The 57,512-nt window shown below is 66.4% G+C and carries 49 protein-coding genes (2 of these 49 cut by a window edge); 8 read left to right on the top strand and 41 right to left on the bottom strand.

The window, feature by feature from the left end:
- The 12 genes from QFZ42_RS06540 to QFZ42_RS06485 all read right to left on the bottom strand — a co-directional run.
- Positions 1–1,514 carry the beginning of an RHS repeat-associated core domain-containing protein gene (locus tag QFZ42_RS06540; RefSeq protein WP_307700182.1) on the bottom strand. 3,184 nt of this gene lie to the left of the window's left edge, so the window shows 1,514 of its 4,698 coding nt (coding positions 1–1,514); it begins with the start codon at positions 1,512–1,514; the stop codon falls past the left edge of the window.
- Positions 1,515–1,530: 16 nt separating this feature from the next.
- Positions 1,531–2,025: a pentapeptide repeat-containing protein gene (locus tag QFZ42_RS06535; protein WP_307700181.1), complete on the bottom strand. Its 495-nt coding sequence runs from the start codon at positions 2,023–2,025 to the stop codon at positions 1,531–1,533.
- Positions 2,022–2,408, bottom strand: coding sequence for a hypothetical protein (locus tag QFZ42_RS06530; RefSeq protein ID WP_307700180.1), 387 nt, complete (start codon positions 2,406–2,408; stop codon positions 2,022–2,024). The genes QFZ42_RS06535 and QFZ42_RS06530 overlap by 4 nt, the downstream gene beginning before the upstream one ends.
- A gap of 80 nt (positions 2,409–2,488) precedes the next feature.
- A complete protein-coding gene (locus tag QFZ42_RS06525) occupies positions 2,489–3,454 on the bottom strand; it encodes a hypothetical protein (RefSeq protein WP_307700179.1) in 966 nt (321 codons plus the stop codon).
- Positions 3,455–3,537: 83 nt separating this feature from the next.
- Complete coding sequence (locus QFZ42_RS06520) at positions 3,538–8,259, bottom strand: RHS repeat-associated core domain-containing protein (RefSeq protein ID WP_307700178.1); 4,722 nt, start codon at positions 8,257–8,259, stop codon at positions 3,538–3,540.
- 58 nt (positions 8,260–8,317) lie between these two features.
- Positions 8,318–11,344 carry a type VI secretion system Vgr family protein gene (locus tag QFZ42_RS06515; RefSeq protein ID WP_307700177.1) on the bottom strand — a complete coding sequence of 1,009 codons (3,027 nt, stop codon included), beginning with the start codon at positions 11,342–11,344 and terminating at the stop codon, positions 8,318–8,320.
- A gap of 369 nt (positions 11,345–11,713) precedes the next feature.
- Positions 11,714–12,889, bottom strand: coding sequence for an MFS transporter (locus QFZ42_RS06510; protein WP_307700176.1), 1,176 nt, complete (start codon positions 12,887–12,889; stop codon positions 11,714–11,716).
- A 17-nt stretch (positions 12,890–12,906) separates the two neighbouring features.
- A complete protein-coding gene (aroC, locus tag QFZ42_RS06505) occupies positions 12,907–14,019 on the bottom strand; it encodes a chorismate synthase (RefSeq protein WP_307700175.1) in 1,113 nt (370 codons plus the stop codon).
- A 32-nt stretch (positions 14,020–14,051) separates the two neighbouring features.
- Complete coding sequence (locus QFZ42_RS06500) at positions 14,052–14,237, bottom strand: hypothetical protein (protein ID WP_093017646.1); 186 nt, start codon at positions 14,235–14,237, stop codon at positions 14,052–14,054.
- Between the two features lie 50 nt (positions 14,238–14,287).
- Positions 14,288–15,871, bottom strand: coding sequence for an MFS transporter (locus tag QFZ42_RS06495; RefSeq protein ID WP_307700174.1), 1,584 nt, complete (start codon positions 15,869–15,871; stop codon positions 14,288–14,290).
- Complete coding sequence (locus tag QFZ42_RS06490; protein ID WP_307700173.1) at positions 15,872–16,333, bottom strand: SRPBCC family protein; 462 nt, start codon at positions 16,331–16,333, stop codon at positions 15,872–15,874. It abuts the gene before it with no gap.
- The gene (locus QFZ42_RS06485; RefSeq protein ID WP_307704180.1) at positions 16,222–16,668 is read right to left on the bottom strand and encodes an ArsR/SmtB family transcription factor; all 447 of its coding nucleotides are present in this window, start codon (positions 16,666–16,668) and stop codon (positions 16,222–16,224) included. Before QFZ42_RS06485 ends, QFZ42_RS06490 begins: the two co-directional genes overlap by 112 nt.
- A 170-nt stretch (positions 16,669–16,838) precedes the next feature.
- Here QFZ42_RS06485 and QFZ42_RS06480 point away from each other — a divergent pair, with 170 nt between their 5' ends.
- Positions 16,839–17,261, top strand: a complete 423-nt coding sequence (locus QFZ42_RS06480) for a cupin domain-containing protein (RefSeq protein WP_307700172.1) — start codon at positions 16,839–16,841, stop codon at positions 17,259–17,261.
- A 7-nt stretch (positions 17,262–17,268) separates the two neighbouring features.
- Here QFZ42_RS06480 and QFZ42_RS06475 read toward each other — a convergent pair whose 3' ends face one another.
- From QFZ42_RS06475 to QFZ42_RS06425, 11 genes are all read right to left on the bottom strand, one after another.
- Positions 17,269–20,247, bottom strand: a complete 2,979-nt coding sequence (locus QFZ42_RS06475) for a bpX6 domain-containing protein (protein ID WP_307700171.1) — start codon at positions 20,245–20,247, stop codon at positions 17,269–17,271.
- Positions 20,234–22,108 (bottom strand): hypothetical protein, encoded by a 1,875-nt coding sequence (locus QFZ42_RS06470; RefSeq protein ID WP_307700170.1) that lies wholly within the window; start codon positions 22,106–22,108, stop codon positions 20,234–20,236. The genes QFZ42_RS06475 and QFZ42_RS06470 overlap by 14 nt, the downstream gene beginning before the upstream one ends.
- Positions 22,105–22,551, bottom strand: a complete 447-nt coding sequence (locus tag QFZ42_RS06465; protein ID WP_307700169.1) for a bpX5 domain-containing protein — start codon at positions 22,549–22,551, stop codon at positions 22,105–22,107. Before QFZ42_RS06465 ends, QFZ42_RS06470 begins: the two co-directional genes overlap by 4 nt.
- Entirely contained in the window at positions 22,551–23,669 is a 1,119-nt protein-coding gene (locus QFZ42_RS06460; RefSeq protein WP_307700168.1) for an AAA family ATPase, read from the bottom strand. Before QFZ42_RS06460 ends, QFZ42_RS06465 begins: the two co-directional genes overlap by 1 nt.
- A gap of 250 nt (positions 23,670–23,919) precedes the next feature.
- Positions 23,920–25,026, bottom strand: coding sequence for an acyltransferase family protein (locus QFZ42_RS06455; protein WP_307700167.1), 1,107 nt, complete (start codon positions 25,024–25,026; stop codon positions 23,920–23,922).
- 50 nt (positions 25,027–25,076) lie between these two features.
- On the bottom strand, positions 25,077–26,039 hold the full coding sequence (locus QFZ42_RS06450) for an NAD(P)H-dependent flavin oxidoreductase (RefSeq protein ID WP_307700166.1): 963 nt from the start codon (positions 26,037–26,039) through the stop codon (positions 25,077–25,079).
- An 80-nt stretch (positions 26,040–26,119) separates the two neighbouring features.
- Positions 26,120–27,928, bottom strand: coding sequence for an acyl-CoA dehydrogenase (locus tag QFZ42_RS06445; RefSeq protein WP_307700165.1), 1,809 nt, complete (start codon positions 27,926–27,928; stop codon positions 26,120–26,122).
- A 74-nt stretch (positions 27,929–28,002) separates the two neighbouring features.
- Entirely contained in the window at positions 28,003–28,935 is a 933-nt protein-coding gene (locus QFZ42_RS06440; RefSeq protein ID WP_307700164.1) for an electron transfer flavoprotein subunit alpha/FixB family protein, read from the bottom strand.
- 76 nt (positions 28,936–29,011) lie between these two features.
- On the bottom strand, positions 29,012–29,761 hold the full coding sequence (locus QFZ42_RS06435) for an electron transfer flavoprotein subunit beta/FixA family protein (protein ID WP_307700163.1): 750 nt from the start codon (positions 29,759–29,761) through the stop codon (positions 29,012–29,014).
- Positions 29,762–29,895: 134 nt separating this feature from the next.
- Positions 29,896–31,176, bottom strand: coding sequence for a mechanosensitive ion channel family protein (locus QFZ42_RS06430; RefSeq protein WP_307704179.1), 1,281 nt, complete (start codon positions 31,174–31,176; stop codon positions 29,896–29,898).
- A gap of 39 nt (positions 31,177–31,215) precedes the next feature.
- A complete protein-coding gene (locus QFZ42_RS06425; protein ID WP_307700162.1) occupies positions 31,216–32,169 on the bottom strand; it encodes a histone deacetylase family protein in 954 nt (317 codons plus the stop codon).
- An 86-nt stretch (positions 32,170–32,255) separates the two neighbouring features.
- Between QFZ42_RS06425 and QFZ42_RS06420 the strand changes: the two genes are divergently transcribed.
- The 5 genes from QFZ42_RS06420 to QFZ42_RS06400 are packed head-to-tail and all read left to right on the top strand — an operon-like array spanning position 32,256 to position 38,040.
- Complete coding sequence (locus QFZ42_RS06420; protein ID WP_307700161.1) at positions 32,256–33,176, top strand: AAA family ATPase; 921 nt, start codon at positions 32,256–32,258, stop codon at positions 33,174–33,176.
- A gap of 25 nt (positions 33,177–33,201) precedes the next feature.
- Positions 33,202–34,173, top strand: coding sequence for a DUF58 domain-containing protein (locus QFZ42_RS06415; RefSeq protein ID WP_307700160.1), 972 nt, complete (start codon positions 33,202–33,204; stop codon positions 34,171–34,173).
- Between the two features lie 37 nt (positions 34,174–34,210).
- The gene (locus QFZ42_RS06410) at positions 34,211–36,229 is read left to right on the top strand and encodes a transglutaminase family protein (protein ID WP_307700159.1); all 2,019 of its coding nucleotides are present in this window, start codon (positions 34,211–34,213) and stop codon (positions 36,227–36,229) included.
- 52 nt (positions 36,230–36,281) lie between these two features.
- Positions 36,282–37,373, top strand: coding sequence for a lytic murein transglycosylase B (gene mltB, locus QFZ42_RS06405; RefSeq protein ID WP_307700158.1), 1,092 nt, complete (start codon positions 36,282–36,284; stop codon positions 37,371–37,373).
- A gap of 4 nt (positions 37,374–37,377) precedes the next feature.
- Entirely contained in the window at positions 37,378–38,040 is a 663-nt protein-coding gene (locus QFZ42_RS06400; protein WP_307700157.1) for an HD domain-containing protein, read from the top strand.
- On the opposite strand, the gene QFZ42_RS06395 is transcribed toward QFZ42_RS06400, so the two are convergent.
- The 16 genes from QFZ42_RS06395 to glpD form a co-directional block, all read right to left on the bottom strand.
- Positions 38,037–38,540 (bottom strand): hypothetical protein, encoded by a 504-nt coding sequence (locus tag QFZ42_RS06395; RefSeq protein WP_307700156.1) that lies wholly within the window; start codon positions 38,538–38,540, stop codon positions 38,037–38,039. The genes QFZ42_RS06400 and QFZ42_RS06395 overlap by 4 nt on opposite strands.
- 22 nt (positions 38,541–38,562) lie before the next feature.
- Positions 38,563–39,639, bottom strand: coding sequence for a beta-ketoacyl synthase N-terminal-like domain-containing protein (locus QFZ42_RS06390; RefSeq protein ID WP_307700155.1), 1,077 nt, complete (start codon positions 39,637–39,639; stop codon positions 38,563–38,565).
- A complete protein-coding gene (locus QFZ42_RS06385) occupies positions 39,636–39,920 on the bottom strand; it encodes an acyl carrier protein (RefSeq protein WP_307700154.1) in 285 nt (94 codons plus the stop codon). The genes QFZ42_RS06390 and QFZ42_RS06385 overlap by 4 nt, the downstream gene beginning before the upstream one ends.
- Complete coding sequence (locus QFZ42_RS06380) at positions 39,917–41,074, bottom strand: ABC transporter permease (protein WP_307700153.1); 1,158 nt, start codon at positions 41,072–41,074, stop codon at positions 39,917–39,919. Before QFZ42_RS06380 ends, QFZ42_RS06385 begins: the two co-directional genes overlap by 4 nt.
- 7 nt (positions 41,075–41,081) lie before the next feature.
- Positions 41,082–41,990 (bottom strand): ABC transporter ATP-binding protein, encoded by a 909-nt coding sequence (locus QFZ42_RS06375; RefSeq protein WP_307700152.1) that lies wholly within the window; start codon positions 41,988–41,990, stop codon positions 41,082–41,084.
- A gap of 351 nt (positions 41,991–42,341) precedes the next feature.
- Positions 42,342–43,322: a BtrH N-terminal domain-containing protein gene (locus QFZ42_RS06370; protein ID WP_307700151.1), complete on the bottom strand. Its 981-nt coding sequence runs from the start codon at positions 43,320–43,322 to the stop codon at positions 42,342–42,344.
- Positions 43,319–43,714 (bottom strand): hypothetical protein, encoded by a 396-nt coding sequence (locus QFZ42_RS06365; protein WP_307700150.1) that lies wholly within the window; start codon positions 43,712–43,714, stop codon positions 43,319–43,321. The genes QFZ42_RS06370 and QFZ42_RS06365 overlap by 4 nt, the downstream gene beginning before the upstream one ends.
- 2 nt (positions 43,715–43,716) lie before the next feature.
- Positions 43,717–44,853 carry a beta-ketoacyl-ACP synthase III gene (locus QFZ42_RS06360; RefSeq protein WP_307700149.1) on the bottom strand — a complete coding sequence of 379 codons (1,137 nt, stop codon included), beginning with the start codon at positions 44,851–44,853 and terminating at the stop codon, positions 43,717–43,719.
- The gene (locus QFZ42_RS06355; RefSeq protein WP_307700148.1) at positions 44,843–45,892 is read right to left on the bottom strand and encodes a dialkylrecorsinol condensing enzyme; all 1,050 of its coding nucleotides are present in this window, start codon (positions 45,890–45,892) and stop codon (positions 44,843–44,845) included. The genes QFZ42_RS06360 and QFZ42_RS06355 overlap by 11 nt, the downstream gene beginning before the upstream one ends.
- Before the next feature lie 90 nt (positions 45,893–45,982).
- Positions 45,983–47,797: an ABC transporter substrate-binding protein gene (locus QFZ42_RS06350; RefSeq protein WP_307700147.1), complete on the bottom strand. Its 1,815-nt coding sequence runs from the start codon at positions 47,795–47,797 to the stop codon at positions 45,983–45,985.
- Positions 47,798–47,892: 95 nt separating this feature from the next.
- Entirely contained in the window at positions 47,893–48,201 is a 309-nt protein-coding gene (locus tag QFZ42_RS06345; protein WP_307700146.1) for a DUF2160 domain-containing protein, read from the bottom strand.
- A gap of 1 nt (position 48,202) precedes the next feature.
- Complete coding sequence (locus QFZ42_RS06340; RefSeq protein ID WP_307700145.1) at positions 48,203–49,015, bottom strand: carbohydrate ABC transporter permease; 813 nt, start codon at positions 49,013–49,015, stop codon at positions 48,203–48,205.
- Positions 49,012–49,902, bottom strand: coding sequence for a carbohydrate ABC transporter permease (locus QFZ42_RS06335; RefSeq protein WP_307700144.1), 891 nt, complete (start codon positions 49,900–49,902; stop codon positions 49,012–49,014). Before QFZ42_RS06335 ends, QFZ42_RS06340 begins: the two co-directional genes overlap by 4 nt.
- 46 nt (positions 49,903–49,948) lie before the next feature.
- The gene (locus QFZ42_RS06330; RefSeq protein ID WP_307700143.1) at positions 49,949–51,019 is read right to left on the bottom strand and encodes an ABC transporter ATP-binding protein; all 1,071 of its coding nucleotides are present in this window, start codon (positions 51,017–51,019) and stop codon (positions 49,949–49,951) included.
- Position 51,020: 1 nt separating this feature from the next.
- Positions 51,021–52,094, bottom strand: coding sequence for an ABC transporter ATP-binding protein (locus tag QFZ42_RS06325; protein ID WP_307700142.1), 1,074 nt, complete (start codon positions 52,092–52,094; stop codon positions 51,021–51,023).
- Positions 52,094–53,767 carry a glycerol-3-phosphate dehydrogenase gene (gene glpD / locus QFZ42_RS06320; RefSeq protein ID WP_307700141.1) on the bottom strand — a complete coding sequence of 558 codons (1,674 nt, stop codon included), beginning with the start codon at positions 53,765–53,767 and terminating at the stop codon, positions 52,094–52,096. The genes QFZ42_RS06325 and glpD overlap by 1 nt, the downstream gene beginning before the upstream one ends.
- 121 nt (positions 53,768–53,888) lie before the next feature.
- Between glpD and QFZ42_RS06315 the strand changes: the two genes are divergently transcribed.
- Together QFZ42_RS06315 and glpK are read left to right on the top strand one after the other, a co-directional pair.
- Positions 53,889–54,656, top strand: a complete 768-nt coding sequence (locus QFZ42_RS06315) for a DeoR/GlpR family DNA-binding transcription regulator (RefSeq protein WP_307700140.1) — start codon at positions 53,889–53,891, stop codon at positions 54,654–54,656.
- Between the two features lie 386 nt (positions 54,657–55,042).
- Positions 55,043–56,536, top strand: a complete 1,494-nt coding sequence (gene glpK, locus QFZ42_RS06310) for a glycerol kinase GlpK (RefSeq protein WP_307700139.1) — start codon at positions 55,043–55,045, stop codon at positions 56,534–56,536.
- Between the two features lie 18 nt (positions 56,537–56,554).
- Here glpK and QFZ42_RS06305 read toward each other — a convergent pair whose 3' ends face one another.
- Together QFZ42_RS06305 and QFZ42_RS06300 are read right to left on the bottom strand one after the other, a co-directional pair.
- Positions 56,555–57,100 (bottom strand): 2OG-Fe(II) oxygenase, encoded by a 546-nt coding sequence (locus tag QFZ42_RS06305; protein WP_307700138.1) that lies wholly within the window; start codon positions 57,098–57,100, stop codon positions 56,555–56,557.
- Positions 57,101–57,113: 13 nt separating this feature from the next.
- On the bottom strand, positions 57,114–57,512 hold the 3' portion of the coding sequence (locus QFZ42_RS06300) for an alpha-E domain-containing protein (protein ID WP_307700137.1). The gene runs 558 nt beyond the window's last position; the window shows 399 of its 957 coding nt (coding positions 559–957); its start codon lies beyond the right edge, outside the window — the gene reads right to left on this strand; it ends in the stop codon at positions 57,114–57,116.

The raw sequence follows: 57,512 nt of genomic DNA, 5'->3' as shown, positions 1-57,512 counted from the left end.
CGCAGGCCGATGGATTGGCCGTCCTTGGCCTGCTGCGCGACCAGGCGAAAGTGCGGCTGCTCGCTGTCGACCAGTTCGTAGAGCTCGCGCCAATCGGCTTGCTCTCCCGCGGGCAGCGGCTTGCCGAAGTCGAGCGCCAGCAAGGTCTCGCTGAGGCGCGAAACCGTTATTTCCTCGATGGCATCGCGATGCGCCTGTCCGACGGCCAGCACCGGATACGCGTGGCTGCGCCCGTCGGCTGCGCGATAGACCAGACTCGCGCGTCCCTTGCGAGCGCCGCGCAAGGGCGTCGTGATGTCCACGCGCATGCTGTAGGGCGTGATCCATCGTGCACCCAGGCTGCCTCGGTCGAAGGCGTCCAGGTCGCTGGCGTAGGTGCGCGCCCATTCGATGGGCAGCGGCGCGGCAAGGACAAAATCGGTGTGCGTGAAGCTCTCATTGCCGGTCGCGAGGCTGATCGAAGCGCCGATGCGCGCCGGCGCAGGGCAGTTTTTTCCGCAGTCGGGATTTCCCGTGGGCGGTGCCTGCTTGCCGATGTGGCCGAGCGCCGTACCCGGCTTGGCCTTCTCGGCCTTGGCCCCCGCCTGCGGCGACACGATGGCCGACCCCTTGCCTTTCTTGCGCAGCAACGCATCCCGCAGCTTGTGCAGCAGCCACATGATGCTGGCCTGCGCCTCCCGGTCCGCCAGCTTCGACAACTGCCCGCGCAGTAGCCGCTTGAAGTCCAGCATCTGCGCGATGACGCCGTCGACCCGGCTCGCGACACCCGCGGGCAGTTGGCTCGCCGCCGCCTTGGCCACGTAGTTCGCAGACTCCTTGGTGTAGCGCACCGCACTGCCCCACATCCGGCTCCAGGTGCTTTGCGTCTTCGGGTCGTGCACCTTCGTTTCCGCCGCGCCGGGTCTGGCGACGGTGAACAGGTCCTTCTGCCCCAGCACGCGCCGAAGAATGTCCACGAGGTTGTCGATGATCTTGTCGGCCAGGTCCGCGCAGCTCTTCAGGATGCCGTCGAGCTTGTCTATGGCGCCGTCGATGAACTTGTCGAGCTCTCCCACGATGGTGGCATTAAGGTGCCCGACCAGCGTGGTGACGATCGCCTCGCCCAGGTTGGAGGTGGCGCTCTTGAGCTGCTGCTTCACCAGGTGCAGCGTGGGCCGCAGGCTCATGCGCGCCGCCGCCATGGTCGGCGGCAGCGGGATCAGCCCGATCAGGTTGATGCCCAGGCTCACCCAGACCAAGAAGGCCTCGACGCCGTCCTTGGCTTTTTTCTCGACGATGTTGATGATGTCCAGGAACACATCCACCAGCGCCATGATGTTGCCGACGATCGGAATGCTGCCCAGCACCATGGTCAGCCGCTCCAGCGTGACATAGCCGCCGCTGAACGAGCGCAGCCAGTCGTCCACCGCCTTGCTGGCCGCCGCGATGTCCTCCTTGACGATGGTGTTCAGGGGGGCGACCGCGGTCTGGGGTTCGCGCTGCGCCGGCGCCTTGGTGCCTTCCGTCCCTGACATTTTTTCTGATTCCCCCTCAGTTGATGTTCGCGCCCTGGAACTCCAGCTGCTCGAAGGTGCTGCCCGTGAAGTCCACGCTGCGCCCTTGCAGGCCCTGCGCATGCACCACGGTGCCGCCGCAGTTCAGCACGCCGACGTCATTCCAGCGGCCGCCCGCAAAGCTGATGTCGTCCCATTGGCACTGCGTGAAGGTGCTGGTGCCGATGCTGCCGCCGTCGAAGTTGGCGCGCGTGAAGCTGCAGTTGACGAAGGTGCAGCCGGTAATCGATATGCCGCTGAAGTCGCACTGCGTGAAGTTGCAACCGGTGAACTGGCAGGCGCTCCAACCCGCCTGCTTGAAGCTGGTCGCGGTGAAGCTGGTGCCCGCGAAAGTCGAGCCGGCGAACTGCGCCAGTCCCAGGTCGAGCCCTGCGTAGGCGAAGCTGTCGGCCTGCCCCACAAGGCCCGCCGGCGCTCCGCCTGCGCCTTTGCGCCACATGTCGTGGGCCAGGATGATCAACTGCGAGCTCACGTCAGCGGGCTCCACCCTGAAACGACCTTCTCGGTTTCGATTTCGCTCAACAGCCAGCCGGCTTCGGCGTTGCCGTTCCTCTGCGACTCCGCGGCCCAATAGGCAGCCTTTGCGATATCCGTGCCGTTCATGTAAAGGTCATAGGCAAGGTTGTGCTGCGCAATGCTGTGGCCACCCTTGGCCGCCATCGAAAGCCAGTGCATCGATTGATCGGGATCGGAGAACGTGAAGGTGTAGTACAGCGAGAGCCGAAAGGCGGAGTCGGCGTTGCCGGCTTCCGCCTTTGCCATTAGCGCAAGGCGTTGCTCGTCAGTGAGCGCATAGCTCTGAGCGCCCGAAATGGGAGAGAGAGACGAGTCCGAAGCGGAAGCATCGTTTTCCATGAGCTGTTCTCCATTGCGTTAGGCGCTCAGCGGCTCCCCGCTTCGCGCAAGATGTCGCCGAGGGATGATGACCTGGCAACTCAGTTGCCGGGCTGCTTGCGCGCTGGGGAACGCAAGGCTTCGATTCTCTGCAGCAGCCGTTGCGCATCCACATCGCCATTCCTGTGTGCCTGCGCGGCCCAGTGCGCGGCTTGGGCCACGGTGCCGCCGTCCAATTGCAGGACCACGGCAAGGTCATACTGCGCCGTCGCCTGGCCTCCCTCGGCCGCCCGAACGAGCCAGCGCCGCCCCCGCACGCGGCCGTCCTGATGCACGAAGTGGTAATACTTCGAAAGCCGGAACGCGGCCTCGGCATCCCCGGCTTCGGCCTTCGCGACCAGCGCGGCCTCTTCGTCGGATGTGAGCGAGGCGGACTGCAGCGCCTCGATCTCCCGCAGCAGCCGGCCTGCATCCGCGTCGCCGTTCTTGCGTGCCTCGGCGGCCCATCTCGCGGCCTGTGCGAGGTCCTTGCCGTTCATGTACAGGTCGACGGCGAGCTCGTACTGGGCCGGCGCATGGCCGCCCTCGGCCGCCAGCTTGCGCCAGCGCCGTGTCTGCGTGCGGTCCTGGTGCACGAAGTTGCGGTACCTTGACAAGCGGAACGCGGCCTCGGCATCGCCGGCTTCGGCCTTCGCGGCCAACGTGGTCTGCTCTTCGGGCGTGAGCATGGCGGACTGTGCGGCCTCGATCGCCCCTAGAAGCCGGTCCGCATCGGGACTGCCATTCCTTCGGGCCTCCGCGGCCCACTGTGCGGCCTGGGCAAGGTCCTTGCCGTCCGTGCTCAAGTCGGAGGCGAGGTTGGATTGCGCTACCACATGGCCCGCCTTGGCCGCCACCGACAGCCAGTGCGTGCGCTGATCAGCGTCCGAGTGCGTGAAGGTGTAGTGCTGCGAGAGGCGAAAGGCGGCCTCCGCATCGCCGGCTTCGGCCTTCCTGGCGAGATCGATCCGCTGCGCGTCGTCGAGCGCATAGATCTGCGCGCTCGATGTGGGCATGTCCTTGTCCATGGGATGTGTCTCCGTGGCCTGAGAGAGAGAAAAAACCAACGCGAGCAGTATCGGCATCGCGCGCAATGGGCTGGTGGCTTGCTTCATGGCTCTGGCCTGAATGTGCGCCATTTCCCGAGGTCGGAAGTGTCCATCTTCCTGTCGGCCGTCATGCCCGCGGGCCGGGTTTTGCCGTCAGGCCAGATCCACAGGAATTTGTCGGGCGCACTCACCGGTGCGTCGAGCTCGTTCGCAAGGTGCTGCGCGAAGGGTGCATCGCCCTTGCCGGTTTCGCACGACATCAACACGACGTGTTGCCCATTCTTGTACGAGGGATGCGCACGGATCTGCTCGGCCAGCTCGGCCGGCTTCACCGGCTGGCGCGACGCGTTTTGCATGATTGAGCTGTTCCCGTGCCCACCCACCGTGAAGGTGCCCGGCGGATTCGGAATGTTGTCTCCCGACGTTCGGATCGCCTCGTCATGCGGGAACATGTTGATGTCCACCAGCCCCAGCGGATCGATGCCACGCACCGGGTTGTTACCCACATACACATGCAGGTTGCGCCCGCCAGCCAGCCCCATCGGATCGGGCGAGACATAGCGCCCGCTCGCCGGATCGTAGTAGCGGTGGCGGTTGTAGTGAAGGCCGGTTTCAGCGTCGAAATACTGGCCCTGGAAACGGATAGGGTTCGCAAAGCCGGCACGCCGCCCGGCCTCGCTGATGGCTTCGCGCGCCTCGCCCCAGGCCTTGTACTGGGCGGACCATGCCAAGCGACCTTCGTGGTCGGTGAGTTCGTGCGGCGTGCCGAGGTGGTCGCATTGGTAGAAGGCGATCTCGTCCAGCGTGAAGCCTTCGGCCTGGGGTTGCGCTTCGCCGTTCCAGAGCGGGTCTTGCTCGATGTCGTAGGCACCGCCGTTGGCTGCCATCAACGCCTTCACATCAGGCGTCTTGCTCAAGGCGATGGCCCGCGCCTGGCGCACCTGCACCAGCGGCACGAAGGAGTTTCGCTCGTGGATGTAGTGCACGCTCCAGCCCCGGCCTCGCTGCTCTTGCGCGCCCGCGATGGTCTGGGTGCTTTCGAAAGCCAGTGTGTCGCCGTCCCAGCCAAACAGCGTCACGGCATCGTGGGCGTGCTTGGATATGCGCCGGCCCATTGGGTCGTAGCTGAAGATGGTGGCGGTGCCGTCTTCGCTGGTGGCGGCGGTCATCCGGCCAAAGCCGTCCCATGCAAAGGCGGTCTTGCGGCCGTTGCGCGTGCGCTCGACGAGATTGCCATGCTCGTCGTAGCGATAGCGGGTGCCGGCATATTCCTTCAGCAGGTTGTCGAGCAGCTTATGCGCCGCGGCCTTCTCGGCCAAGGGTCCGGTGCTCGCCGGGCTGGTGATGTTGCCTGCCGGGTCGAAGGCAAACACCTCGCGGCCCAGGCGGCTGTTGGCCTCCACAAGGCGGTCGACGGGGTCGTAGCGGTAGCTGAAGTTGCCGTGGCGGCTGTCACCGATGGCGATCAGGTGGCCGGCCTTGTCGTAGCTGTAGCTGCGGCGCAGTTGCAGCGCGTCGATGGCGTTCGTTCGTGTTTGCCCGATGTCCTGCTGCAGCAGCCGGCCGCCGCTGTCGTAGCGCAGCCGCTGGCTGATGCCGTTGCGCTGTTCGCGCAAGACTTCGCGGTGAAGATCGTCGCGCTCGAATCCCAGAATGTCTTCGCCGTCGAGCAGGAGGCCGTGCACATGCCCGGAGCCATAGGTCAGCCACTGGGTGGTGTGGCCGTCAGGACGAATCGTTGCGACGCGCTGGTTGAGCTCGTCGTAGCGGTGCTGCCAGACTGCCGTGCGCGCGTTCGCAATGTAGTGGTGATGCTCACGCGTGAGATTGCCGGCCGGGTCGTAGAACCACTGCAGGCGCGCATTGCGGTTGACGGCTTCGATCATTCGACCATTGCCATCGAATGCGAAGCGCTCGGTGCCCTCGCCGGCGGTGCGTTCGACCAGGCGTCCCATCACATCGAATTGCAGCTGCATCACGCGTGCGCCCTCTTCCACCGCCACAAGCCGGCCTGTGCCTTCTTCGTGGCGGTAGCGGGTGGTCTTGCGATCGAAGCCGGTTTCCTGAAGCAACCGGCCCACGGGGTCATAGCTGAAGCTGTAGCGGCTGCCGTTCTCGTTCTGCAGTTCGGTCAGCCGGCCGAGCAGATCCCACTGGTAGCTGAGCGAATGACCCGCGGCATCGACGCGGCCGGACACGAGGCCTGAGCGCGTGTAGCTGTAGCGCCTTCTGCGCCCAAGCGGGTCGATGTGCGCGAGCAACCGGCCTTCGGCATCGTGCACGAAGTGCTCCCGCGTGGCGTCGGGCGAGGTGATCTCTTCGAGCTGACCAGGGGAGTTGCCGTCGCCACGCTGCACGATGCCTTCACCCGATGGGCTGTAGCGGTAGCGCGCGATCTGGCCCGCAGCGTCGATGGCCTTGATCGTCCGGCCGCGGCTGTCGTATTCCCAACGCCGGGTCTTGCCCGAACAATCGGTGAAGCTCGCGAGGAGGCCGCCGGGCGTGTAGCTCAGCAGCTTCGTCCCGCCCTTGGCGTCCGTCACGCGCACGGGCCGCCCGGCCTTGTCATAGGCGTACTCGGTCTTGTGGCCCAGCGGGTCGGTCTCTTCCGTCAGATGACCCTGTGCGTCGTAGCCGCGCTTCCAACCACCGCCCTCGGCGTCGCGAATGCCGGTGAGGCGGTGCTGGTTGTCGTACTCGAAGTGCACCCGGCTGCCGTCGGCACGGGTGTGCGTCTGCAGGTTGCCGTCTTCGTCGTAGCTGTAGTCGTCGGTGGTTCCGTCGGTATGCACATGGCGCGTGACGTTCTTTGCATCGTCGCGAAAGAACCATTCCTCCAGCTTGTCGGGGTGGATGACGCGGTAGGTGTAACCCTCGATGTCGTAGTAGTGCCAGGTCTCGCCTCCCAGCGCATCGGTGACATAGGTCAGGCGGATGTTGGCGTCCCATTCCAGCTGCAGTGCAAAGCTGCCGTCGTCGCTCCACTCGCGCACGGCCTTGGCGTCGGCGCCGGTGCCGTCGTACTCGAGGTTCATGCCGCGGCCGGTGCGGTCGGTGTAGCGGGTGACCAGGTGGTGGCCGTAGGCGTAGCTCCAGCTGGCGCCGTTCTCGTCCTGCGCGGCAATCAGGTCATGTTCGGCATCGTGCGTGTAGGCGGCCAGCTGGCGCACGACCTGGCCGTCCTTCAGCTCCCACAGCGACTGGACGAGGCCGGTCTTTGCATCGGGCTGGGTGCCGACGTGCGCCATCACGGCATCGCCCTGCTTGCTGATGATGTCGCTCAGCACGCGCTCGCCTGTCGACGCGATCACGTGGTCGTAGCGCAGGCCGATGGACAGGCCGTCTTTGGCCTGCTGCGCCACAAGACGGTAGCGAGGCTGGCCTTCCACGCGTTCGTAGATCTCTTGCCAGTCACCCTGCTTGCCGAAGTCCAGCGTCAACAGCGTGTCGCTGAGCTGGCTCAGCGTCAGGTCTTCGACTGCATCGCGATGCACCTGTCCCACTGCGAGCATCGGATACGAGTGGCTGCGTCCGTCGACGCCGTGGTAGACCAGCCCGCCGTTCGGCGCAATGTCGATGCGTGTCGTGTACGGCGTGATCCAGCGCGCACCCAGCATGCCGCGGTCATAGGCATCCAGCTGGCTGCGATAGACACGCGACCACGTAATCGAAAGCGGCGCGCTCAGAACAAAGTCGGTATGCACGAAGCTTTCGCTGCCGGTCGCAAGGCTGATGGAGCCGCCGACGGCCGCGCGCGCCGGCCGATTGCGGCAGCCCGGGTCCTTGCGGGCGGGTGCCTGCTTGCTGATGTGGCCGAGCGCGGCTCCAGGCTTGTCCTTCTCCGCCTGCGCTCCTTTTGCCGGCGGCACGATCGCCGCGCGCTGGCCGCGCTTACGCAGCAGCGCGGCCTTGAGCCTGTGCAGCAGCCACATGATGCTGGCCTGCGCCTCGCGGTCGGCCAGCTTCGACAACTGCCCGCGCAGCAGGCGCTTGAAGTCCAGCATCTGCGTGATGACGCCGTTGACTCGACTAGCGACGCCTGCGGGAAGCTGGCTCGCCGCCGCCTTGGCCACGTAGTTCGCCGACTCCTTGGTGTAGCGCACCGCACTGCCCCACATGCGGCTCCAGGTGCTTTGCGTTTTAGGGTCGTGCACCTTGGCCTCGGACGCCACGGGCTTGGCCACAGTGAACAGGTCCTTCTGCCCCACGACGCGCCGCAGGATGTCCACCAGGTTGTCCACGATTTGGTCTGCCAGGTTCGCGCAGCGCTTCAGCATGTCTTCGAGCAGCGCAATGGCGCCGTCGATGAACTTGTCCAGCTCGCCCATGATCGTCGCGTTCAAATGCCCAATCAGCACCACGACGATGGTCTCGCTCAGGTTCGACGCCGCAGTTTTAAGCTGCTGCTTCACCAGGTGCAGCGTGGGCCGCAGGCTCATGCGCGCCGCCGCCATGGTCGGCGGCAGCGGGATCAGACCGATCAGGTTGATGCCCAGGCTCACCCACGTCAGAAATGCTTCGACCCCGTCCTTGGCCTTCTTCTCGACGATGTTGATGATGTCCAGGAACACATCCACCAGCGCCATGATGTTGCCGACGATCGGAATGCTGCCCAGCACCATGGTCAGCCGTTCGAGCGTGACGTAGCCGCCGCTGAACGAGCGCAGCCAGTCGTCCACCGCCTTGCTCGCCGCCGCGATGTCCTCCTTGACGATGGTGTTCAGGGGGGCGACCGCGGTCTGGGGTTCTCTTTGAGGTGGTTGTTGTTGCGATCCTTCCGCCATTGCCTTGTTTTCCCTGTTCCCGAGACGTCTTGTTATTCGAAATACGCGCGGTGCCGCTTCAGCCGATGAAGCCCGGGGTGCGCCCCGCAAGCGCGGGATTAGTGGCGGCTGTGGCAATGCCCGTCTTGATGCCGGCCGGCACGCCGCCGCTCATCGCACTGCTCGCCACATTGGCAATACCGGCGACGGGTGCGCCCATCGGTCCGAGCCGCGCGCCAGCGGCCTGCATTGCCATGCCAGTGGCGGCCTGGCTGGCCTGGCCCAACAGCGCCTTGGCGCCGCCTTGCCGAAGGTCCTGCGCGGCGCCCACTGCCTGCTGCGCCATGCCGGCCGCCTGGGTGACCTGCCCGAGCATGCCCGCGGTCTTGCTGTTCATGCCGGCGACGCCCGCGAGCGCGCCCGCGGCGCCGCCGGCTGAACCGGCCCAGCCGGCAAGATTGCCCGCACTGCTTAGAACGCCCGACAATCCCGACCCAGCGCCCGCCGCATCGGCGCCGCCGCCGGCAGGTTCTTTTGCCTTCCAGTCCTTGGGCGTGCCAAAGTAGCTGCCCTCGTCCCACGGATCGCGCGGGTCCTTGCCGAAGGTGACCTTCGCGGTGCCGATCGGCAAACCCGACACGCTTGCGAAGCCATTGCGATCGAAGGTGCCGGCGTGCGTGCCGCCTTCGGAATCGACCACGGTGAAGTCGCCTTGCGCGACGCCCTGGTGCTTTTCGCCGGTGGGCTTGATGTACTGGTGGTACAGATCGAGCTGGCCCTTGGGCAACTGCGGCGGGTTGGGCAGCGAGGGCTTGCCCTGGCTGGCCGGTCCCACCAGGCTGTGCACCGCCGCGTGTTCGCGCCAGGTGCCCGAGGTGCCGTGCTCGATACCGCCCGAACTCCAGCGGCTGTAGCTGGAGCCGCCGTTGATCACCACCTCTTCCTTCGCGTGAATGGTGATCTTGTTGGCGGTTTGCGTGATGTTGAGCTTGGCGAGCACATTGACGCTGTCCTTCAGCGCCTTGATGTCGATGTCGGCGCTGGCCGCCACCAGCCGCATGCCGGCCTTGGAAGCGAACATGCGGATGGCGCTCTGCACGCTCACCAGAAAGCTCCTGCCTGCGCTCACGCTCGTGTGGCCGCCGCTGGTGAGCGCGTTGTGCTCGTTGCTCACCACGTGCGTGGAACCCTGCGCCACGGTTTGCAGGCCCTTGGCGCTGGCAAGCGTGAGGTGCGGCTCCTGAAACTCGGGGAAGTCGCCCTGCTCGCGATTGCCGCCCTGGCCCTTGATGGCGTCGTTCTGCTCCTTCAGGCCCTTGGCGACTTCGTCCTGGTCGCCCGCATCGTGCGCCTGCGCGGCCTGGGCCGCTTCGCTCAGGCCCTCGTGCAGGTCGCCGGCCTGCGTGAGCCGACCGACGGTCTCGCCCATGTCGGTGGTGTGCGCCTGCGCGTTGAGCCGCGGCTCTGTGGTTACCAGCAGCCCCTTGGCTGCGCGTGCCACGCCATGCCCATCCGTGCGCAACTCGAAGCCCTGCCCGCGCGGCTCCTTGCGCCCCGCCGTGTCTTCGATGCGGCCGATGTGCCCCACGCTCAGCTGGCTGGCCTGGTGGTCGCTGCGCAACTGCGCCTGGATCTTTCCGTGGGTGTCGTCCAGCACCAGGTGATTGCCGCGCCCGCCGCCCAGTTCGCGGCTGCGAATGCCTGACAGGTGCTTTTGCTCCGGCAACTGCCACGCCGCCATGGTGTCGGCGTTGTAGACGCAGCCCGTCACGATCGGATAGTCCGGGTCGCCGTTCAGAAAGTCGACGATCACCTCCATGCCGATGCGCGGCACGGACACCGCGCCGAAGGTGGCGCCCGCCCAGGCGGTGGACACGCGCACCCAGCAGCTGGAGTTCTCGTCGTCCTTGCCGAGGCGGTCCCAGTGAAACTGCACCTTGATGCGGCCGTACGGGTCGGTCCAGATTTCTTCGCCGGCCGGGCCCACCACCATGGCGGTCTGCGGACCGCGGGTGCGCGGCTTGGGCGTGGTGCGCTGCGGGCGCCATGCCAGGCTGGTGGGCTGCGCATCGAACGCGAAGCGCTGCACCGAGCCCTCGGTAGCGTCCGCGCCCTCGCTGGCCTGCAGGTTCTCCTGCAGGTGATAGCTCACGCTTGTCAGCAGGTACTGCTGGTTCTGGTCGGCCCGGGGGTGGCCGGCAAGACGCAGCGTGTGGCCGGTTGCCAGTTCGCGCAGGTTGGAGCGGCCGCTCGCGCGGCTGCGTTGGCTCAATTGCTCTTCATTGCGCAGGCGCGCGTAGGTCTCGCCGTCGGCGTGCTGCACGAAGCCGCCGGGCCACTCGTAGTTCTCGTAGCTGTCGTGGTCGTGGCCGGGCGGCATCTGCCGCAGGTGCGAGAGGTCGGCCTTGGGCTTCTCGAAGTCGAAGTCGTTGTTGTAGTGATGGCCCGCGCGCACCTCTTCCGCGGTTTCCCAGGCATAGATGCGCTCGCGCTGGCCCATGCCGGATTTTTCGAGCGGGTGAAAGCGCACCGACTCTCCGCCAGGCAGCGGTGCGTGCGAGCTCGCAATGTCGTCCGCAAACACCAGGACGTGCTGCGAAGCCTCGTGCCGGAAATAGTAATAAATGCCTTCGAGCTCGCACAGCCGCGAGATGAAATTGAAGTCGCTCTCGTGGTACTGGACGCAGTAGTCCCAGCGGCGGTAGTCGCCCCGGCTGAGCTTCTTCTCGATGGGATAGCCGTAGCTGCCCAGCACTTCGGTCACTATGTCGGGCACGCTCTTGCCCTGGAAGATGCGGAAATCGCTGCGCCGCGTGGCAAGCCACAGCCAGGGCCGCAGTTGCATGCGATAGAAGGAATGGCGCGCGTCTTCCTGTTGCAGGCCGAACCGGGTCGCAATGCCACCGAGATAGCGCACGCCACCGCTTTCGGTTTCCACCGCCACCGTCGAGGCCTTGCCGAGCAGGGCTTTGGAGTCGATGGCGTTGCTGCTGCCCAGCAGGCCGATGTCGAAGGCGTAGAGCTGGCTCAGCGCCTCCCGGCCCACCAGTTGGTGAAATTGCAACGACTCGCCCAAGGGCGTTCGGATGCTGACGCGACGGCTCATTGCGGCACCGCACTCGGCCGATAAGCCGAATTACCTAATGGCAATCCAACCAATAAGAATATTGTTTTCAGAATGAGCTTCACGCTCACCTCCCATTGCACCTGTTCACAATTATTTTAAATGTTGATTTATCGTAAGAGCCAATGCCAAAAATTGTTAAATCGCCGTTTTGAATAAAAAGTTCACGGCCTGATCGCATCAGCGATCAATGTCATGGAAATGAGGGCATGAATTGCCGGTCCGCAACGCGGCGCACTTTGGCAGGAATACTTAGTATTTAAAGATCACCCGGAATAGCGCTTTCAGGGTGATCTCATCGGCCGAAGGGGCGGATAGCCTTCAGCCGGAATGGGCGGGAAGACGGCGGAATTACCCTCTGCCCCCGCGCTCCATCTGTTCGAGCCTTATCACCCGCCAGGCGCACAGACTGCCCGCCACCGCCAGCAAGGCCGCCAGCGCGAACATCGTGCGGTAGCCGAGCTCCTGCGCGGCAGCGCCGCCGAGGAGCACGCCCAGCACGCCGCCAAAGCCGTAGCCGATCACCGTGAAGAGCGCCTGGCCTCGCCCGCGCAGGCGCCCCGGGAAGCGGCGCGACACCACGGCAATGCAGGTGGTGTGGTGCGCCGCAAAACTCAGCGCGTGCAGCCACTGCGCGACGACAAGCGCCGCAATCGAGCCGCCCAGCCCGGCCGTGAGGCCCAGCCGCGCCACGGCGGCGATGCCGCACACCAGCATCCAGCGCGGCATCGGCAAGAGGCCGATGAGCCGCCCCTGCAGAAAGAACCAGACGATCTCGGCCACCACCGACAGGGCCCAGAGCATGCCGATGACGCTCTTGCCGTAGCCCAGCGAGTCGAGGTACAGCGAGAAAAAGGCATAGACCGAGAAGTGCGACATCACCTGGAAGAACAGCGCCGCAAAGAACCACCGCACCGCCGGAATGCGCAGCACCGGGCCGATGGGCTCCTTCACCGCATCATGCGCAGCCACTGGTTCGCGGATGTCGGGCAGCTTCATCGTCGCAATCAGCACGACGGCCAGCGTGCCCGCGGCCCAAGCCGGAAAGTGCTTCATGCCGAAGCGCTCGAACCACTCACCCGCGAAGAACACCGTCACCAGGAAGCCGGCCGAGCCGCACAGGCGGATGCGCCCGTAGCGGCCCCAGTCGCCGGCCACGAGCTGTGCCATGGCGGCCTCGGTGAGCGACATCATCGAACTGGTGTGAGTGAACATCACCAGCAGCACCAGCGCGAGCCACCACGTGCCTCCGTTCCACCAGAGCCCGAACGAGCTGGCCAGAGCCACCGCGGCACTGAAGCGCAGCAGCTTCACACGATGCCCGGTGTGGTCGCTGAGCGCACCCCACGCGTAGGGCGCAAACACGCGCGTGATCGACTGCACCGAGGCCAGCAGGCTGATCGTGAAGATCGGCAGGCCCAGGTCCTTGAGCCACAGCGGCAGGTAAGGATTGAAGAAACCGATGTGCGCGAAATAGCTGGCCGACAGACCAGCAAACGCCAACAGGTGGCCGCGTCCGGCGGCCACTGGTGGCGGAGTGGGCACTAGAGGAAAGACGCCTGCGGCGAGGCAGCTTCGGTCTTGTCGGCTTGCGTTTGCACGTCGCCGCACTGCGCGCGGTTGCGCAGCACGTGCTCCATGACCACCAGCGCGAGCATGGCTTCGGCAATGGGCGTGGCACGAATGCCCACGCACGGATCGTGGCGGCCCTTGGTGACCACCTCGACCGGGTTGTTGTGAATGTCGATGGACTGGCGCGGACTGATGATCGAGCTGGTGGGCTTGATCGCGATGCTCACCTCGAGGTCTTGCCCCGAACTGATGCCGCCGAGAATGCCGCCCGCGTTGTTGGTGACAAAGCCGGTGGGCGTGATCGAGTCGCCATGCGTGGTGCCGCGCTGCGTGATGCTGTCGAAGCCCGCGCCAATCTCGACCGCCTTCACCGCGTTGATGCCCATCATCGCGTAGGCGATTTCGGCATCGAGCTTGTCGAACAGCGGCTCGCCCAACCCGATGGGCACATTGGTTGCGGTGACGCGAATGCGCGCGCCGCACGAATCGCCGGCCTTGCGCAGGCGGTCCATGTACGCCTCGAGCTCGCTCACGTCGGCCATCGGCGCGAAGAAGGGGTTGTTGGGCACGTGGTCCCAGTTCTCGAACGGAATGGCAATTTCGCCGATCTGCGTCATGCAGCCTCGAAACACCATGCCGTGCTTTTCGGCCAGCCACTTCTTGGCGACCGCGCCGGCCGCCACCATGGGTGCCGTGAGCCGCGCCGAAGAACGCCCGCCGCCGCGCGGATCGCGAATGCCGTATTTCTTCCAGTAGGTGAAGTCGGCGTGACCGGGGCGGAACTGCTGGGCGATCTGGCCGTAGTCCTTGCTGCGCTGGTCGGTGTTCTGGATCAACAGCGCAATCGGGGTGCCGGTGGTCTTGCCTTCGTACACGCCGGAAAGAATCTGCACCGCGTCGGGCTCGTTGCGCTGCGTGACGTGGCGGCTGGTGCCGGGGCGCCGGCGGTCGAGGTCGCCCTGGATGTCGGCTTCGCTCAGTTCCATGCCCGGCGGGCAGCCGTCGATGACGCAGCCGATGGCCGGGCCGTGCGACTCGCCGAAATTGGTGACCGCGAAAAGAGTTCCGAATGTGTTGCCGCTCATGGCGGGGATTATCCCCACAAAGCGGCGGCCACTCAGTCAGTCGTGTTTTCCATGCGCTTGGTGAGCGTGCCCAGCTGCAGTTCGATGGAGAAGAGCCGCTCGTTCAGCACGGCGGTCTGAAGCCGTATGGCCTCGACGATGGCCTTGGTCTGCGGATCGGTGGTGTTGTCGGCCAGTTCCGCCAGGTCATGCAGCTTCTTGCGAAGTTCGTTGCTCATGGGAGGCTCCGTTCATCGTCTCGTCGTGGAGCCTGCAGTATGGGTGTTCGTCAGCGCCCCGGCAATGCGTCCGGCGGCGCATCAGGCTGCGCGGCCTCTCCGGCGCTGCGCAGCCGCACGGCCACCAGCGCGCCCATCGCCAGCAGCACCGCCGCGCAAATGCCGGCCGCAAGCCGCAGGCCGTGCAGCAAGGCGGCCCGGCCTGTGTCGAGCAGTTCGGCGCCCACGGTGCCTCCAAGTTGCCCGGCCAGGGCCACCGCGCCGCCGAGCGTGCTGCGCGCCGCTTCCACTTCGGCGGCACCCGCCAAACCGGCGGGAACGGCATCGGCCATCGTGGCGCGGTAGATGGCCGCGCCGATGCTGCCCAACATCGCAATGCCGAGCGCACCGCCGAACTCCGAACTCGTTTCCGAGATGGCCGACGCCACGCCGGCCCGCTCGGGCGGCGCGCTGCCCACCACCAGGTCGGTGGCCAGCGTGAACACCGGCGCCAGGCCAAGGGAAGAAACGACGGTGCTGCTCACCATCCAGGCCAAGCCGCCCTCTGCGGGGAGCACCACGAGCATCGCGAACCCCAAAGCCGCCATGCCCAACCCGCCGCCCATCACAAAGGCCGGCCGCATGCGGCGCACCAGCGCTGAAACGACCATGGAGCCGGCGATGAAGGCAGCCGCGCCGGGCACGCTCCAAATGCCCGCATGCAGCGGCGACAGGCCGAGTACCAACTGCATGTACTGTGCGTTGTAGAGAAAGAGGCCGAACATCACGAAGCACGCCAGCATGTAGGCGGCCAGTGAAATACTGAAGGCCGGCAACCGGAACAGGCGCAGGTCGATCATCGGGTCGGTGAGCCGCCGCTGCCTGCGCGCGAACGCCCACCCGAGCACCACGCCCGCCACAAGGGCCAGCGCCGACACGGCATCGGGCCCGTGTTCCGCCACCTGCTTGATGCCGTAGATGGCCGCCAACACCGCGCCGAGCGAAAGCGTCACGCTGGCCAGGTCGAGCCGCCCCGGGTCCGGGTCGCGGTACTCGGGCAGCAGGATGGGGCCGAGCATCAGCAGCAGCACCATCACGGGCACGCCGATCAGGAACACCGAGCCCCACGGAAAGAACTGCAGCAGCACACCGCCCAGCACCGGGCCGATGACCGCACCGGCCGAGTAGCTGGAGATCCAGACGCCAATGGCCACGGTGCGCTGCCCCGGATCGAGAAACATGTTGCGGATCAGCGAGAGCGTCGACGGTGCCAGCGTTGCACCCGCGACGCCAAGCAACGCCCGCGTCGCGATGAGCATGTTGGCACTGGTGGAAAACGCGGCCAGCACCGAGGCGATGCCGAACGCCGCCGCGCCAATCAGCAGCAGCCGCCTGCGGCCGATGCGGTCGCCCAGCGTTCCCATGGTAACCAGCAGCCCGGCGACGAAGAAGCCGTAGATATCGACGATCCACAGCAGTTGCGACGCGGTGGGCTTGAGGTCTTCGCTGATCGATGGAATTGCAAGGTTCAATACCGTGAGATCCATCGAATAGAGCATGCACGGTAGCGCAATGACGGCCAGGCCGGTCCACTCGCGCACCGTGGCGCGGGCGGGTGGCGGCCTGCCGGCAGACTCGTCGCGCGGGCCGGTCATTCAGCCGTTTCCACCAACCCATTGCTCGAGCTTGACCATGGCGCCGGTCCAGCCGTGGTTGTGTCCGTCGCGCGCGGCCTCATCGAAGAACTGCTCGTGCATCAGAACCAGTTCGCAGCCGTTGCCGTCAGGCTCGATCAGCACCGTCACGCGCGATTCGCGCTCCGGTGTGCTGCGCCAGGCCCAGCTGAAAACCAGCTTCCGGTTGGGCACGAGCTCCAGGTAGACGCCGCTCACGTCGTGCGTCTCGCCATCGGCCGCGAGCATGGTCACGCGAAAGCGGCCGCCTACGCGCAGGTCGACTTCTGCGAGCGGAACGGAAACGATTTCCTCGGGGCCAAACCAGGCTTTCAGCGCTTGCGGGTCGGTCCACGCACGCCAGACTTTTTCCGCGGTGACGGGGTAGTGCCTGCGGAGGGTGAGCGAGGGTCGCTCTTTGGCGGGGGCGGCAGGTTTTGCCATTCGGTCTCCTCTTGGTGGTAGAGAAAGCGCGCCAGTGCATCGAGGCGCTTGGTCCAGAATTTCTCGTAGCGAGATAACCACACGGCAGCCTCCTGCATGGGCCGCGGCGAGAGTTCGCACCGCACGACCCGGCCGTCTTTCGTGCGCGAAATAAGGCCAGCGTCCTCGAGCACGCGCAGGTGCTTCATGAAGCCGGTCAGCGACATCGCGTGCGGCTCTGCAAGCTCGGTCACGCTGAGGCTGCGCTCGCCCAGGCTTTCCAGCACGGCGCGGCGCGTGGGATCCGAAAGCGCGGCAAAGACGGCATCGAGCGTGGCGGAATCTGAGTGAACCATGTGGTTGAGTATCTGGCTGGCGCGCAAGGGCGTCAAGGAGACACGTCCCATGGGCTTCAGCTCTATGGTGTCTTTTCTTTTTTGGATTGCGTGGCGCCCGCCTCCTCGTCTCTCAGGAACGCTTTATGCGTGCCGCACCGCGACACCACATCACCTCGAAGGAACGCCCCATGCCGGACCGAACCGCCACCCAGTTCTCCCACGTCAAGCCCGGCGACACGGAGTTCGTCCCGGGAGGCCTGCGCGATTTCTTCCTGTATCGCGACCTCGGCATCGCGGAGGCGACCCACGGCAAAGTCATCGCGCACCTCGTCAAGGCCAACATGGCACCCGAAACGGGCACCGGCTGGCACCGCCACGAGGCGGACTTCCAGATCGTGATCATGGTCAAGGGCTGGGCCCGCTTCATGTACGAAGACAAGGAAACGCTCGTGGAAGCCGGCGACGTCGTGCACCAGCGGCCCGGCATCCGCCACTTCCTGTTCGACTACTCGCCCGATATGGAATACCTGGAAATCGTCTCGCCGGCCGATTTCAAGAGCATCGACGTCGAGCCGGTCTGCGAGATTCCGCCGCCTGCGCCCTGGAAGTAATTGCTACTCAGCGGATAGAAAAACCGGACGTCACACTGCGCTCGGTATTCAGGTGCAGCACCCGCCCCTGGGCGTCGAAGAGCAGCCAGCCGTCGACAACTGCGCGTATGTTCGGCTCGGCACCGGCGGGCCACGCCATCGATGCCGCCATGCGGCCTCCGCGCATGTTGAACCATTGCACTGTGGTGTTCCCGGACAAGGCGCGCATCACTACCAGCCAGTCGCGATCGACCCAGAAGCCCAGCGTCGTGCCCTCCGGTGCGTCCTGGTGGTCGGCCAGGCGAATTTCACCCTCCGTGCCGTGCATCACCCGCCATCGCAGGCAAAGGGCGCCGTCGCCATCGACCTCGCTCAGCAGGCGGAACGCGCCCAACTGCGGGTGCAGCATGTGCTTGGAAATCGGGGCTGCAGAGAAGTCCATCGCCTCGCGGCTCTGCAGACGCCGCGGCTGACGCTGATAGCGCCAGAGGCTAGGGCCCAGCACGTCGTCATGCACAACGAACTGCTCCAGGTAACGCGTGGCCGTGAGTTCGACCACCTCCCCCGGCAGGTCGGCCACCTGCCAGAGCACGTCCTGCAGGGAGCGGCCCGTGTCCAGCACCTGGATTCGATTGCCGCGCGCCACGGTCCAGCCGGTGCCGTCGAATTCGCTGGCGAAATGCGCGATGGTGGACAGGCCCAGGTCGTCGATCTGGCGCCGCACCAGGTCGAGCCGGCTCACGCGCCAAAGGCCGTCGCGTTGCGCCAGCGCCAATGCGACCTGTCCGCTGTAGGCGGGCACCAGCCGATACGCCGGCACCGCGAAGCGGGCCAGCACACGGCCTGCGCTGTCGGTCATGACAGCACCCGCCTCTCCGAGTGCCAACAGATAACGGTCGTCGTCGAGCAAGGCCGCGTCGTGCACGACATGCGCACCGGCCGATGGCGCGTCCAGTGGCAACACGTTGGAACGCGCGGTGAGCAGCCGGGGCTCGAAACCCGGCATCTCGCCGCCCGGCATGTCGGCGCGCAGCATCTGGTCGCCATGGATGCGCAACAGCGACTGGAAAGAGCGCTTGTCCATGCGCCCGTGCCCGCCTGCGTGATCGGCAATCAGTGCAGGCGCCAGCACGGCCACCAAACCGCGTGAGGTGGCGTTGTGGTCGGCCACGGCCAACAGTTCGCTCGCGAGCGCGGCGCGTTCGCGGTGCAGGAGCGGGGCGTCGCGAAGGGCACGCAGGCGCTCCGCGCAGGCATCAAGCGTGTCAGGCAGCAACAGTGCGCGCTGCACCAGCGCGCGCGCCGCAAGCCGGTCATCAGCGTCCTCGGCCGCCAGAAGCCACGTCATCGCCTGTTCGCGCGCGGCGGCCACGGGCCAGACGGCATCCACCGCCTGCAGCCACTCGCCGCGCTGAGCCAGCGATTGGCCCCATTCCTCGCGCAGTCGGTTCGCCATCTCGGGCCACCTGGCTTGTAGTTGCATCACCGTGTTGGCGAAGGCGTTGTCGCGGCGCGCGACCGCGATGGCGCGCCGCCAGTCGCCGGCCAGGCACAGGAGGCGCACGATGACTTCGGGCGGGCGGTCCCAGCTGAGCGCGAGTTCGGCGGCCTGCGCAAAGCGCAGGTGCTTCTCCAGGTAGTCAAGCGCCTCCTGGTGCGACTGAAGCAACTCGGCCAGCACGAACACCGCCTCGTCGATGCGGCCATCACGGTCCAGCTTCTCGAAGCTCTTTCGGTAGAGCTGCCGCAGATGGTCCTGGAAGTTGTCGTCGAGGTAGATACTTGAACGCGACCCTGTCGACCCGTTGAGCGACAGGCTCTCACGCCGACCGGGTGTACCCAAGGCCTGACCGACATCGTGTGCATCGCCGCCCAGAGGAATCGCGTGGCGCAAGGCCTCCATGAGATCGCCGTCGTCGAACATCTTGAGCATGCGCCGCATGTAAGCGGCCTGCTGGCGGCCCAGTAGCTTCGAAACCTGGGACGCGATGGCCATGCGCGCGAGCCAATCGCGCCAGCGCGAACGCAGCGGCCTTGCATTGCCGCGCGGCTTCAGCGAAGACGCCGGCGGCGATGGCGTTGGATCGGTACGCGCCGGCGCAGGCTTGGCCGCGCGCACAGGGCGGCGGCCCGTTCCTTGACGCGCTCGGTGCGCTTGCACGCGGGTCGTTGCCCAGATCACCAAGGCCACGATCAGCAGCGTGATGATCGCGATGCGGATCGACGATGCGTCGAACTGCGTGGGGGGTTCGTGACGCGGGGCATTCGGCTTCGCCAGGTCCAGCGGGGACGGCGCCCGGTTTTCGCCGGAGACAATGAGCCACAGCAGGACCAGCGCGCCCAGCGCCCAGCCCCACCACTTGTAGCCGCTGCCCGCACTGCCGCCTCGACGCTGGACGGGCGCCTCGGGGGCCATGATGCTGCGGCGGGCCTCCATGGCGCGTGCGCGATCGGCCACGGCCTTGAGGAAGTCCAATTGCCCGTCGCTGGCCGGCGCAATTGCATCGCCGAGAACCTCGCGCACCGAGCGTCCATCCGTGTCGAGCACCACCGGTTCGGGCAGGGTTTCGCGGCAATCGAAGGTGTCGAGTAGGGCGGGACCGGTGTCGAGCCACATCGATACGTCGAAGGGCTCGGCCTGCGAGAGCTGCAGCGAGAGAACCTCGCCGCCCTGCACCAGCCACACGTCGCCCATCGGCAGTGCGTCGCGTTCGGATGGCGCAAGCTCGGCCGAGCACAGGGCGGCTCCTTCGCGCCGAAGCGGCCAGCCGGCAAGCCGGTCGCAATCGAGCGAGACCGGCGCTGCGAACCGCAGCAAGTCACCCTGGGCGAATCGGAACAGCCGCGCGCCCGCGCGCCAGGCTTCGACGATGCGCCGCGCGCGATGAGGCTCGGCCAGCCATTCGGAAGAAAACCACAGCCCCGCCACAAGTTGCCGCCCCTTGAGCACGGGGTGGCGAACCTCGGCCGCGCGCATACGCATGGGCTTGCGCTCAGGCAACTGCATCGTCCGCTCCTTCGCCATGCAGCACGGCGCGCAATGCACGCTCGGGCACCACATAAAAGATGACCTTCTTGTGGACGGTAAGCATCACGGCCAACCCGCTGTTGGGGCAGACGCTGACCTTTTCGATGCGCTCGGGCGCGGTATAGACCACTTCGGGTCGCTCGTCCTTCGCGTGCAGCACCAGCGCGGTCCGATCGGGCGACAGGCTCAGCATCGCAAAGCGTGTGTTCTTGGTGTCATGAACCAGGGCGATGCCCCGATGGATGGTGAGTTCGAAACTTGTCCAAGCCTTCGAGGACTCGAAGTACCGCATGCCGGCACTGGCGGCCTGGGGCGTGGGCTCGTAGATGCGCCAGGTTTCGTTCCCGCCGGTAGCGGCGGCGATGCGCACCGCGCAGCTGCCGATGCCGCGCTTCCACTGCGTACCTCCGCCAAAGAGCACGACGGTATCCTCTGCCCGCGTGCATACCGTGAGCACCGTCGAAGGCGAGGCTTCCAGGCCCAACCGGCACAGCACCAGGAGGTTCGAGCGGATGACTGCATAGACCAGCGCGCTGTCAGACCACTGGAGCATACCCATCACGTGCCTGTCGATCAGCTTCGGCGGCTTGGGCTCCAAGGATGGCGTGCCGATCCTCGACGCCTCCCAGGCCACGAGCCGGTTGTCCTTGTCGAGCACGCACACGCACTGCTTCTGGGCGTTGTGCAGCCAAGCCGAGGGCAGCCACGAGCCAAGCCCGGGCGGTGCGCGGAACACATCCACCTCGGGCGCGATGAAACTGCCCAACCCCTGGACCTGCCAGAAATACATCGAGCGCTCAAAGCCCAGCAAAGCACCCAAACGCTTGCCCGCGAACATGGCCGTCAGCGGCTCCAGCCCGTCGCCCCAACGCTGGTACCTGGGCTTGCCGGGTTTGCGCTGCGCGAGGCTGGCGACGGGAAACACTACCACGCCCGGCTCGTCGAGCAACTGCACCGCGACGTGCGCGCCGTGCGGGGAAATCAATGGCGGTCGCTGCAACGAAATGCGGCCGCGGTGACGTTGGTGCACGGTGGCCGGCGCCACCGAGGTGAACTCGCCTTTGAGCAGCGGCACCGCCGTCTTCACCGACGGCAGCGGCAGTGCGGCATGGCTCAGTCCGGCGCGCCCGCTCAGAGACACTTCGAGCACATCGCTCTGCACGGCCCGGCACAGGCGGATGCGATGGCTGGTCCAGCGCTCGGCCATGGGCTGCTGCACCGGTGCGGCGCCGATCAGCCAGCTTTCCCCGGGCGGGTGCGGCAATTCGGCAAGCGCCGCTTGCCATTCATCGGCGTGCTCTGGGTCACCGACCACATAGCTGCGGCTCTTCATCAGGAGCTTGAGCTGGCGCACGTCGTGCGTATCGTGCAGCTTGCCGGGTATCTGCAGCACGCCCCACTGGAGCGCACCGCCGGTCTGCGCCGCGCGGCGCGCCAGCAGGATCCAGAGTGCGAGTTGGCCGAGGCGCGGCGCGCCGAGCTGCAGCGGGCCGGTGTCGAAGATCGCGACGATGCCTTTTTCAGCCTCGCGCGAGCGCGGGCGCGGCGCCAGGAAAAGATGCTCGCTCGAAGCCGCGCGGCGCAGGAACTCGTCGGGCAGTTCGTCGGCCAGCAGCCATTCGGTGGAGAGCAGGCGCTCGTAGCGTCCGCGCCGACGCAGATCGTCGAGACCGTCGGGCTCGGGCTGCCCGCCGCGCACCTCGCCCTGGAAGCGGCCCAAAAGCGGCTGCATGCGCTGGATCAGCGCGCCGAGTTCGGCCGCCAGTTCGGCGCCGAACCATTCGAGCCATGGGTGCCAGGGCTTGAGCGCCGCGGGGAGTTCGGTGGTCGCGGCGCTCACGCTCCACCTCCCTGCCAGTGGGTCAAAATGCGGGCGAGCAGCGGCTGCGACAGCGGAAGCAGCCGGTCCAGCGGCAGCACGGCTTCAGGCCGCGGCCACAACAACAGCGGCTGGCGCCCTTGGTGCTGGCGCTCCAAGCTGCGTGCGATCAAATCCGCGGGCAGGTCAGGCTCTTCAAGCGTCGGCAGCCACAGACCGGGCGTTTCGGTGCAGGGCCCGGCATAGGCGATGCCATCGACCCACGGGAGGGCGGCCCCCTCGCCCACCACGATCAGCAGGTCGCGGCTGGCGGTGGCAGAAAGGCCGACTTGGTGCTCAGGCTCGAACTGCCGCAGCCGTGCGTGCAGCACGCGCGCCGCGGCCCCCCAGGCAACGGCCGCCTGCGCGGGCAGCGCCTCGGCGCGCGCACGCCAGCGCCAGGCGAACAAGGTCGCCTGGCTCATCATGCGGAAGCGGGAGTAAAAGCGGGCCCGGAAACAGAGGACACAAGGCGTTCGACAAGTTGCCCGCGCAGACCACCCAATGCCTCGGGCAGTTGCTCGCTGTTGAAGTTGGCGTCGATCTCGCGCAGCACACTCTCTGCCTGCGCGCGCACGGCGGCGGGCTCGCCCTCCAGGCAAGCGCGCGCCGACTCGGCCAGCCGCGCGGCGCGCGACAACGGCTGCAGCGTGGCCTCTTCCACCGCGCTCAGCAGGTGCGGATGATTGGCGTTGGCGAAAGCGTCGCGCAGAACGTCGCGTGCGCTTTGCTGCGCCTCCTGCGTGGGCAGCACATACAGCAGAGGCCAAAGATCGGCCTCGGTGGTGTGCAGGCGGCCAGCCAGCACGGCTGCGGCGGCCAGCAAGCGCTGCGACTTCACAATACGGCGGTCCGACAGCTGTACGCCGGATTGGCGCAGCTTGCGGATCGCGTTGGCTAGCGCCGGCTGCACGCCGCTCAAGTCGACCTGCTTGAGTTGCTGACACAGGGTGTCCAGGTCCGCCAGCGCCGTGCCCGTGCCCGAGGGCGAGTGGTCGGAGCGCCAACCGCCAGTGAGCATGGCCTCGAGCTGATGGTCAGGCAACGGCTCGATGAAAACATGCAGCAGAAAGCGGTCTCCGAAAGCCGCGAGCCCTTCGTCGTCGGGCAATGCATTGGCCGCGCCTACGCACACACGCAACGGGCAGTGCAGCTGGGTGTGGCCGCGCCGGAAGCGCCGCTCGTTGAGTACGCCGAGCAGCGTATTCAGAATCGCGGTGGAGCCCAGGAAGACCTCGTCCAGAAACGCCACGTCGGCCTCGGGCAGCATGCCAGTCACGTCGGTCTCGACAGTGCCCGCACGCAGCTTGTTGAGATCGACCGGGCCGAATAGCTCCGATGGCTCCGTGAAACGCCCGAGCAGGTATTCGAAGTAGCGCCCGCCCAGACTCTGCGCCACTCGGCGCACTACCGCACTCTTGGCAGTTCCGGGCGGACCAACCACCAGCAGGTGCTCCTGGGCCACGGCGGCCAGCACTATCAGCTCGGCCAATTGCTCGCGGCCGATGAGCCCGGCGGTGGACGTACGGATCGCTTGGCGCACATGATCTGCGGAAGTCTGAAGGGAATGACTGGTCATCGAAGAAAGAGTTCTCTGCACGTAAAGATGCAGAGAGTGTGCCGCAGCAACGAGGCCATGCCGTGCCACGGCGCGCGGATTTTTTCTCAGATATGGCGGGCGAGCGCCGATAAATACCTCGCGCGCGAGAACCTCGAACCCACGTGGCCGAAAAGAAGGAACACAGAAGTCACCGTCCCCGCTGACAGGGACACGGTCATTTCCCGCGCTCAGTTCAAGCCGAAACCAGCATCCCGCTGACCAGCAGCGCGGCAAACAAGGCAGCCACCGCACGCCAGGAGGCCGGCCGCACCTCCACCCAACGGTGCAGCACCAGCGCGGCCGCCACGGAAAGGCCGAAGGTCACGGCCATGCCCAGCGCATCGATCCACCCGGCATGCGGCCCCAGCTGCACAACCGCTGCGTTCATGGCGAGAAGCACCGGAAAGTGAATGAGGAACAGCGAATACGAGATGCGGCCCAGGCGCTGCAAGGGCATGGCCGCGTTCGGCCGGCCCGCCAGAGAGAGCCAGTCCTGCCGCTGCGCGACGGCGATCAGCAGCGCACTCACCAGTGCAATCGCGATGCGGCTGCGCCAGTCGATGGCGAGTGCGCCCGCGCCGGTCAACGCCAGCAACGCGATGGCGCCCTGCCAGGTGCTGGCGCGCGTGGCGCGACCGATCCAGAACGCCAGCATGCCGAGCCCATAGGCACCGAAGAAATAGAGCGCCGTGTCGTCGAGCCCCGCGTCGCGATTGAAGAGCGTCAGCGAGGCCACGGCCAACGCGAGCACCAGCGCCACGGGAATCCAGCGTTCACGCGAGGCCGGTGCGACCGGGCTCCGCCGCAGCATGGCGGGCAGGCTCATGAGCGAGAGCGCGAGCACGAACAGCTGAAAGTCGATGGCCACGTACCAGACGCCGGTGGAGAGCGCCTCGTATCCGAGCAGGTCCTGCATCAGCAATCCGTGCGCGAACAACTGGCCGATGCTGGGCGATGCCGGGACATCGTCGCCGCTCATCCAGGGGCGCACGAGCGCGGCCACCAGCACGCATACGGTGAGCGCGGCCAGATACGGCATGACCAGGCGGCCGTAGCGCTGCAGGATGCGCGCCATCGGCCGGTCGACCCGCAGCACGCCGTCAGGCGCCAGGCTTGCGGCCGCGAGAAAGCCTGCAATCACCAGGAACACCTGCACGGCAAGCCGGCCGTCGTCGATCAGCCACCCGAGGAAATCCGGTGCGAGGGGAAAGGCGCCCACCGGCATGGCGCCATAGCGCGACAGGTGATGCCCGACGATCACCGCGCAAGCGATGCCCTTGGCAATGTCGAGCAGCGGCATGCGCCCGCGCTGCGCGGACTCCGCGGCAGGCGCCGGTCTGTGCGCGCCGTTCAAAGCGCCAACCGCTGCCTTGCTTCCTGGTATTCGCGCTTGAGCTTTTCGATGAACGCAGCGGCGCTGGCCACTTCTGTCACGGCGCCGATGCCCTGGCCCGAGCCCCAGATGTCTTTCCAGGCCTTGGCCTTGCTGCCTTCGCCGGCGGCGAAATTCATGGTCTTCACGTCGCCCTCCGGCAGGTTGGCCGGGTCCATGCCGGCCTTGACGATGCTGGGCGCCAGGTAGTTGCCGTGCACGCCGGTGAAGAGGTTCGAGTACACGATGTCGTCGGAGGTGCCATCGACGATGGCCTGCTTGTATTCGTCGCTGGCGCGCGCTTCTTCGGTCGCGATGAAGGCGGTGCCGATGTAGGCGAAGTCGGCGCCCATGGCCTGCGCCGCGAGCACCGCGCCGCCGGAGGCGATGGAGCCCGACAGCGCGATCGGGCCGTCGAACCATTGGCGGATCTCCTGCACCAGCGCAAACGGGCTCTTCACGCCCGCATGGCCGCCGGCACCGGCCGCCACGGCAATGATGCCGTCTGCGCCCTTCTCGATCGCCTTCTGCGCGAACTTGTTGTTGATGATGTCGTGCAGCGTCACGCCGCCGTAGCTGTGCACCGCGTCGTTCACGTCGGTGCGCGCGCCCAGCGAGGTGATGACGATCGGCACCTTGTACTTCACGACCATCTCCATGTCGTGCTCGAGGCGGTCGTTGCTCTTGTGCACGATCTGGTTGATGGCGAACGGCGCGGCGGGCTTGTGGGGGTTGGCCTTGTTGTAGGCCGCGAGCTCTTCGGTGATCTCGATCAGCCACTCTTCGAGCTGCGCCGCCGGGCGTGCGTTGAGCGCCGGCATCGAGCCGACCACGCCGGCCTTGCATTGCGCGATCACGAGCTTGGGGTTGCTGATGATGAACAGCGGCGAGCCGATGATCGGCAGCGGCAGGTTCGCGAGGACGGGGGGCAGCTTGGACATGTCGTCTCCGGGGTGGGGTTTCGGTTTTATATAAGAGGAAGGCCGCGTCGCCCGTCAGGTGGGCGACACGAAGCCCTGGATCAGAACGCGTCGAGCGCCAGCGCGGTGACGCTCTCGGCGCCGTCGACGATGCTGTCGCGGATTCCCGGCACCTTGTTCAGGATGTGCTCGGCGTAGAAGCGCGCCGTCGCGACCTTGGCTTGCATGAAGCCGACATCGACGCTGCGCGAGGCAAGCTCCTCGGCAATGATCAGCGAGCGCGCCAGCTGCCAGCCGGCCACGAGGTTGCCCGCGAGCATCAGGTAGGGCACGCTGCCTGCGAACACCGCATTCGGCGAGGCCTTGGTCTGGCCCGCAACGAAATCGACCACCTCCACGAACGCTTGGCGAGCAGCCTTCAGGCGCTTGAGAACCGCCGCGGCGGCCGGGCTGTCGCTCTTGGCCAGCTCGACCTCGGTCTTCTCGATTTGCGCCGCGATGGCCTTGGCCGTCTGGCCGCCGTCGCGCGCCGTCTTGCGGCCCACGAGGTCGTTGGCCTGGATCGCGGTGGTGCCTTCGTAGATCGTGAGGATCTTGGCGTCGCGGTAGTACTGCGCCGCACCGGTCTCCTCGATGAAGCCCATGCCGCCGTGCACCTGCACGCCGAGCGATGTCACCTCCAGGCTCATCTCGGTGCTGTAGCCCTTCACGAGCGGCACCATGAATTCGTAGAAGGCCTGGTTCTGCTTGCGCGCTTCCGCATCGGGGTGGTGGTGCGCGGCGTCGTAGGCGGCGGCAGCCACGCTCGCCATCGCGCGGCAACCCTCGGTGTAGGCACGCATCGTCATCAGCATTCGCTTGACGTCGGGGTGGTGAATGATGGGCGCGCTGGCGTTGATGGAGCCATCGACCGGTCGGCTCTGCACGCGGTCTTTCGCATAGGCCACGGCGTGCTGGTAGGCGCGCTCCGCAATCGCGATGCCCTGCATGCCCACGGCATAGCGGGCCGAGTTCATCATGATGAACATGTACTCGAGGCCGCGGTTTTCCTGGCCCACGATATAGCCCACGGCACCGCCGTTGTCGCCGTACTGCAGCACGGCGGTCGGCGAGGCCTTGATGCCCATCTTGTGCTCGATGCTCACGCAGTGCACATCGTTGCGCTCGCCGAGTGCGCCGTCCTTGCCGACCATGAACTTCGGCACCACGAACAGGCTGATGCCCTTCACGCCTTCGGGTGCGCCGGTCACGCGCGCAAGCACGAGATGCACGATGTTCTCGGCCATGTCGTGCTCACCGTAGGTGATGAAGATCTTGGTGCCGAAGATCTTGTAGGTGCCGTCGGGCTGCCCGGATGGACTCACCTGCGGTTCGGCGCGGCTGCGCACCATGGCCAGGTCGCTGCCGGCCTGCGGCTCGGTGAGGTTCATCGTGCCGGTCCACTGGCCGCTCACGAGCTTTTCGAGATACACCGCCTTGAGCTCGTCGGAGCCGGCCGTGAGCAGCGCCTCGATGGCGCCGTCGCTCAGGAGCGGGCACAGCGCGAAGCTCATGTTGGCCGAGTTGAGCATCTCGCCGCAGGCCGCGCCGATGGTCTTGGGCAGGCCCTGGCCGCCGAACTCCGACGGATGCTGCAGGCCCTGCCAGCCGCCCGAGACATACTGCGCGAACGCTTCCTTGAAGCCCGGCGTGGTGGTGACTTCACCGCCCTTGAAAGCCGAGGGATTGCGGTCGCCCTCGACGTTCAACGGCGCGACCACATCCTGGTTGAAGCGCGCGCACTCCTCGAGCACGGCCTGTGCGGTTTCAAGACCTGCGTCTTCGAAGCCGGGCAGCTTGGCGATCTCGCCAATGTTGGCCAGGTGCTCGATGTCGAACAGCATGTCCTTGAGGGGGGCGGTGTAGCTCATGTCTTGTCTCCAGATACAGCGGATACGAAAAGGGCATCGCGAACGATGCCCTTCGGCTCAGTGCGGCGTTGCGATCAGAGCGCCTTCACCAGCTCGGGCACGGCCGTGAACAGGTCGGCCACGAGCCCGTAGTCGGCCACCGAGAAGATCGGCGCTTCTTCGTCCTTGTTGATCGCGACGATCACCTTGGAGTCCTTCATGCCGGCCAAGTGCTGAATGGCGCCCGAAATGCCCGCTGCGATGTACAGCTGCGGTGCGACGATCTTGCCGGTCTGGCCCACTTGCCAGTCGTTGGGGGCGTAGCCCGCGTCCACTGCGGCGCGGCTGGCGCCCAAGCCCGCGTTGAGCTTGTCGGCCAAAGGCGCCATCACCTCGGTGAACTTCTCGGCGCTGCCGAGGGCTCGGCCACCGGACACGATGATCTTCGCGGCGGTCAGTTCGGGGCGTTCGCTCTTCGTGACTTCGCGGCCCACGAAGCTCGACTTGCCGCTGTCGGCCACGCCTTCGGCAGTTTCGACAGTCGCGCTGCCACCGGTGGCGGCTGCGGCGTCGAAGCCGGTCGTCCGCACGGTGATCACCTTGGTGGCATCGCTGCTCTGCACGGTGGCAATCGCGTTGCCGGCGTAGATCGGGCGCTCGAACGTGTCGGGGCTCACAACCAAAGTGATGTCGGAGATCTGCGCCACGTCGAGCTTGGCAGCCACGCGCGGAGCGACGTTCTTGCCGTTGGCGGTCGAGGGGAACAGGATGTGGCTGTAGTTGCCGGCAATCGCCAGCACCTGGGCAGCCACGTTCTCGGCCAGGTTCTCGGCGAGCGAGGGGCTGTCGGCCACGATGACCTTGGCCACGCCCACGATCTGCGCGGCGGCCTTGCCGGCTTCGGCGGCGTTGGCACCGGCCACGAGCACGTGGACGTCGCCGCCGCAGGCCAGGGCCGCGGTCACGGTGTTGAGGGTCGCGGGCTTGACAGTCGCGTGGTCGTGTTCGGCAATAACAAGTGCGGTCATTTTTTGTTCCAAAAAATCTTGATCAGTTGGGGACAGAGCTTGCGGCTTCGCCACTGCGGTCTGTCCCGCAATGACTTCAAATTACTTTTGCTTCGTTCTTGAGCTTGTCCACCAGGGTGGCGACGTCGGGCACCTTGATGCCGGCGCCGCGCTTGGGCGGCTCGCTGACCTTGAGGGTCTTCAGGCGCGGCTTCACGTCCACGCCCAGGTCTTCGGGCTTGAAGACGTCGAGCGTCTTCTTCTTGGCCTTCATGATGTTGGGCAGGGTGACGTAGCGCGGCTCGTTCAGGCGCAGGTCGGTCGTGATGACGGCCGGCAGGCTGAGGCTCACGGTTTCCAGGCCGCCATCGACTTCGCGGGTGACAACAGCCTTGCCGTCCGCCACTTCGACCTTGGAGGCGAAGGTGGCTTGCGGCAGGTCGGCCAGGGCAGCGAGCATTTGGCCGGTCTGGTTGGCATCGTCGTCGATGGCCTGTTTGCCGAGGATGATCAGCTGGGGCTGTTCCTTGTCGACCAGCGCCTTGAGCAGCTTGGCCACGGCCAACGGCTGGAGCTCTTCGGTGGTCTCGACGAGGATGCCGCGGTCGGCGCCGATGGCCATGGCGGTGCGCAGGGTTTCCTGGCATTTGGCATCGCCGCACGAGACGGCGATCACTTCGGTGACCACGCCCTTCTCTTTCAGGCGAACGGCTTCTTCAACGGCGATCTCGTCGAAGGGGTTCATGCTCATCTTGACGTTGGCAATGTCCACCCCGGTGCCGTCGCTCTTCACGCGCACCTTGACGTTGTAATCGACGACCCGTTTGACAGGCACTAGAACCTTCATTGACTTGACTCCGTTGGATTGCAAAAAGGGGGCTTCGAGGGCAACCGGTCATTTTAGGGTCCGGCCTTTGCCGCACCTGCGCTCATGGCGACTGGCATCGCATGGCAAAAAAGAACGATCGTGCTTTTTCGTGATTATACGGCAGCCTCGCGGGTGCCGGAAACGCCCGGCGGCAGCGACTCGACCCGCAGCACGCGCTGGGGATAGGGAATGTCGATGTCCGCGCTGCGCAGGCCTTCGAGAATCGCGATGTTGATGGCCGAGCGCACGTTGTCCTTGCCCTTGTCCGGGTCCGCGACCCAGAAGTTCAGGACGAACTCGAGCCCGTCGGGGGCAAAGCTGGCGAGAAAAGTCACCGGCTCGGGGTCGGTCATGACGCGCGGCTGCGATTTCGCGGCCCCGCACAGGATGGACTGGACCTGCGCCACGTCGCTGTCGTAGCCCACCACGACGCTGGTCGTGATGTTGAACTTGCGGTCCGCCATCGAGAGGTTCTCGACGCGGCTGGTGATGAGCGACTCGTTCGGCACGATGGCCTCGCGCCCGTTGCCCGCCCGGATGAGCGTGTAGCGCGTCTTGATGTCGGTGATGCGGCCCTCGAAGGTGTCGACCTTGACGTTGTCGCCGATGCGGATGGAGCGTTCGAGCAGGATGACGAACCCGCTCACGTAGTTGGCCGCGAGCTTCTGCAGCCCGAAACCCAGGCCCACGCCGAGTGCGCCGCCCAGCACCGAGAGCGCCGTGAGGTCGACGCCCACCGCCGACAACGCAAACAGCAGCCCCACCAGCAGCAGGATGGCGCGCACCGCGTTCGACGCCACCTTGCGCATCGAAAGATCGGTCACGGCCTCGAGCAGGATGCGCTTCTCGATGGTGGCGGCAATCCACAGCGCGATCACCAGCACCAACCCCGCGGACAGCGCACCCTGGATGATGGTTTGCAGGCTGACGCGCGTCTTGCCGAAAGCCAGCGTGATGTTGTCGAGTTCGGCCAGCACGGGCGGCAGCAGGCCGACGATCCAGAGAATGGCGGCAATCCAGGCCAGCCAGGAAATCGTGCGCTCCAGCAGCCGCACGAGGTTGGAAGTGGGAAAAACCGCCCTCATCACGCGCGCGAACAGCCGAATGACCAGCAGCGACAGAAAAACCGATACCGCGATGCGCAGCACCAGCACCGGCTGGAAGCCGGTCACCAGGCGGCGGGCGAGTTCGGTGAAAACCAGCGCCAGCAGAGGAAACAGCACGCCGTCGAAGGTGCGCTCGCCGAACCAGATCGAATCCTTGGGCTGGTCGCGCCCGAACCAGCGGCTCGCCATCCAGGCCAGGGCCACGCAAGCGACCAGTGCCGCCAGTTCAATGCCCAGGCCGCGCGCATCGACCTGCGCCAATCGTTGTGTGAAATCGTTGAAATTCATCTCTTGGGAAAACATGGCGCCATGGTCGCGCCCGCGGCGTTACAGATCGGCCAGGACGCGGATGTGCGCCTCGACGCTGCGCGCCAGCGCATCGAGGTTGTAGCCGCCCTCGAGCATCGAGACGATGCGCCCGCGCGAATGGCGCCTGGCCACGTCCTGGATGCGGCTCGTGATCCAGGCGAAGTCGTTCTCGGTGAGCCCGAGCTGGCCCAGGTCGTCCTCGCGGTGGGCGTCGAAGCCCGCGCTCACGAAGATCATCTCGGGCCCGAACTCCTCGAGCCGGGGCATCCAAGCCGCCTCGATCAGCTCGCGCACATCCATGCCCTTGGTGTAGGCCGGGATCGGCAGGTTCAGCATGTTCGAGGCCGGGTGCTCGGTACCGCTGTACGGATAGAACGGATGCTGGAAGAAGCCCACCATCAGCACGCGCGGATCGTTCGAGAGAATGTTCTCGGTGCCGTTGCCGTGGTGCACGTCGAAATCGACCACCGCCACGCGCTCCAGGCCATGCACCTCGAGCGCATGCCGCGCCGCGATGGCTACGTTGTTGAGAAAGCAGAAGCCCATGGCCTGCTCGTAGCAGGCATGGTGTCCGGGCGGCCGCACCGAGCAGAAGGCGTTCTCGATCTCGCCGGCCATCACCGCGTCGGTGGCGGCAATGGCGGCGCCGGCGGCGCGCCGCGCGGCCAGCAAGGTGAAGCGGTTCAGAATGGTGTCGGGGTCGAGCTGCGCATGGCTGGGGCCGCCGGCCGGCTCATCGGCCACCAGGCGCTGGTGAAGCGATTCGAGGTGTTCCAGATGCGCCTCGCTGTGCGCGCGCGTGATCTGGGCAAGGGTGGCCAATGGAACGTCCCGGTGTTCGAGCGCATCGCCCACGCCGGACAGCAGCAGCCTGTCTTCGATGGCATCCAGCCGCTCGGGACATTCGGGGTGGCCCCGTCCCATGTCGTGCTTCCAGCAATCGCGATGTGTGAAGTAGCCGGTCTTGCCCATCTCTTTGCCGTGTCTCTGTCGTATCTAGACCTCACACAGCATGGGGCCGCGCGGTCTTACGGTATCGTTTGCATATGGATACAAATATGGACGTTGCTGCGAAGCTTGCCACTTTGCTGAATCAGCTTAACACGGTGATCGTCGGCAAAGAGGCGCAAGTGCGCGACTGCGTGGCCTGCCTGCTGGCGGGCGGGCACCTGCTGATCGAGGACGTGCCGGGGGTCGGCAAGACCACCCTCGCCCATGCGCTCTCGCACACCTTCGGCCTGCAGTTTTCGCGCGTTCAGTTCACCGCCGACCTGATGCCCGGCGACCTGTCGGGCGTGGCCATCTACGATCGGGGGCAGCAGGCCTTCGTGTTTCATCCCGGTCCGATCTTCGCGCAGGTGCTGCTGGCCGACGAAATCAACCGCGCCAGCCCCAAGACCCAGAGCGCGCTGCTCGAGGCCATGGAAGAAAAGCAGGTCACCATCGAAGGCGAGACCCGGCCGCTGCCCACGCCGTTCTTCGTGATTGCCACGCAGAACCCGCAGGACCAGCTCGGCACCTTCGCGTTGCCCGAATCGCAGCTCGACCGGTTCCTGATGCGCATCTCGCTCGGCTACCCGGACCGCGCCGCCGAACGCGAACTGCTCGCGGGCGCCGACCGCCGCGAGATGCTGGCCACCCTGCCCGCGATGCTGACCGCCGGCGAGCTCACGGCGCTGCAGCAACGCGTTCAGCAGGTGCATGCGGCCGAGCCGCTGCTGAACTACGTGCAGGACCTGATCGCCGCCACGCGCTCCGGCCGCTGGTTCTTGCAGGGCCTTTCGCCGCGCGCCGGCATTGCGGTGCTGCGCGCCGCCAAGGCGCAGGCGCTGCTGGCCAACCGCAACTACGTCGCGCCCGATGACGTGCAGTCGATACTGCCGCAGACCGTCGCCCACCGCCTCACTCCCGTGGGCGATGCAGGCCGCGGCGCCGTGGAGCAGGTGCGCGCCATGATCGCCGACGTGCCGCTGCCGTAAAAATGAACTGTCCCGTTTGCCACCGATGATCGCGTCGCTACGCTCGCGCATCGACGGCTGGTTCCTGTCGCGCCGGCCGCCTTCGGACACGCTGGAGCTCACGCAGCGCAACGTCTATATCGTGCCCACGCGGGCCGGCTGGACCCTGGGCGCCACGCTGCTGGTGCTCTTGATCGCGTCGATCAACTACCAGCTCAATCTCGGCTACCTGCTGACCTTTCTGCTCGCCGGCAGCGTGGCCGTGGGCATGCATGTCTGCCATGCCACGCTGCGCGGCCTGGCCATGCACCTGACGCCGCCCGAGCCGCACTACGCGGGCGCCGCCGCCGTATTTCGCGTGGTGCTGCACAACACCCGGCGCAGCGTGCGCTACGGCATCGGCATGGCGGTGCGTGGCAGCGGCCAATGGGCCTGGACGGACGTGCCGGCCGAAGGCAGCGCCACCGTCGAGATCGCGTTCCAGCCCGAGAAGCGCGGCCTTCACCCCGTGCCGGCGCTCACCGCGGAAACACGGTTTCCGCTCGGAACATTCCGCGTCTGGACGGTGTGGCGGCCGGCCGCGCAGATGCTGGTCTATCCCACGCCCGAAGCGCATCCCCCGGCTCTGCCGCCTGGCGAGCCCCTGTCGGGACCGGCGGCCACATCGGCGGCCTTGCGCGCGCAAGCCGCCGGAGAGTACGACGGCCTGCGGGCTTACCGGCGCGGCGACCCGCTCAAGCTCGTGGTCTGGAAAAAAGCGGCCCGGGCGCAAGCCACCGGATCGGAAGATCTGGTGAGCCGCGATACGCAGCAGACGCAGCGCGAAGAGCTGTGGCTCGATGCGCAGGCCGCCAACCTCGCCGATACCGAGGCCCGCGTGTCGCGGCTCTGCGCGTGGGTGCTGATGGCGGACCGCCTGGGCGTGGACTACGGAATCCGCATCGCCGGACGGGTGCTGCAGCCCTCGCAGGGTGAAGCCCACCGCAGGGCCTGCCTGGAGGCGTTGGCCCTATGTTGAGCGACGCCACCCGCCCTCCCGGTACGGAGCACCGCGCATGAACAGGTTCAGGCGCGAAATCGCGGCGCTGCCAAGGGATGCCCGGGACACGCTGTTCCTGCTCTCGGTCATTGCGCTGATCGTGTTGCCGCAGGCCGAGAACCTGCCGTGGTGGTGCACCGCCATCACCGCGATGGTGCTGGTGTGGCGCGGCACGCTTGCGATCGAGGCCCGCCCCCTTCCGAGCAAGTGGTGGCGCGCCGGCCTGCTGGCGCTGACGCTGGCCGCCACCTTCGCCACCCACCGCACGCTGCTCGGCCGCGACCCGGGAGTCACGCTGGTCGTGATTCTGCTGGCGCTCAAGACGCTGGAGCTGCGCGCGCGAAGAGACGCCTTCGTGCTGTTCTTCCTCGGCTTCTTCGCGATGCTGACGAACTTCTTCTACTCGCAGTCGCTGATGACCGCGGTCACCATGCTGCTCGCCCTGCTGGGCCTGCTCACGGCGCTGGTCAATGCGCACATGCCGGTGGGCAAGCCGCCGCTCATGCAGGCTGCCCGCACCGCCAGCTGGATGGCCCTGCTGGGCGCACCGATCATGCTTGCGCTGTTCCTGCTGTTCCCGCGCTTCGCGCCGCTGTGGGGCACACCCAGCGACGCCATGGTGGGCCGCACGGGGCTGTCGAACACCATGCGCGTGGGCACCATTGCCGAGCTGGCGCTCGACGACAGCGTTGCGGCGCGCATCAAGTTCGACAACGACCGCGCGCCGCCGCAAAGCCAGCTGTACTTCCGCGGCCCGGTGCTGACGCAGTTCGACGGGCGCGAATGGACGGCGCTGCCGCCCTGGGCGCGCGGCGCGCAATCGTCGGCCAACCTGCGCACCAGCGGCGCGCCGGTGCGCTACGAGATCACGCTCGAGCCGAACCATCGGCCCTGGCTGCTCACGCTCGATGCCGCGCAAAGCGCACCCGAGGCACCCGGCTTCGAAGTGACGGGAACGCCCGACCTGCAATGGATCGCCAACCGGCCGGTTTCCGACCTTGTGCGCTACCGCGCCGAAAGCTACACCCGATTCCTGAGCGGCCCGACTCGGCAGACCGGCGCGCTGCGGCCTTACCTTGCGTTGCCGCCGGGCCTGAACCCGCGCACCGCGGCGCTCGCAGCGGAAATGCGCGCTCAGCCCGAGCTTGCCAATGCCGATACGGCCGCTTTCGTACGCGCCGCGATGCAACGGCTGCGTACCGGCGGCTACACCTACACACTGGAACCCGGCGTGTATGGTGCCAACACCGCCGACGAGTTCTGGTTCGATCGCAAGGAGGGCTTCTGCGAGCACATCGCCTCGGCCTTCGTGGTGCTGATGCGCGGCCTGGGCATTCCGGCGCGCATCGTGACCGGCTACCAGGGCGGAGAACTCAACAGCGTCGACAACTACTGGGTGGTGCGCCAGAGCGACGCGCACGCGTGGAGCGAGGTCTGGCAGGAAGGCATGGGCTGGGTGCGGGTCGACCCGACCGCGGCCGTATCGCCGGGCCGGGTCGGCCAGTTCCAGCGGCTTGCGCCGCAGCCGGGCCTGTTCGCCGGCGCCATCGGCGCAATGAGCCCGACCCTTGCGCAGAACGTGCGCGCCGCGTGGGAGGCCGTGAACAACAGCTGGAACCAGTGGGTGCTCAACTACACCCAGAGTCGGCAGCTCAACCTGCTGAAGAGCCTCGGCTTCGAAGCGCCCAGCCTCGAAGACCTGGCGTACGTACTGCTCTACCTGCTGGTGGGTGCAAGCCTGGCCGGCGCGGCGTGGACCCTGTGGGAACGCAGCCAGCACGACCCGTGGCTGCGCCTGCTGGGCCAAGCGCGCACGCGCTTGGTGAAAGCCGGACTGGAGGTGCCGGACACAGCGCCGCCGCGCCAGATGGCCGCGCAGGCCGAAGCGCGCTTCGGCCTCGCGGCAGAAGCCGTGCGCGACTGGCTTCTGAAGCTGGAAGCCCAGCGCTATGCCAAGACCTTCCCGGCTTCGTTGGCCGCTCTGCGCAGCGAGTTCCGCCGCTTGAACTGGCCCGCACCGAATCCCAGGCGCTGAAACCGCATGTGTCCGCGCAGGCGGGCTCGCGGCGGGCGGCACAATCGCCCCCATGCGATCTTTTTTTCCTGCGCCCTTCCGCGCCGCCTCCCTTGCCCTGCTGGCCGCCTGCTGCGTTTGGTCCACAGGGGCGCAAGCCCAGAAAGCGTCTGGCGCCCGCAGCGTTAAGACCGTGGCAGGCAGCACACCCTACGCCACGCGCGACGATGCCATGCGCTTTGCCGACGAGGTGGCCGAGCGCCGCGGCCTCGACCGCGCCTGGGTGCGCGCCACCATCGGCAGCGCCCGCTTCCTGCCGAACGTGCCGCGCCTGATGCTGCCGGGCCCCGTGGGCTCGGTCAAAAACTGGCAGGCCTATCGCAGCCGCTTCATCGATGCGACACGCATTGCCGCGGGGGTGCGCTTCTGGCGCAACAACGCCGAGACGCTCGCACGGGCTGAAGAGGTGTACGGCGTGCCGCCGGAAATCATCGTGGGCATCGTGGGCGTGGAGACCATCTACGGCCGCAACATGGGCAACTTCCGCGTGATCGACGCGTTGGCCACGCTGGCGTTCGACTTCCCGCAGGGCCACCCGCGCGCGGCCGAGCGCGAAGCCTTCTTCCGCGGCGAGCTCGAGAGCTTCCTGAGCACCGAGAGCCGCACCTCAGAGAATCCGCTGGTGCCCGTAGGCAGCTACGCGGGCGCCATGGGCATGCCGCAGTTCATGCCGAGCAGCATTGCCAAGTACGCAGTCGACTTCGACGGCGACAACCGCATCGACCTGGTCGACAACACCGCCGACGTGATCGGCTCTGTGGCCAGCTACTTCAAGGCCTTCGGATGGACGCCCGGCATGCCGGCCATCTACCCGGTGCATTTCGAAGAGGAACGTCTCAAGAAGCCGCTGCTTCTCGCACCCGACATCCTCCCGACCTTCAGCACCGACAGCTTCGTGGCGGCCGGCGCGGTACCCGAGGGCGATGGCCTGCGTCACAAGGGCCTGCTCGCGCTGGTCGAACTGCAAAACGGCGCCGACGCACCGCCGACCTATGTGGCCGGCACGCGCAACTTCTACGTGATCACGCGCTACAACTGGAGCAGCTATTACGCGATGTCGGTGCTCGACCTTGGCCAGGAGGTCAAGGCTGCCATGGAGCAATAGCCTCGTGACACCCGAGGCGCTGCTGGCCAACTGGAACGCCGCCTGGCGTGCGGTGGGTGTGGCCGGCGCAGACGAAGCGCTGTGCATTGAACTGCAGCACCGCTACTGCGAGCCGCAGCGCCACTATCACACCCTGCAGCACCTGGGCGAATGCCTCTCATGGTTCGAGCGCGAAAAATCACTCGCCGAGCGCCCCGGCGAGGTGGCGCTTGCGCTGTGGTTTCACGACGCCATCTACGACGTGCATGCGCACGACAACGAGGCCCGCAGTGCCGATTGGGCGCGCAGCGCGATGCTTGAGCGTGGCGCACAGGCAGAAGCGGCCGAGCGCGTGCATGCGCTGGTCATGGCCACGCGGCACGATGCCGTCCCCGAGGGCCGCGACGCCGAACTGCTGATTGACATCGACCTGTCGATCCTCGGGGCAGACCGCGCGCGCTTCGATGAGTATGAGCGGCAGGTGCACGCCGAGTACGCCTTCGTGCCCGACGAAATCCGCTTGCCGCGCCGCCGCGTGATCCTGCAGCGCTTCCTGTCGCGAGAGGCGATCTACACCACGCCGCGAATGCATGCGCTGCTCGAGGCACAAGCTCGCGCCAACCTGGTTCGATCGATCGCGGCAACGAACTTGATCCAGCCGCCCCGCGCACGAGACTGCGCTGCTTAGGCCGGCACCAGCCGCCACCATTCGGAGCGCGGCCTCTCGCCGTTGCGCTCTTCTTCCACCACGCCTACCAGCAAGCCGGCACTTCCAGCGCCGGCTCGTGAAAGCCGCAGCAGCTGCTGCGGATCGCGCGAGAGCGCAAAGCTCGCGTCGCCTTGCCATTCAAGGCAACGGCCGACCTCCGCCAGCATCAGCGCGGGCTGGCTCTGCATGAAGGTGAACGGCATCAACGCGCCCGCATCGAGCTGTGCCAGGCCCGCATGCGTCGCGCCCCAGGCGCCCCGCATGCTCGACACGCGCAGCCGGGCGCCAGCCGGCAAAGCCGCCTCGCCCGCCTCGTCGAGACAGCGGCGTGCCCCGTACATGGCAAGCTCGGTCCACAGGCCCACACGTCGCGGCCGGCGGCCGAGCCGGTGCGCCAGCTGATCGCGCCAATCCGCGGGCAGCGGATCGGCCGTGAAGTGGGCGACGGTGCGCCATGCCTCGGCGGCCCCGGTATTCAATGGCTACTCCTTGCCGCGGCGCTCATGCACCGCAATCCTGCAGCACCAGCGACGTGTGCCCGCCGCCGAACCCCACCACGTTGAGCAGCACGTTGCGAAGCCTCGCGGGTGCCTGCGTGCTCAATGCAATGCCGAGCTCATCGTCGATGGCATAGCCGGCCGAAGGCCATGCCCCGGCTTCGATGCAGGCGACCAGCAAAGCCAGCTCGGCAGCCCCCGACGCTCCCAGCGTGTGCCCGATCAGCGACTTGAGCGACACCAGCGGCGGCGGCGCGTCGAAGACCTGCTTCAGCGCCTTTGCCTCTATCGCATCGTTGACCGGACTGCCCGCGGCCTGCACCTTGATCAGGTCGATGTCCTGCGCGCCCAGGCCGCTCTGCGCCAATGCTTCATGGCACATGGCAACCACTGCGCTGGCTTCGGTGCCCGATGGATTGCGCCCGTCGACCACATTGGAACCGCCCGCGATGCGCCAGCGCCCAGGGCGCGAGCTGAGGCGCAATGCGGCCACCGCCTCCCCGAGCACCAGCCCGTTGCGCCCGGCGCCGAAAGGCTGCGCACCGTCAGGCGACAGCAATTGCATGGCGCCGAAGCCGGCCACCGTGAAGCGGTTGCCCAGTTCGGCGCCGATCACCAGGACCTCGTCGGCTTCCCCGCTTCGAATGAGATCGCAGCCCGCGAGCACGGCGTTGAGCGCCGAGGTACAGGCCGTCGAGATGGTGAAGACCGGCCCCTGCCAGTCGAGGGCGGCGGCCACATGACCTGCAAAGTCCTGAAGATCGCCGCCCAGGCGCAGGTCCTGCACCTCGTGCTCCATGTGGCCGATGTCCAGCGAAGACGATGCAACGAACAGCGGGCATGAACGCCCCGCTCCCTCACCCGCCTGCGCTGCCACGCTCCGTACGGTGCGCTCCAGGCGCTCGGTCCAGCTGCCCTCCTGCGGCGGCAGCGTGTAGACGGGCCACTGCACGCTTTCCGAGACCGCCACCGTCGTGGGCCGTACACCGCCGCGCGCAAGTGCGGCCACGGAAGATGAAAGATCGTTGCCGAGCGCGCAGGCCAGGCCCATGCCGGCAAGATACTCGCCCTCACCCATCATTGACTCGCCTTGCCCGCCTGCACAAGGTGGTTCGCCAGGTGGGCGACCGAAGTGAGCGCGCGGCGCGTTTCCTTGCTGTCGGGCATGCGCACGCCGAAGCGCTGCTGGATCGTCATCGATACCTGCAGCGCGTCGAGCGAGTCGAGGTCGAGCCGGGCTTCCGGGCCGAACAGCGGCTCGTCGTCGCCGAGGCCGCCCGGAGGCGCCTCTTTTTCAACGGCCTCGAGCACCATGGCCTTCAGGCTGGCGATGAATTCGGCGGAAACGGAATGATCGGTCACGGTGCGGGCCTGCGAAACAAGAAGACGGCGAGCAGAAACATGGCGGCCGCAAACACCACGAGGCGGCCGACCTGCGGCAAGGTGTCGGCCACGCCGCCGCCGCGCAGCAGCACAGTCAGCAGCGCCTCCAGCCCCCAGTTCATCGGCGATATTTCGACCAGCCGCTGCATGAAGCCCGGCATGACGAACTTCGGCACCATGATGCCGCCCGCCGCCGCCATGAGCACGTTGACCATCGGCCCGATGGTCGCGGCCTGCGCATGGCTGCGCACGGCGCAGGCCAGCGCGAGCGACAAGCTCACCGCGGCCAGGCTCACGGCCGCGAGCGCGAGGACCAGCGCACCCCAATGAATGCCGGCAAGCGAGAGCGCATCGCCGCCGATCAGGGGCATCAGCCAGATGCCGGCAGCGAGCATCAGAACGGCCTGCAGCGCGTTGACACCGAGGTAAGGCAAGGCCTTGGACATCAGCAGCATGAAGCGCGACACCCCCAGGCTGCGCAGCCGGCCCAGCGCGCCCGAGCTGCGCTCCTGCACGAACAGGCTCGAGAGCGACGCAACCACGAAGAACATGCCGAACACCAGCCATGCCGGCACGTTCTGCTGCACCGAAGTGGGCCGCGGCCCCGCGGTGGAATAGCGCTCGGCATTCACCAGCGCCTGGATCGATGCGCCCGGCGGCGGACCGGACGTGCCGGGCACCGCCAGCGCCAGCCGGGCCTTCAGCTCGCCGGAGGCACCGACGAGTTCGGCACGCAGGGCGTTGAACAGGTTGGCGTCGATGCCCGGCTCGGTCAGCAGCCGAATGTGCGCCTGGGTCGAGAGCGCGGCCGATTCGAGTTCCGCCGAGAGGCCCGGCTCCAGCACGATGACGTACTTGAGCGCGCCGCTGCGCAACTGGGCCTGCCAATCGGCATCGAGCGTCTTGGGCGCCCCGTGGCTGCGTTGCCAGATCTGCTGCAACCATTGCGCCGGCGTCTCGGTATCGCGCATGTCGACGGCATAGCTCAGTTCGGCCAACGGCGGGCGGTAGATGTCCTTGAGCGTGAGCGACATCAGCACGATGAAGACCATCGGCATCAGGAACAGCGCGGCCAGCCCGTGCATGTCGCGCACGAGTGCCAGCAGTTCCTTTTTGATGAGCGCAAAGAGCATGTGGTGTTCAGTCGCGCAAGGAGCGGTGGGTGAGCGCCATGAAGAGCTGCTCCAGGTCGTGGCGGCCGAACTCCGCGTGGCGCACGTCGATGCCTTCGGCCTCGAGCGTTGCCAGCGCCGGACCGGGGCCGGTGCCTTCGCGCAAGTGAACGCGCCAATGCACGCCGCCCGGCTCCACCGTGCCGAAGCGCGAGAGCATCGCCTCATCGAGCCCATCGGCCGCCAACGTCAACAGCATCGCGCTCTTCGACAGCAACTCTTCGAGCGAGCCTTCGCGCAATACGCGGCCATGGTCGAGAATGGCAACCCGGTCGGCGATGGCCTCGATCTCTTCCATGTAGTGCGAGGCATAGATCACGGCTGCCCCCTGCTCTGCCAGGCTCTTGATGGCGTCGAGAATGAAGGCGCGCGATTGCGGATCGACGCCAACCGTGGGCTCGTCGAACAGCATCAGCTCGGGTTCGGGCAACAGCGCAATCGCGAGGTTCAATCGGCGTTTCAGGCCACCCGAAAGCCGCTCGGCGCGCACGCCCGCGAACTGTTCAAGCTGCGAAAAGCGGGTGCAGGCTTCGATGCGCACCTTCTTGCGTGCGCCAGAAAGCCCCCCGGCCGCTGCAAAGCACGCGAGGTTCTCGGCCACCGTGAGCATGGGGTAGAAGGCCTGGTCCTGCGGGGCGACGGCGATGCGGGTTGGCGTTTTTGCACGGACCTGCTGCAGCGGCTGGCCGTCAACGTGGATCTCGCCCGACTGCACTGCCAGCGCACCCGACAAGTGCGAGATCAGCGTGGTCTTGCCTGCGCCGTTGGGGCCGAGCAAGCCCATCACCGAACCCCTGGGGACCGCGAGCGAGACTTCGGCCAACGCGGGTGCGCCTGCATGCGGGTAGCGGTAGCTGAGGTTCTTCAGTTCGAGCATGTGGCTGTTGCTCGTTGAGGGCGCTGTTGTTTGGGGCGCTGCCGTTCCAGGGCTTGTGCAAAGGCCACCGGGTACTCCCCTCCGCGAATGTCCCCCGGGCTTCGCCCTCCTCCTTTATTTCGCTGCGGGGAGCACCCGATGCCCTGTGCACCAGGGCACGCTCTGGGTGCACCGCTGATCAACGACTGCTCTTTGCAACGCTCGCGCTGGCGGGGTGCCTTGCGCAGCGAAATCAAGGAGGAGGCCGCAGGCCGGGGGACATTCGCGGAGCAAGGTACCCCGTCGGCGGGAGTGCGCCCTGAACAACGCACTTCAAGCACGCCGCTACGAACAGAAAAGCGAGGGTCCATCTCAGGCAACAGCAGCCTTCAGGTCGCGAAAGAAGGCCTCTTCCTGTTGCGCCTGTTCACGTAGACGATCGGCCAGAGCGGCCGGGTCGACCGGCTCGCGCCCCTTCACCATGCGCGCTGCCTTGAGTGCGAAAGCGCGCCAGCCGTCGCCGATGACGATGAGCCGTTCGGACATCTGCTGCAGCTGCGGTTTGTCGAGCAACTGTGCCGCCTCCTGCAGAAAGCCGGCATAGATGAAACGGAACCCCGCCCCGCCGGTACCGATTTCTTCCTGCATGCGCACCACATGGCCAATGAAGTCGACGCTGCGCGGATCGCTCGGCGAGAGCTTTTGCATGCGATTGGCCAGCATGCGCATGCCGCGCACGCCGACGATGGGAACGGGCGCGAGCATGTTGCGCACCGTCTTGCGGATGGCCTTCGTCACCGACGCCGCGTCGACCGTCTTGCGCTCGATGGCCTGCGGGTAGTACATGAGACCTTTGGGCGCGAGCACGCCCTTGGCGAAACGTGCGCGTGAGAGGTCGGCGCTGGCGCAGCGCACCGGCTCTTCGAACACCGGGTCGCTGATCAGGTAGTCGTCGCCGTCCTTGCCGTAGACCAGGAGGTTGTGCGCGTTGAAGTGAAAGCGCATGTTGGGCGGAAAGTACGGCAGCCAATAGACCGAGGTCTGCAACCCCACGAGCTGTCCGTCGGCCAGCAACGCATCCAGGCGCTGTGCGCCGGCCTCGGGGCTGCGAAAGGTCTCGAAGCGGAAACGTGCGGCCATCGGTGCCAACAGGCCCTTGATGATGGCCTTGGGCGGCATGCGGTACGAGATGAGCGGCAGGCCGGAAAGCTTGATGAACGGCAGGTAGGCGAACGACAGCGCCGACGACAGGCCGAGCGCCATGCTCTCGGTCATCGGCACGCCGTGGTGGCGCATCAGGTTCGAGATGACGCCGCTTTCGCAGTGCGCCGCTTGTTGGTGTTCGAATTTCACGGCAGGCCTTGCAAGGTGGAAACGGGCAGGCCCAGCGCCTCCGAATAGCGCGCCAGGTGCTTCTCGGGCAGCGCCGCGAAGTGCTTCGGCTGCAGATGACGCCGCACGCGCCACTGCCAGAAACCGCTGGTCTGGGAGAGCAGCGCCACGTCCATACGGCGCTCGTACATCCAGTATTCGAGCGGCGACGCCAGCCCCCGGGCCACGCGCTCCCGGGCGGCTTTTGCCTGCTCGACGAGCACATCGACCGCATGGCTGGTGACGATTTCTTCCGCCTCCCAGCCGCGCGACCGGGTAGTGACGACGCGGCCCTGCGCATCGCGCGCGTACATGAGCTTGGCATGGCCATCGAGGGTGGCATTGCCTTCTTGCGGAACGGCGTCGAGATCCATGGCTATACGGCCTCCATGTAAATGAAGCCGCTGGAGAAGCGGCCGCTTTCGGGCACGAACATCAGCAGCTTCTGGCCGGGCTTGATGCGGCCCGAACGGAACAGTTCGTCGAGCATGATGTAGGGCGATGCCGAGCCGGTGTTGCCCTTGGTCGCCAGATTGCTGAACCAGCGCTCGCGCGGAATTGCAAAACCCATGGCTTCGAGGCACTGGCTCACGGGTTCAATGAAATAGCTGGACGAGAGGTGCGGCAGGAACCAGTCGACATCGGCCGCCTTCAGGGCCCGCTTCTCGACAATGGCCGCGAGCGGCTCGCCCAGCGTGGCGCGAACGATGTTCTCGTTGAGCAGGCGCACGTCCTGCTTGACGGCGAAGGTCGAGTCGCGCTGCCAGTCTTCGGGTGCGGTGCGTGCCCAGCCATCCAGCCCGCCTTCGGCGTTCTTGTCGGCGCCCGCATACATGCACACCGGCAGCTCGTGGGCGGCGGAAGACAGGTCGATCCATTCCACGCGCAGCGACAGCGGGCCGCGCGGTTCGCGCTCGAGCAGCACGGCGCCGGCGCCGTCGGAGAGCATCCAGCGCAGAAAGTCTTTTTCGAAAGCGATTTCGGGCCGCTCCTCGAGCGCCTTTAGCTTGTGCTCGAGTTCGGCCTCGAAGCGGGAGCCGCGCATCACGGCCGAGGCCAGCTCGGAGCCGGTGGCCACCGCGCGGCGCGCGTCGCCCGCGCGCACGGAGAGCCAGGCGTGCTTGAGCGCCGTGGTGCCCGCCAGGCAGATGCCCGCGCAAGCCACCACCTCGAGCCGGGGCCAGCCGAGCTCGCCGTGCACCATCACCGCGTGGTTGGGCATCAGCTGGTCGGGCAGCGACGTGCCGGTGACAAGGCAATCCACCGGACCGATGTCGTCGCCCAGCGCCCGGATGGCCGAGGCGGTGAGCTGCGCATTGCTCATGGCGAGCTGGCCGGTGGCCCGGTCGATGGCGTAGTGGCGTGACTGGATGCCGTTGCTGCGAAGAATCAGCCGCCGCGCGCGCGACGCCTTGCCGCCGATGCGGCCGAGAACGTCTTCGATGTCTTCATTGCTGACCGGGGAAAAGGGCAGAAAGGCGGCAGTGCGGGTCAGGAAGACATCAGTCGTCATAGAGGGGGGAGCGGTCCGTGGCCGAGCCCGACGGGCGCTCGAAATGAGCTGTCATTTTAGTCAGCCACCCCTTGAATAACGGTCGCAGCAGCGCCTGGAGAGTCAAGCTCACGGGCACGACCGTGACAATGAGCACGAGGAGGAAGACCACATAAAGCAGCAGCAGTGGCTTGCGCGGCCAGGCGCCCGGCCGGCCCGCCGCCATGATCAAATTGCCCCAGAGATAGAAGCTGCGGGTGCCGGCCTTTTCGCTGATCAGGAGCTTTGCGTCGGCCTGAACGGCACCTAGCCCCGCGAGCAGCGGCTCTGAGCCGCGCTCGAGGTCGTTGTGGAGCGCGTCGCGCAATGCATGGCCGAAGCGGCCGGCACCCCGAATCTGACCGGCGCTGAGGCCGGCGTCGGGCATGCCCCAGAAACCGCGCTTGCGGCCCCAGATCAGCCAGGCCGGCGTAGTGAAGAAGGTGGCCAGTGTCGGCCCCGGGTCGGTCAGCACCACGTTGTCGATCAGGCGCGCGCCCACCGCGTCGAGCAGGCCCTTGAGCTTTTCGTGCGCCAGCAGCCACATGTTGCGGCAGGCGATCACGGTCACCACCGGCTTGCCCCGGAGCAGATGGCTCGCCAGCGGATGCTTCAGGAAGGCGACGATCGGCTGCGACGGCGCCAGGAACCACACCTGGTACGGCAGGATGACGAGGTCGAAGTGCTCGTCGCCCGTGAGCGAGAGCGCTGCGAGCGGCGGCGGCTTCATGTGCGCCGACTCGGGGAAGGCGTCGAAGAAGGTCAGGAACGGCCAGGGAAACGGAAAATCCGCCTGCGGACGCAGCGTTTCGACGTGCACGGAAATTCCCGGATCGGCCTTGAGCGGCGCAACGATCTGCTCGGCGACGCTGCCGAGCTGGCCGGTCTGGGAATAGTGAATCACCAGGACACGTTTGATGCGCGCGGCGGGGCTGGGAAGGCTTGAGGTCACTTGCTGGGGCGAAACGAGGGCCGTCGAATGTAAGCCAAGCGTACGAGCGGCGCATCTGCCATTGGTCATGCCGTCGCGCCGATCCCACGGATGGACGAAAAAAAGCCGCGCCCTGGGGCGCGGCTTTCGAGGGAACACTGCTCTGCGAAACGCAGGCGGTCAGCGTGCCTTGCCTTCCTTCCAGGCCGTGAGCAGCTTGTTGTACTCGATGGTTTCACCCTTCGGCTTTTCGTTCGCCAGCTTCTTCCACGGTGCGTGCTGGTCGCTCAGCCACTTGGCGGGATCGCCCTTCGGGTTGAGCTTGGGCGCGCACTTGTCCATGCCGGCGCGCTCCAGGCGGCCCATCACGTCGTCCATCTCGTCGGCCAGCGTGTCCATGGCCTTCTGCGGCGTCTTCTCGCCGGTCACGGCCTCGGCCACGTTCTTCCACCAGAGCTGAGCCAGCTTCGGGTAGTCGGGCACGTTGGTGCCGGTCGGCGACCATGCCACGCGTGCCGGGCTGCGGTAGAACTCGACCAGGCCGCCGAGCTTGGGCGCCATGTCGGTCATTGCCTGCGACTGGATGTCCGATTCGCGGATAGGCGTCAGGCCCACGACGGTCTTCTTGAGCGACACCGTCTTGGAAGTGACGAACTGCGCGTAGAGCCAGGCTGCCGCGGTCTTGTTCTCGTCATGTCCCTTGAAGAACGACCACGAACCCACGTCCTGGTAGCCGTTCTGCATGCCCTGCTTCCAGTACGGACCGTTCGGGCCCGGCGCCATGCGCCACTTGGGCGTGCCGTCGGCGTTGACCACCGGCAGGCCCGGCTTGACCATGTCCGCCGTGAAGGCCGTGTACCAGAAGATCTGCTGCGCAATCTGGCCCTGGGCAGGCACCGGGCCGGCTTCGCCGAAGGTCATGCCGGTGGCTTCGCGCGGCGCGTACTTCTTCATCCAGTCCACGTACTTGGTCAGCGCATACACGGCGGCCGGCGAGTTGGTGGCACCGCCGCGCGACACGGCCGCGCCCACCGGCGTGCACTTGTCGTCGGCCACGCGGATGCCCCACTCGTCGATCGGCAGGCCGTTCGGAATGCCGATGTCCGCCGTGCCGGCCATCGAGAGCCATGCATCGGTAAAACGCCAGCCCAGCGACGGGTCTTTCTTGCCGTAGTCCATGTGGCCGTAGATCGGCTTGCCGTCGATGTTCTTCACGTCGACGCTGAAGAACTCGGCGATGTCCTCGTAGGCGCTCCAGTTGAGCGGCACGCCCAGGTCGTAGCCATACTTGGCCTTGAACTTTTCCTTCAGCTCGGGGCGGTCGAACAGGTCGGCGCGGAACCAGTAGAGGTTGGCGAACTGCTGGTCGGGCAGCTGGTAGAGCTTGCCGTCCGGCGCGGTGGTGAACTTGGTGCCGATGAAGTCGGCCACGTCGAGGCCGGGGTTGGTGAACTCCTTGCCCGGACCGGCCATGTAGTCGGTCAGGTTCATCATCTTGCCGTAGCGGTAGTGGGTACCGATCAGGTCGGAGTCGGAAATCCAGCCGTCGTAGATCGACTTGCCCGACTGCATCGAGGTCTGCAGCTTCTCGACCACGTCGCCTTCCTGGATCAGGTCGTGCTTCACCTTGATGCCGGTGATTTCCTCGAAGGCGCGGGCCAGCGTCTTCGACTCGTATTCATGCGTGGTGATGGTTTCGGAGACCACGGAGATCTCGCTCACCCCCTTGGCCTTGAGCTTTGCCGCGGCGTCGACGAACCATTTCAGTTCTTCGGCCTGCTTCGCCTTGCTGAGCGTCGACGGCTGGAATTCGCTGTCGATCCACTTGGCGGCCGCATCGGGTGCGGCCGGTGCCGCCGCCGGAGCAACTGACGCGGGCGCCGGGGCTGGTGCCGCGGTGCTCGCCGGAGCCTGGGCCGCAGGCTCGTCCTTCTTTCCGCAGGCCGACAGTGCCAGCACCATAGCGGCCGCGAGCGCGGTGTAGCGCAACTTCATGGTTTATCTCCTCGTTCCTTCGCTTCCCCGTGTGCGGCTGTATCACCTCGGCCCCGGGGAAGCACCGGGCCGAATTGCCGGAGTACGGTACGCAGCTAGCCCTTGCGCATGATGAGCGCGAGCACCAGCATCGAAAACACAAAGCCGATCCAGATCGAAGGCTCGGCTTGCAGGGTCATCGCGGTCTTTGCCCATTCCGCGAGGCCGATGTAGATCAGGTTGATGTAGGCCGCCGAGAGCAGCCCGATGAACAGCCGGTCGCCGCGCGTGGTCTCGATCGGCAGCCAGCCGCGCCGCAGCGTGGTGGGCGACTTGAGCTCCCACACCGTCATGCCGACCAGCATCAGCGCAATGCAGACGAAGAACACGGCCACCGGAGTGGTCCAGGACATCCAGGCAAACATTTCAGACTCTCCCCATCGCGAAACCCTTGGCGATGTAGTGCCGCACGAACCAGATCACGATCGCGCCCGGCACGATGGTCAGCACGCCGGCCGCGGCGAGCGTGGCCCAGTCCATGCCCGAGGCGCTCACGGTGCGCGTCATGGTAGCGACAATCGGCTTGGCATTGACGCTGGTCAGCGTGCGCGCCAGCAGCAGCTCGACCCAGCTGAACATGAAGCAGAAGAAGGCTGCCACGCCCACGCCGGCCTTGATCAGCGGCAGGAAGATCCGCACGAAGAACCTCGGAAAGCTGTAGCCGTCGATGTAGGCGGTTTCGTCGATCTCGCGCGGAATCCCGCTCATGAAGCCTTCGAGGATCCACACCGCGAGCGGCACGTTGAACAGCAGGTGCGCGAGCGCCACGCCCAGGTGCGTGTCCATCAGCCCCACGGTGCTGTAGAGCTGGAAGAACGGCAGCAAGAACACCGCGGGCGGCGTCATGCGGTTGGTCAGGAGCCAGAAGAACACGTGTTTGTCGCCCAGGAACGAATAGCGCGAGAACGCATAGGCCGCCGGCAGCGCCACGGTCAGCGAAATGACCGTGTTGATGCCCACGTAGATCAGGCTGTTGATGTAGCCCGAGTACCACGAGGCGTCGGTGAAGATGCGCGTGTAGTTGGCCCAGGTGAACTGCTGCGGAAAGAACGAGAAGCTCGAAAGAATCTCGGCGTTCGTCTTGAAGCTCATGTTGACCATCCAGTAGATGGGCAACAGCGCGAAAAGAATATAGAGCAGCAGGAAGATGCTGCGCTTGCGGAACCTGCGCTCGTTCATTGCTCCACCTCCGCCTTCTGGGTACCGACGCGCTGCATCCAGTTGTAGAGGATGAAGCACAGCAGCAAAATGATCAGGAAATAGATCAGCGAGAAAGCCGCCGCCGGGCCCAGGTCGAACTGGCCGACCGCCTTCTGTGTGAGGTACTGGCTCAGGAAGGTCGTCGCATTGCCGGGCCCGCCGCCGGTCAGCACGAAGGGCTCGGTGTAGATCATGAAGCTGTCCATGAAGCGAAGCAGCACCGCGATCATCAGCACGCCGCGCATCTTGGGCAGCTGGATGTAGCGGAACACCGCGAACTTGCTGGCGCCGTCGATCCGCGCGGCCTGATAGTAGGCATCGGGAATCGAGCGCAGGCCCGCAAAGCACAGCAGCGCCACCAGCGGCGTCCAGTGCCACACGTCCATCATCAGCACGGTGAGCCACGCGTCGGTGGCGTCGCCGGTGTAGCTGTAGTCGACGCCCATCTTCTGCAGCGCATGGCCCAGGAGGCCGATGTCGGCACGGCCGTAGATCTGCCAGATGGTTCCAACCACGTTCCACGGAATGAGCAGCGACAGCGCCACCACCACCAGCACCGCCGACGACTTCCATCCGGTGGCCGGCATCGAGAGCGCGAGCGCAATGCCCAGCGGAATTTCGACCGCGAGCACCGACAGCGAGAAGCCGAGCTGCCGCCAGAGCGCGGCATGGAGTTCGCGGTCGCGCATGACGGCCGCGAACCACTCGGTGCCGACGAAAACGCGGCGCTCGGGCGAGATGATGTCCTGCACCGAGTAGTTGACCACCGTCATCAGCGGCACGATGGCCGAGAACGCGACGCAGATCAGCACCGGCAGCACCAGCCACCAGGCCTTCTGGTTGATGGGTTTGTTCACGGCATCCATGGGGCTTGCACCTTCGATAGGGGTTTGGCGCGGTTCTGCGATGCGTTCATGCCACCAGCTCCTCGTCGCGGTAATAGCAGGTGTGGGCGTCGAGCACGCGCAGCCAGACGGTCTCTCCCACGGCCGGCAACGGCGCGTCGGAATGCAGGCGCGCCTTGAGCGCGCTGCCGCCAGCGTCGGCGCTCAGCATGGCGTGGGTGCCCACGTCTTGCACCTGCGTGACGGTGGCCGGCACGGCGCCCTGCGCCCGCGCTTCGACCAGCCGCAGGTATTCGGGCCGGATGCCGAGCTTGAGCGCGCCTTCGGGCAGTTCGCGCGTCGGTACGAGCGGCGTACCCGCCACTTCGAGTGCGCCGTTGGTATTTTTTGCGGACAGGAAATTCATGCCGGGCGAGCCGATGAAATGGCCGACGAAAGTGTGGGCCGGCCGCTCGAACAGCGCCTCGGCGCTGCCCACCTGCACGGCCTTGCCGCGGGTCATGACCACCACCTCTTCGGCAAAGGTGAGCGCCTCGACCTGGTCGTGCGTCACGTAGATCAGCGTGAGCTTGAGCTCGCGGTGAATCTGCTTGAGCTTGCGGCGCAGCTGCCATTTCAGGTGCGGGTCGATCACCGTCAGGGGTTCGTCGAACAGCACGGCCGACACGTCGCTGCGCACCAGCCCGCGCCCGAGCGAGATCTTCTGCTTGGCATCGGCCGCGAGGCCGGCGGCGCGCTGGTTCAGCTGCCCGCTCATGTCGAGCATCTCGGCAATTTCGCCCACGCGCTTCTTGATCTGGTCTTCCGGCACCTTGCGGTTGCGCAGCGGGAACGCGAGGTTCTCGGCCACCGTCATGGTGTCGTAGATGACCGGAAACTGGAACACCTGAGCGATGTTGCGCTCCTGCGGCGTGGCGCGCGTCATGTCGCGGCCGTCGAACGTCACCGTGCCCTGCGAAGGCACCAGGAGGCCCGAGATGACGTTCAGCATGGTGGTCTTGCCGCAGCCCGAGGGGCCGAGCAAGGCGTACGCGCCGCCGTCGCGGAAACTCATCTTCAGCGGCAGCAGCGCATAGTCGCTGTCCTGCGTGGGATTGGGCCGATAGGCGTGTGCCAGGTCGAGATCGATGCGGGCCATGTCAGTTTCCTTTGCGCCAGGCCGGCGCGAGCGCCAGCTTTTCGCCGGCATCGAACACATAGGCTTGCGACGGGCGGAAGTACAGCGTGATCGATGCGCCCAATTCGAAGCGGTGCACGCCGGTGAGCTGCGCCACCAGTTCGCCGACCGCCGTATCGACGTGAACGAAGGTGTCTGAACCGGAAATTTCGGCCAGTTCCACCTTGCCGGGCAGGCCGATGTCGCCCTCCCCCGCGCCGACATTGAGCGCGCTCGCGCGCAGCCCGACGGTGACCGCGCCCGACACGTTTTCAGGCACGGCCAGCGCCAGCGCCGGGCCACCCGCGAGCTGCACGCGGCCTGCGGACGCAGTGCCGGGCAGCAGGTTCATCGGCGGATCGCTGAAGGCGCGCGCCACGCGCAACGACTGCGGCGCGTGGAACACCTCGGCCGTCGGGCCGTACTGCAGCAGCTCGCCGGCGTCCATCACGGCCGTGTAGCCGCCGAGCAGCAGCGCCTCGCCGGGTTCGGTGGTCGCGTAGATCACGGTGGAATCGCCGCTCGCGAACAGTTGCGTCAGTTCCTCGCGCAAGCCTTCGCGCAGCTTGTAGTCGAGGTTGACCAGCGGTTCGTCGAGCAGCATCAGCGGCGCATTCTTGGCGAGCGCGCGCGCCAGCGCCACGCGCTGCTGCTGGCCGCCCGAAAGCTCGGCCGGATAGCGGTCGAGAAACATGCCGATGTGCAGCTTGTCGGCAAGTTCGCGCACTCTCGCATCGATGTTCTTCTCGCCGCGCAGCTTGAGCGGCGAAGCGATGTTGTCGGCCACCTTCAGCGACGGATAGTTGATGAACTGCTGATACACCATGGCCACGTTGCGCTCGCGCACCGGCATGCCGGTGACGTCCTTGTCGTTGACCAGCACCTTGCCCGTGCTGGGCGTGTCCAGTCCCGCCATGAGGCGCATCAGGCTGGTCTTGCCGGCCTGCGTGGCGCCCAGCAGCACGGTGACCGCGCCGCTTCTCGGCGCGATGCTCTGCTCGTAGAGCCATGTCTGCGCGCCGACCTTCTTGGTGACGCGCTCCAGAGTCAATTGCATCAGCGCTTCCCGTTGATCATGTAGAGGTTGTTCTTTACGTGCGCCTGCAGCCAGGCGGCCACCTGCGCGCGCTCTTCGGCCGTATAGCGCAACCCGAGCTTCGACCTGCGCCAGAGCACGTCGTCGGCGCTCATGGCCCATTCGCTCTCCTGCAGAAACTGCAGTTCGCGCGCGTGAAGCCCCGGCGCGACGGCTTCGCCCATGTCGGCCATGGACTCCGCATCGCCAAGCAGCTCGGCCACGCGCGCGCCATAGGCACGCGCCAGCCGCCGCGCGAGCCTGGCATCGAGCCATGCGTAGCGGGCCTGCACCGCGGCCACGAAGCGCTCGAAATCGTCGTCGGGCCGCGTGGCGGCACCGATCCATGCGGAGAGATCGCCGCCCGCCAAAAAGGCGCCATCGGTCCATGGCGGACGCTGCGCGGTCGACTGGCCGAGCATCTTGCCGACCTCGTCGGCCGCGTCCTCGGCCAGCTTGCGGAAGGTCGTGATCTTGCCGCCCCATACCGACAGCAGCGGCGCCGCCGTGGTGTTCGACTCGAGCATGTAGTCGCGCGTGACGGCGGACGGGTCGCCCGACGCGTCGTCGAGCAGCGGGCGCACGCCCGAGTAGGTCCACACCACGTCGGCCGGCACGATGGCCTTCTCGAAGTAGCGGCTCGCCTGCGTGCAGAGATAGGCGATTTCTTCGTCGGCAATGCGCGCCGCGCCGGGGTCGTCGCCGTTCAGCTCGATGTCGGTGGTGCCGATCAGCGTGAACTCGTCCTGATAAGGAATCGCGAAGATGATCCGTTTGTCGGGGTTCTGGAAGATGTAGGCATGGTCGTGCTCGAACAGGCGCGGCACCACGATGTGGCTGCCCTTGACCAGCCGCAGATGCCGCGTGGCCAGCGGCTCGCCCTTGGCCGATTGCGCCACGCCGCGCAGGAACGATTCGGCCCACGGCCCCGCGGCATTGACCACGGCGCGGGCGCGCACCACGCGAATGCCGCCGTCCGCGGCCTCGAGCGTGGCCGTCCAGCCGTCGGCGTCGCGCTGCGCATGAACGCAGCGGGTGCGCGTGAGCACCTCGGCGCCGCGTGCCCTGGCATCCAGCGCATTGAGCACCACCAGCCGGGCATCGTCGACCCAGCCGTCGGAATAAACGAAGCCCCGCTTGAACTGCGGCTTGAGCGGCGCACCGGCCGCGTGGCTGCGCAGGTCGATGCTGCGCGAGCCCGGCAGCACTTCGCGCTTGGCGAGGTGGTCGTACATGAAGAGGCCGATGCGGATCATCCAGGCCGGCCGCATCGACGGGTCGTGCGGCATCACGAAGCGCAGCGGCCACATGATGTGCGGAGCGCTCTTGAGCAGCACCTCGCGCTCCTGCAACGCCTTGCGAACCAGCGAGAACTCGTAATACTCCAGGTAGCGCAGCCCGCCGTGAATGAGCTTGGTCGACGACGAAGACGTGTGCGAGGCGAGATCGTCCTTTTCGCACAGCACCACGCGCCAGCCCCGGCCCGCCAGGTCGCGCGCAATGCCGCAGCCGTTGATGCCGCCGCCGACGATCAGCACATCGCAATCGGTTGCCGGCAGAGGCGAATTGGAGGAGAAATCGCTCACAGAAGATGGGCCCGTAAGTTCGTGACTTCGGTCACGGGAGGGCGCCATTGTATTTTCGCGTCTTTTCATTTGGATTCCTTTTGACGCGATTTTCCTCCGAGTTTTCCCTTAGTCGGGTTCGTTTTCTTTCGTTTTAAAGTGGCACGGCTTGTACTCTCCTGAGAGTTTTCCCGTTCTCCACGACGCTTTTGTGAATTCCAATCCGCGCCAGATCAATCTTCTCGATACCGTGCGCACGCGCGGCTCCGTCACCGTCGAACAGCTGGCCGACATGCTCGGCGTCACGCTGCAGACCGTGCGGCGCGATGTACAGCGGCTGGCGGACCAGGGGCTGCTCACGCGTTTTCACGGCGGCGTGCGCGTGCCGAGCTCCACCACCGAGAACATCGGCTACCAGCAGCGCGAAACGCTGCATGCCGAAGGCAAGGCGCGCATCGCACGGCGCGTGGCCGAGCTGGTGCCCAACGACTGCTCGCTGATCCTCAACATCGGCACCACCACCGAGGCCATCGCCAAGGCGCTGATGCGCCACACGGGCCTGCGCGTGATCACCAACAACCTGAACGTGGCCACCATCCTGAGCGGCAACACCTCTTGCGAGGTGATCGTGGCGGGCGGTTCGGTGCGCCCGCGCGACCGCGCCATCGTGGGCGAGGCCACCATCGATTTCATCCGCCAGTTCAAGGTGGACATCGCGCTGATCGGCGTGTCGAGCATCGAGGCCGACGGATCGCTGCGCGACTTCGACTTGCGCGAAGTGAAGGTGGCGCAAACCATCATCGCCCAGGGACGCGAGGTGTGGCTCGCGGCGGACGCAAGCAAGTTCAACCGGCCCGCGATGATTCAGCTGGGCACGCTCTCGCAGATCGACCGTTTCTTTACCGACGCGGAGCCGCCACCGCCGTTCGCCGACCTGCTGCATGCGGCGCAGGTCCGGCTTGAAATTGCGCGCGATTGAGATGAGGGCTTGTCATTTTGTTTGCCGTGCTAGAAGGCATTCGGGGGGCACTCCCGCCGACGGGGTACCTTGCTCCGCGAATGTCCTCCGGCCTGCGGCCTCCCCCTTGATTTCGCTGCGCAAGGCACCCCATCGACGGGAGCGTTGTTCAGAGCGGTCGTTGATCGCGCGGAACAAGTGCAGCGCCCAGTGTGCACAGGGCATCGGGTGCTCCCCGCAGCGAAATCAAGGAGGAGGCCGCAGGCCGGGGGACATTCGCGGAGGGGAGTACCCGGTGGCCTGTGCACGCGCCCTGAACAACAGCGCCCTGAGCAACAGCGCTACGGACAACAGCGCCAAGAACGCAAGGCAGCCCGCATGATCAGACTCCAAGGAACACCCAAGCCATGACCTACTTGCTAGCACTCGACCAGGGCACCTCCAGCTCCCGCAGCATCGTGTTCGACCGCGAGGGCCGCATCGTCGCCATCGCGCAGAAGGAACTCACTCAGATCTATCCCCAGCCTGGCTGGGTCGAGCATGACCCGATGGAAATCTGGCACAGCCAGCTTGCCACCGCGCGCGAAGTGCTCGTCAAGGCCAAGCTCCAGCCCGCGGACATCCACGCCATCGGCATTACCAACCAGCGCGAAACCACCGTGCTGTGGAACCGCAAGACCGGCCAGCCGGTGCACCACGCCATCGTGTGGCAAGACCGCCGCGCCGAGCCGCTGTGCGCAAAGCTGCGCGACGAAGGCATGACCGGCACCATCCAGGAGAAAACCGGCCTGGTGATCGACGCCTATTTCTCCGGCACCAAGCTGCGCTGGCTGCTCGACAACGTGCCCGGCGCACGCGCGCAGGCCGAGCGCGGCGAGCTCGCCTTCGGCACCGTCGACAGCTGGCTCATGTGGCAACTTACCGGCGGCAAGGTGCACGTGACCGACGTGAGCAACGCCTCGCGCACGATGCTCTTCAACGTGCACCGCAACGAATGGGATGTGGACCTGCTCAAGGCGCTCGACATTCCCGCCGCGCTCATGCCCAAGGTGCAGCCGTCGAGCTCGCACTTTGCCGACACCGATGCGGCCCTGCTCGGCCGTGCGCTGCCCATCGGCGGCGTGGCTGGCGACCAGCAGAGCGCCCTCTTCGGCCAGGCCTGCTTTACGGCCGGCATGGCCAAGAACACCTACGGCACCGGCTGCTTCCTGCTCATGCACACGGGCGCGGCGTTCCAGCCTTCGCACAACGGCCTGCTCGTCACCAGCGCCGCGCAGACCGACGCCACGCCGCAGTACGCGATGGAGGGCAGCGTCTTCGTCGGCGGTGCCGTGGTGCAGTGGCTGCGCGACGGACTCAAGGCCATCAAGGGCAGCGCCGAAGTGCAGTCGCTCGCCGAGAGCGTACCCGACGCGGGCGGCGTGATGATGGTGCCGGCCTTCACCGGCCTCGGCGCGCCCTACTGGCATGCGGATGCGCGCGGCACCATCACCGGCCTCACGCGCGGAACCACCGTGGCGCACATCGCGCGCGCCGCGCTCGAAAGCATCGCCTACCAAAGTGCCGCACTGCTGCAGGCCATGAGCCGCGATGCGGTCGCCGCCGGCGGCACGCCTGTCGCCGAGCTGCGCGTCGACGGCGGTGCCAGCGTGAACGACCTGCTGATGCAGTTCCAGGCCGATCTGCTGGGCATTCCCGTGGTGCGGCCCGAAGTGATCGAGACCACCGCGCTCGGCGCCGCCTACCTCGCGGGCCTGTCGACCGGCGTCTACAGCGATGCGCGGCAGCTCTCGAAACTGTGGAAGGTCGAGCGCCGCTTCATGCCGACCATGGGCCGTGCGCAAGCCGAGGAATCGATGGCGCGCTGGGAACGCGCGGTGCGGCAGGCAACGGCGAGCTGAGCGCCGCCTCGCCCGTACTCAGGCGACGGGGCCGTACATCACGTCGGAGCGCAGCACGTACTTCGTGCCCTCTTCGATCGCCGCACCTTCATGCCAGGTGTCGTGGATGAAAAGCAGCGCCGCGCCGGCTTCGGGCTTCACACGGAACTCGCGGAAGTCGGTGTCGCCGCCGGTGAAGCCGTCGTTCAGGTAGACCAGCAGCGTGAGCTGGCTCGTGAGCCCGTCTTCATGCCACGGCCCGTCCTTGTGCATCTTGAAGCGCTGGCCGGGCGAGTACTTGTAGAAGCGAAGGTCTCTCGGCAGCCCCCGAGCTGCATGCCCGGCGATCTCAGGCAGCGCGACTTGCCCGAGCCGCGCCCATAGCAGCGCAACCCAGTGCGGTGAAGGCAGCATCGCGCGCTCGTTATTGCGTATGGCCGGCATGGCCTTCGGCCCATCCGCGGTGCGCACGCCTGCCGACGCGAAGTCTTCGCGCTCGGCAAGCGCGATCAGCTCTCCGCACTCCTCCGATTCGAGAAAGCCTTCGATCGAGAAGGTACGCGGCGAATGGGCGATCAGCCGCACGCGTTCGCCATGCTCAGTGCGCCGGCACCAAAAAGTCCTGGCTGATCCGCCCGCCCAACTCGTTCACCCGGTCGAGGAACTGCGTGAGGTAGGCATGCAGTCCGGTCGCCAGAATTTCGTCGACGCGCGCGTACTGCAGGTCGGCCAGCAGCTTGCCGGCGCGGCGCTGGGTTTCGGCGCTCTGCTCGTTCTGCACCTTGGCGAGGTTGTTCACCACTTCGACGAGGCTCGCATGCAGCGAACGCGGCATGTCGGCGCGAAGAATGAGCAGCTCGGCCACGCGCTCGGGCTTGATCACGTCGCGGTACACCTTGCGGTACACCTCGAAGGCCGAGACGCTGCGCAGGATGGCGCTCCAGTGATAGAAATCGTACTCCTGGTCTTCCTCGGTGGCAGTGCCGAAGAATTCGCT

Origin of the sequence: Variovorax paradoxus (assembly GCF_030815855.1) — a bacterium.
Taxonomy (GTDB): Bacteria; Pseudomonadota; Gammaproteobacteria; order Burkholderiales; family Burkholderiaceae_C; genus Variovorax; species Variovorax paradoxus_M.
Note: the sequence above shows the minus strand (reverse complement) of the source record. Positions and strands in the feature narration are given on the sequence as shown.

What these genes read in the sequence shown, in the direction of transcription:
- QFZ42_RS06410 (WP_307700159.1), top strand. Translation starts at nt 34,211, where the DNA reads ATGAACAGGTTCAGGCGCGAAATCGCGGCGCTGCCAAGGGATGCCCGG.
- QFZ42_RS06345 (WP_307700146.1), bottom strand. Translation starts at nt 48,201, where the DNA reads ATGTTTGCCTGGATGTCCTGGACCACTCCGGTGGCCGTGTTCTTCGTC.
- QFZ42_RS06430 (WP_307704179.1), bottom strand. Translation starts at nt 31,176, where the DNA reads ATGAATTTCAACGATTTCACACAACGATTGGCGCAGGTCGATGCGCGC.
- QFZ42_RS06490 (WP_307700173.1), bottom strand. Translation starts at nt 16,333, where the DNA reads ATGGCAAAACCTGCCGCCCCCGCCAAAGAGCGACCCTCGCTCACCCTC.
- QFZ42_RS06330 (WP_307700143.1), bottom strand. Translation starts at nt 51,019, where the DNA reads ATGGCCCGCATCGATCTCGACCTGGCACACGCCTATCGGCCCAATCCC.
- QFZ42_RS06440 (WP_307700164.1), bottom strand. Translation starts at nt 28,935, where the DNA reads ATGACCGCACTTGTTATTGCCGAACACGACCACGCGACTGTCAAGCCC.
- QFZ42_RS06435 (WP_307700163.1), bottom strand. Translation starts at nt 29,761, where the DNA reads ATGAAGGTTCTAGTGCCTGTCAAACGGGTCGTCGATTACAACGTCAAG.
- QFZ42_RS06445 (WP_307700165.1), bottom strand. Translation starts at nt 27,928, where the DNA reads ATGAGCTACACCGCCCCCCTCAAGGACATGCTGTTCGACATCGAGCAC.
- QFZ42_RS06530 (WP_307700180.1), bottom strand. Translation starts at nt 2,408, where the DNA reads ATGGAAAACGATGCTTCCGCTTCGGACTCGTCTCTCTCTCCCATTTCG.
- QFZ42_RS06515 (WP_307700177.1), bottom strand. Translation starts at nt 11,344, where the DNA reads ATGAGCCGTCGCGTCAGCATCCGAACGCCCTTGGGCGAGTCGTTGCAA.
- mltB (WP_307700158.1), top strand. Translation starts at nt 36,282, where the DNA reads ATGCGATCTTTTTTTCCTGCGCCCTTCCGCGCCGCCTCCCTTGCCCTG.
- QFZ42_RS06475 (WP_307700171.1), bottom strand. Translation starts at nt 20,247, where the DNA reads ATGCAGTTGCCTGAGCGCAAGCCCATGCGTATGCGCGCGGCCGAGGTT.
- QFZ42_RS06340 (WP_307700145.1), bottom strand. Translation starts at nt 49,015, where the DNA reads ATGAACGAGCGCAGGTTCCGCAAGCGCAGCATCTTCCTGCTGCTCTAT.
- glpD (WP_307700141.1), bottom strand. Translation starts at nt 53,767, where the DNA reads ATGAAAAGACGCGAAAATACAATGGCGCCCTCCCGTGACCGAAGTCAC.
- QFZ42_RS06485 (WP_307704180.1), bottom strand. Translation starts at nt 16,668, where the DNA reads ATGGTTCACTCAGATTCCGCCACGCTCGATGCCGTCTTTGCCGCGCTT.
- QFZ42_RS06375 (WP_307700152.1), bottom strand. Translation starts at nt 41,990, where the DNA reads ATGCTCGAACTGAAGAACCTCAGCTACCGCTACCCGCATGCAGGCGCA.
- QFZ42_RS06500 (WP_093017646.1), bottom strand. Translation starts at nt 14,237, where the DNA reads ATGAGCAACGAACTTCGCAAGAAGCTGCATGACCTGGCGGAACTGGCC.
- QFZ42_RS06415 (WP_307700160.1), top strand. Translation starts at nt 33,202, where the DNA reads ATGATCGCGTCGCTACGCTCGCGCATCGACGGCTGGTTCCTGTCGCGC.
- QFZ42_RS06425 (WP_307700162.1), bottom strand. Translation starts at nt 32,169, where the DNA reads ATGGGCAAGACCGGCTACTTCACACATCGCGATTGCTGGAAGCACGAC.
- QFZ42_RS06495 (WP_307700174.1), bottom strand. Translation starts at nt 15,871, where the DNA reads ATGACCGGCCCGCGCGACGAGTCTGCCGGCAGGCCGCCACCCGCCCGC.
- QFZ42_RS06480 (WP_307700172.1), top strand. Translation starts at nt 16,839, where the DNA reads ATGCCGGACCGAACCGCCACCCAGTTCTCCCACGTCAAGCCCGGCGAC.
- QFZ42_RS06465 (WP_307700169.1), bottom strand. Translation starts at nt 22,551, where the DNA reads ATGAGCCAGGCGACCTTGTTCGCCTGGCGCTGGCGTGCGCGCGCCGAG.
- QFZ42_RS06360 (WP_307700149.1), bottom strand. Translation starts at nt 44,853, where the DNA reads ATGACGACTGATGTCTTCCTGACCCGCACTGCCGCCTTTCTGCCCTTT.
- QFZ42_RS06325 (WP_307700142.1), bottom strand. Translation starts at nt 52,094, where the DNA reads ATGCAATTGACTCTGGAGCGCGTCACCAAGAAGGTCGGCGCGCAGACA.
- QFZ42_RS06380 (WP_307700153.1), bottom strand. Translation starts at nt 41,074, where the DNA reads ATGCTCTTTGCGCTCATCAAAAAGGAACTGCTGGCACTCGTGCGCGAC.
- QFZ42_RS06350 (WP_307700147.1), bottom strand. Translation starts at nt 47,797, where the DNA reads ATGAAGTTGCGCTACACCGCGCTCGCGGCCGCTATGGTGCTGGCACTG.
- aroC (WP_307700175.1), bottom strand. Translation starts at nt 14,019, where the DNA reads ATGAGCGGCAACACATTCGGAACTCTTTTCGCGGTCACCAATTTCGGC.
- QFZ42_RS06450 (WP_307700166.1), bottom strand. Translation starts at nt 26,039, where the DNA reads ATGTCCAAGCTGCCCCCCGTCCTCGCGAACCTGCCGCTGCCGATCATC.
- QFZ42_RS06365 (WP_307700150.1), bottom strand. Translation starts at nt 43,714, where the DNA reads ATGGATCTCGACGCCGTTCCGCAAGAAGGCAATGCCACCCTCGATGGC.
- QFZ42_RS06355 (WP_307700148.1), bottom strand. Translation starts at nt 45,892, where the DNA reads ATGACCAATGGCAGATGCGCCGCTCGTACGCTTGGCTTACATTCGACG.
- QFZ42_RS06335 (WP_307700144.1), bottom strand. Translation starts at nt 49,902, where the DNA reads ATGGATGCCGTGAACAAACCCATCAACCAGAAGGCCTGGTGGCTGGTG.
- QFZ42_RS06455 (WP_307700167.1), bottom strand. Translation starts at nt 25,026, where the DNA reads ATGCCGCTGCTCGACATTGCCAAGGGCATCGCTTGCGCGGTGATCGTC.
- QFZ42_RS06525 (WP_307700179.1), bottom strand. Translation starts at nt 3,454, where the DNA reads ATGGACAAGGACATGCCCACATCGAGCGCGCAGATCTATGCGCTCGAC.
- QFZ42_RS06390 (WP_307700155.1), bottom strand. Translation starts at nt 39,639, where the DNA reads ATGATGGGTGAGGGCGAGTATCTTGCCGGCATGGGCCTGGCCTGCGCG.
- QFZ42_RS06520 (WP_307700178.1), bottom strand. Translation starts at nt 8,259, where the DNA reads ATGGCGGAAGGATCGCAACAACAACCACCTCAAAGAGAACCCCAGACC.
- glpK (WP_307700139.1), top strand. Translation starts at nt 55,043, where the DNA reads ATGACCTACTTGCTAGCACTCGACCAGGGCACCTCCAGCTCCCGCAGC.
- QFZ42_RS06420 (WP_307700161.1), top strand. Translation starts at nt 32,256, where the DNA reads ATGGACGTTGCTGCGAAGCTTGCCACTTTGCTGAATCAGCTTAACACG.